The sequence below is a fragment of the Leucobacter sp. PH1c genome (genome assembly GCF_000633415.1).
Lineage (GTDB): Bacteria > Actinomycetota > Actinomycetes > Actinomycetales > Microbacteriaceae > Leucobacter.
Map to the genome: position 1 here is coordinate 1 of NZ_AYMV01000007.1, position 56,702 is coordinate 56,702.

Genomic DNA, 56,702 nt, shown 5'->3' on the forward strand with positions numbered 1-56,702 from the left:
ATCCGGGCCGCTGTGCGTTCGGGGTTACTCGTTGCCGAGCTTGCCGTCGATGTTGTCGCGGACTTCCTGAATCTTGTCCGCGTGGCTGCCGCCGCTGATCTTGTTGGCGAGGTCCGCGGCACCGTCGAGGATCTTGTCGCTGATCGACTCAGCCTGCTCGCTCTTCAGCGCCTCGCTGACCTTGTCGGCGTTCTCCTTCGCGAACTCCCCCACCTTGCCGGCGGCCTCGGACGCCTTCTTGCCCAGTTCTTCGATACCCATCTTCACTCCTTGGAGTCGAGGTGCAGCCGCGGATTCGGCATGCTGGTGACAGTATGCCCGGTTTGCGTCTACCCGGAAAGGTCTGTGCGAAAAAATGACGCCCCGCGCGGGGTCGCTCGCTCAGCGCGCGCTGCACCGGGTGCGTCCCGCAGCGCCCGCGCCGCCGCACGCCGCCGCACGCAGCCGCACACACCGAGCATCGCGAGGCGAGAAAGTGCGTGACGCGGGGCCGGATCCGCGCGAGACTGGGGGCGCGGGGCGGAATGCGCCGCCCGCAGCGGTCCCGGACGAGGAGGCCCCATGTCAGCCATCACCCCCATCGGCGTCCTGTCGAGTGTCGTGCTCGATTGCCCGGATCCCCAGGCGCTCGCCGAGTTCTACCGCGCCGTGCTCGGCGGCGTCCTCGAACCGGATGACGACGACTGGGTCGATCTAATTCTCCCGGGCGGCGGGCTCCGCATCGGTTTCCAGCGGGCACCCGAGTACGCGCCTCCCGTGTGGCCGGGCGACGACGGCGCCCAGCAGTCCCACCTTGACATCGCGGTCGGGGATCTGGATCTCGCCCAGCGCCGGCTGCTCGACGCGGGGGCGCGCCTCGTCGACGCGGAACCCACGTTCCGCGTGTACCTCGACCCCGTGGGGCACCCGTTCTGCACCATCCACTAGGCGCGGCACGCGGGCTCAGTTGCGGCGGTGCTCCCGCAGCACGGCCGCAACGGCGGGATCGAAGCGCTCGCGCGGGAGCACCGTGCCCTCGCGGCGCATGCCGTCGTGCGTCACCCGGAGCAGGCGCTCCGGGGAGAGGAAGCTCTCACGGCCCTGGCTGTCCCACGGGCCCCGGCCGATCGACACGAAGCCGCGGTGCTGCTTCGTGCTGAGGTAGCAGCCGACGGTCGCGTCGTCGTCGATGCGGGCGATGATGAGCACGGGGCGATCCTTGCCGCGCCCGTCATTCTCGACGTAGGGCACCCACGTCCAGACGATCTCGCCCGGATCGGGATCGCCGTCGGGCTGCGGAGCGTAGCTCGGAGCGATTCCGCGCAGTTCGTCGGGGCGCAGGTCGCGCGTGGCGCCGGGCCCGAACTGACCGGGGCTTCCCGCGTCCGGATCCACCGCGGCTCCCCGCTGCGTCTGCGGGCGCGACGGCTTCGCCGCACTCGTGCGTCGCCCGGGAGCCTGCCCCGAGGAGCGCGGGGTTCCCGGGGACGAGCTCTTCGACTTCCGGGATGCCAGTAGGAAGGCATCGACGAACGAGCGGAAGAACTCCGCCCATCCTCCGGAAGCGCCGCTCACGCCGCGGTCTCGCTCGCGGTCAGCGCGTTCAGGCGCGAGATGCAGCGGAGGTACTTCTTGCGGTAGCCGCCGTCGATCATCCCGCCGCCGAAGATCGAGGTGAGCGAGAGGCCCGTGGCGCGGATCGGGATCTGCGCGTCGTAGACCCGGTCGATGAAGGCGACGAAGCGGAGCGCGGCCGACTGATCGGTGAGTTCCGAGACGTCGCGGAGGCCGATGCACTGCACGCCGCCGAGCAGCCCCGAGTACGCGGAGGGGTGCACCGTGGCCAGATGGTCGATCAGCTCGGAGAAGCTGTCGTCGGTCATGCGGTCGCCCGCGGCCGCGACGTCGGCGAGCGCGAAGCGGTAGGCGTCCTCCGAGAGCACGCGTGCGTCGCCCTCGATGTCGCGCTGGCGGTAGTCCACGCCGTCGATCCGGATCGTGCGGAAGCGGTCGGACATCGCCTGAATCTCGCGCATGAAGTCGGAGGCGGCGAAGCGGCCCTCGCCGAGGGCGTTCGGGGGCGTGTTCGAGGTCGCCACGATCTTCGATCCCGACGAGGTCAGATCGCCGATGAGGCGGGTCATGAGCATCGTGTCGCCCGGATCGTCGAGCTCGAACTCGTCGATGCAGATGAGCTTCGCGCCCTGCAGCACACCGACCGCGCCCGAGTAGCCGAGCGCGCCGACGAGTGCGGTGTACTCGATGAACGTGCCGAAGTACTTGCGGCCCGCTGTCGCGTGCCAGGTGGCTGCCAGGAGGTGGGTCTTGCCCACGCCGAAGCCGCCGTCGAGGTAGACACCGGGCTTCGTGGGGGCGGGCGCCTCCGCGGGCTTCTTCCGGCCGAAGCCGAAGAAGCCGCCACCGCCGGATCGCTGCGCGGCCTTCGCCGGGCCCGCGAACGAGCGCAGGAGATCCCGGGCCTCCGCCTGCGACGGATAGTCGGCGTCCGGGCGGTACGAGTCGAAGGACGCGTGATCGAACTGGGGCGGCGGAACGAGGGTCGCGACGAGTTCGGTTCCGGAAACGCTCGGGCGCCGGTCTACCAGGCGGGCGGCGCTGTGCTGCTTGTCAGAGGACATCGGAGTCAGTCTAGCCCTTCGCGGCGGGCCAGGCGCGCTCGGGCAGCTCGCCCCGCCAGCCCGGTCGCGGGAGCGCGCGGACGAACGCCTCGGTGGCCGCTTCCCACCCCTCGGGATCCGTATTCCAGATCTTCACGTGCTCCCCCGCCTCGCTGAGGCGGAGCTGCACGAGGTCGGGCCGCGCCGCTGCGAGCCGCTCGGCGCCGGAGCTCGGAACGAACGAGTCGCCGCGGCTCGCGTGGATGAGCGCGGGCACGGTCAGCGCCGCGGCGACCCGCTCGGGGGCGATGCTCTCGAAGTCGAGCCCGCCGGGCTCCCCCGCGGCGACGAGGTCGCGGTCGAGGAGCGCGATGCCGACCTCCGCGAAGGGCCGCGGGACGCGGCTGAGCCCCGCCTGGTGGCGCAGGAGCTCCGGCCAGTCGATCGCGGGCGAGTCGAGCACGAGGCCGTCGACGGCCGCCGCGAACGGTCCCCGCGTTGCGGAGCGGAGCACGGCGGTGCCGCCCATCGACCAGCCCACGAGGGTGATGCGCTCGGCACCCCGGCGCACGGCCTCGGCGAGTGCGGCGTCCACGTCGCGGCTCTCGGCGATCCCGATCCCGTAGCGGCCCCGCTCCCCCGCGGGGGCACCCGGATCGTTGCGGTAGGAGATGACGAGGCTCGTGATGCCGGCGCGCGCGAGGGGCGCCACGCCGCGGAGCGTCTCCGCGGGCAGGGCGCCCCGGCCGTGCACGTGCACCGCCCAGCGGCCGCGTGCCGCGCGTCGCACGCGACGGGGGTGGATGATCCAGGCCTCGGCGGGGCCGAGCTCGGTCGGGTACTCGATCCGCTCCGTGCGGAGCCCGGTCTCCTCCGGTTCCGTGAACCACCATCCCGTCAGGCGGGCTTCGACGCCCGGGCGGAGCGTGCCGCGGGGGACGTCGAGCACCTCGCGCCGCGCCGCGCCGTCCGCGACGCCCAGCACCGCGCCGACGCGGGCGTGCCCGGCGCCGTCGTCGAAGAGGAGCGAGTACCGGCCGGGGAGCGTCGCTTGCGCGCCCCGCAGTACGACGACGAGGCGGTCGCCCTCCCGCTCCACCCGCGCGACGGTGACGGCGCTCCCCGGTGCCCGCTCTGGCGTCACGAGCACGCGGGCGAGGGCGGCTCCCCCGATTCCGAGCGCCGCGGCGCCGGCTGCGGCTCCCGCGGCGGCGATCCCCGCTCCGATTCCGAGTGCGCGCCCGAGCGTGCGCTGCCAGTTCTGCATCGTCCGTCCTCACGTCGGTGATCCGACGGAACCCGGCGTGGCTCCGCGGGATGGTTCACAGGAAACTCTAGTGTCACGAGTGTGATGGCAAAGATCGGCGGGACCTCGATCGCGTTCGGCGTCGCAGCGGAGCAGCTGCGGCACGCGCGACTGCGCAGCGAGCTCGTGGTGCAGGAGATTCCGGCTCCCGAGCGGATCGCCCCCGAGTCGATCGCGCTTGCCGCGGGCATCGTGCGCGGCCCGCGCCGCGACGCCGACCAGGCCGCGGCGCTCGAGTCCGCCTACGGTGCGGGGCGCATCGTGCTCATGCGCGATCCCGAGTCCGCCGCCGAGTGGGGCGGCCCGTTCCGCATCGTCTGCTTTGCGCACGCGCCGCTCGAGCTCGAGATCGGCGTCGACCCGTTCATCTCGGACGTCGCGTGGTCATGGCTCGTCGATGCGCTGGACTCGCGCGGCGCCGAGTACACCTCGCTCTCCGGCACCGCGACGAAGACCCTCTCCACCGGGTTCGGTACGCTGGAGTCGAGGGGCGATGCCGCTCAGATCGAGCTGCGTGCCTCATGGACGCCGCTCGGAGCCGATTTCACCGCGCACGCGGAGGCCTGGTCGGAGCTGCTCTGCCTGCTCGCCGGGCTCCCCCACGCGGAGGGGATCGACTCGATCGCGGCGCGACGGGCGCGCCCGACACCCGAGGGAGCCGAGTAGAGCGTGGTTGAACAGTCGGAACTTGAGACCAACTGGTCGCTGATCACCGACGATGCGGGGCTTCGGCGCGCCGCCGAACTGCTCGCCGCGGCGACGGGGCCCGTCGGCGTCGACGCCGAGCGCGCGTCCGGCTTCACCTACGGCTCCGAGGCCTACCTCGTGCAGGTGTTCCGGCGCGGCGCTGGGCCCTTCCTCTTCGACCCCACGGGGATCGAGGATTTCGGCCCGCTCGCCGACGTGCTGCGCGGCGAGGAGTGGGTGCTGCACGCGGCGAGCCAGGACATCCCCTGCCTCTCCGAGCTGGGACTGCACCCCGACCGGCTCTTCGACACCGAGCTCGCGGCGCGTCTGCTCGGCTACGAGCGCGTGGGGCTCGGCGCGATCGTCGAATCGCTGCTCGGCATCCACCTGGAGAAGGCGCACTCCGCGGCCGACTGGTCGCAGCGCCCGCTGCCCGAGTCGTGGCTCGACTATGCCGCGTTCGACGTGGCGCTGCTGCCGGATCTGCGCGACGCGGTCGAGCGCGACCTTGTGGCGCAGGGCAAAGAGGAGTTCGCCGCGCAGGAGTTCGAGGCGGCTCGGGTGCGCCAGCCGAAGCCCAAGAACCCGGAGCCGTGGCGGAAGCTGTCCGGCGGGCACGCGCTGAAGAATCCCCGCAGCCTCGCGCTCGCGCGTGAGCTCTGGCAGGCCCGCGACGAACTCGCGCGCGAGCGCGACGTCTCCCCCGGACGGCTGATCCCGGACTCCTCGGTCGTCGCCGCCGCGGTGGCGAACCCGCGTTCGAAGGGCGACCTCGCCCGACTCGCGAACTTCAAGGGGCGCGCGAGCCGCACCGAGATCGACCGCTGGTGGCGGGCGATCCTCGTGGGCAAGACGACGGAGGATCTGCCCGGCGCGAAGCCGCGCGACCCGGATGCGATCCCGCACCACCGGGGCTGGGCGCAGCGCCACCCGGAGGCCGCGGAGCGACTCACGGCGGCGCGCGCGATCGTGGAGACCGAGGCGGAGCGCCAGGGCATCCCGATCGAGAACCTGCTGACGCCGGATCACCTCCGCCGCCTGGCGTGGCGCCCGCCCGCCGACCGTTCCCCCGAGGGCATTGCACTCCGTCTCACTGAGCTCGGCGCCCGGCCCTGGCAGGTTGGAATAGTCGCACCAATGCTGGCCCCCGTTTTTGTAGACTAACGCTAAGTTCTCCGCGGATTTTCGCGGAAATCGGGGGGATCGCCCACCGCCTCTGTCGGCTTTGAGACTCCGTCTCTACTATGGTGGAAGACCGATCACATACCTGATGGAGGCGAAGTGGCCGCAATGAGAGAAGTCGTGTTCGTCGATGGGGTGCGCACCCCCTTCGGACGCGCTGGTGACAAGGGCATGTACGCGGGAACGCGCGCCGACGACCTCGCGGTCAAGGCGCTGCAGGGACTGCTCGCGCGAAACGAGGCGCTCCCCCTCGACCGCATCGACGACGTGGGCATCGCGGCGACCTCCCAGCAGGGCGACCAGGGCCTCACCCTCGGGCGCACGGTCTCGATCCTCGCGGGCCTCCCGCTCAGCGTTCCGGGCTTCGCGCTCGATCGCATGTGCGCCGGCGCGCTCACGGTTGCGTCGTTCATGGGCGCCGCGATCGGCTCGGGGCAGTACGACGTCGCCATCGCTGGCGGCGTGGAGCACATGGGCCGCCACCCGCTCGGCCTCGACGCGGATCCGAACCCCCGCTTCGTCGCGGAGAAGCTCGTCAGCCCCGATGCCCTCAACATGGGCCTCACCGCGGAGCGCCTGCACGATCGCTTCCCCGCCCTCACGAAGGAGCGCGCGGACCGCTTCGGCATGCTCAGCCAGCACAAGGTCCAGGCGGCGTACGACCGCGGCGACATCCAGGCGGACCTCGTGCCCGTCGCGACGCGCTCGGCCGCGGGCTGGGGCCTCGCCACCGAGGACGAGGGCCGTCGCCCGGAGACCACCATGGAGGGCCTCGCCGGGCTGAAGACCCCGTTCCGCCCGCACGGGCGGGTCACCGCCGGAACCTCCTCGCCGCTCACGGACGGCGCGACGATGTCGCTCCTCGCCGGTGCGGACACGGCGCGCGAGCTTGGTCTCGGCGCGAAGATGAAGCTCGTGGGCTTCGGCTTCGCGGGCGTCGAGCCCGAGGTGATGGGCCTCGGCCCCGTCCCCTCGACGGAGAAGGCGCTGAAGCGCGCCGGGCTCACGATCGCGGACATCGGCCTCTTCGAGCTCAACGAGGCCTTCGCCGTACAGGTGCTCTCGTTCCTCGACCACTTCGGGATCGATGACGAGGATCCCCGGGTGAACCCGTGGGGCGGCGCGATCGCGCTCGGCCACCCCCTCGCGGCCTCGGGCGTGCGCCTCATGATCCAGCTCGCCCGTCAGTTCGAGCAGCGCCCCGATGTGCGCTACGGCATCACCGCGATGTGCGTCGGCCTCGGCCAGGGCGGCACCGCCATCTGGGAGAATCCTCACTTCACCGGCAAGAAGGGCAAGTAACCCGCTATGACTGACTACACCGGCATCGACTTCGCGCCGCTCCTCGCCGCCGCGGACGACGAGGTCATCACCGAGATGTTCGTGCGCGACGTCGCGCTCCCCTCGGGCGGCACGCTCGCGCTCATTACGATGGACAACGGGCGCGACCACACCCGCCCGAACACGCTCGGCCCGCGCACGCTGGAGCGGCTGAACGCGGTGCTCGACGAGCTGACCGCGCGCGCGTCCGCCGGCGAGATCACCGCGGCGGGCATCACCGGCAAGCCGTTCATCTTCGCCGCGGGCGCCGATCTCTCCAAGGTCTCGACGCTCGCGACCCGCGAGAACGCGCGTCTGATGGCCCAGTACGGGCACTTCGTGCTCGGCAAGCTCGGCACGCTCGGAGTGCCTTCCTTCGCGTTCGTCAACGGGCTCGCTCTCGGCGGGGCGATGGAGATTGCCCTGCACTGCGACTACCGCACCGTCGACGCCTCCGCCGCGGCGCTCGCGTTCCCCGAGGTCTTCCTCGGCATCATCCCGGGCTGGGGCGGCGCGACGATCGTGCCGAACCTGATCGGGATCGAGCGCGCGCTCGAGGTGATCGTCTCGAACCCGCTGAAGAACAACCGCATGCTGAAGCCGAAGCAGGCGGCCGAGATGGGGCTCTTCGACGCGCTCTTCGGCTCCGCGAGCTTCCTCGAGGAGTCGCTCGGCTGGGCCGACGGCGTGCTCTCGGGCGCGACCAAGGTCGAGCGGCCGAACGTGCCGGGCAAGCTGGAGCGGCTCACCAAGTGGCCCGCCGCGATCAAGATCGCCCGGGACACGCTGAAGGCGCGCATCGGCACCGCTGCGAAGGCGCCCTACGCCGCGCTGGATCTGCTCAGCGCCGCGAAGGACAACGATCGTCAGCGCGGCTTCGAGCGCGAGGACGAGGCGCTCACCGAGCTCATCTCGGGTGATCAGTTCGTCGCGTCGATCTACGCTTTCGACCTCGTGCAGAAGCGCGCGAAGCGCCCCGCGGGTGCCCCCGACAAGGCACTCGCGAAGCCCGTTCAGAAGGTCGGCGTGATCGGCGCTGGGCTCATGGCGAGCCAGTTCGCGCTCCTCTTCGCGCGGAAGCTCCGCGTCCCCGTGCTCATCACCGACCTCGACCAGGGGCGCGTCGACAAGGGCCTCGACTACATCCGAGGCGAGATCGACAAGCTCCACGAGAAGGGCCGGCTCTCCGCGGACGACGCGAACCAGGTCAAGGCGCTCGTGAGCGGCACGACGGACAAGACGCTGTTCGCGGACTGCGACTGGGTGATCGAGGCCGTATTCGAGGAACTGGGCGTGAAGCAGCAGGTGTTCGCGGAGATCGAGCCGATCATCTCGGAGACCGCGATCATCGCGACGAACACCTCTTCGCTGTCGGTCGAGGAGATCGGCTCGAAGCTCGCGCACCCCGAGCGCCTCGTCGGCTTCCACTTCTTCAACCCCGTCGCGGTCATGCCGCTGATCGAGGTCGTGAAGACGCCGGCGACGGACGACGCCTCGCTCGCGACCGCGATGGTGACGGCCCGAAAGCTCGGCAAGAGCGCCGTGATCACGGCGGATCGTCCCGGCTTCGTGGTGAACCGCCTGCTCGCGAAGGTGATGGGCGAGGCCGCCCGGGCACTCGACGAGGGCACTCCCCTGCCCGTGGTCGAGCGCGCGCTCGCGCCGATCGGGCTCCCCATGGGGCCGTTCGAGCTCATCGATCTCGTGGGCTGGAAGGTCGCCGCGCACGTGCAGGACACGATGGTCGGTGCCTTCCCCGAGCGCTTCTACGCCTCGCCGAACCTCCACGCACTCGCCGAGGTCGAGGCGCCGCTCGTGAAGTCCAAGCAGGGCAAGGTCGAGGACCTTTCGAAGGCGGGGCGGAAGGCCGTGCAGCTCGGCTCGCACGCCGTGACCGAGGAGGAGATCCTCCGCCGGGTCGAGGACGAGCTCGCGGGCGAGATCCGGATCATGCTCGACGAGCAGGTCGTCCACGCCGCCGAGGATATCGACCTGTGCCTCATCCTGGGCGCGGGCTGGCCGTTCCAGGCGGGCGGGGCGACGCCGTACCTCGACCGCGCGGGCGCGAGCGAGCGCGTGTTCGGCTCGACGTTCCACGACCCGCGGATCGCGGCGGCCGGCTGATCGTCGCGCATGTAACGCTTGGGCCCCGGGAGCAGCTGCTCCCGGGGCCTGATGCGTTGCATCCGTCGTCCGGCGCCGCGCGCACTGCGGGCGCGCACGGCGCCGGCGCGGATCAGTCCTTCGCGCGCTGCTCGGGGCGTGCGATCGGGATCTTCACGCCTCGCACCTGAGCCGAGACGTCTGCGGCGATCTGCGCGGCGGTGAGGCCGGCCGCCTCGAGCAGCTCGCCGCGGGAGGCGTGCTCGGGAAACTCGTCGGGGGTGCCGAGCTCGCTCACCGCGGTGTCGACCGCGGCGTCGCGGAGCGCCTGGCGGATGCGCGTGCCGACGCCGCCAACGCGGATCCCGTCCTCGATGCTGATGAGCAGCCGGTGCGATCGCGCGAGCTCGACGACGGAGCCCGCGACGGGCACGACCCAGCGCGGGTCGACGACCGTCGAGCTGATGCCCTGGGACTCGAGGATCTCTGCCGCATCGAGTGCGATCTGCGCCATCGGGCCGACCGTCACGAAGAGGACGTCGCGGTCACTCGCGTCCTGCGGGACCTCGCGCAGCACATCGACCCCGTCGTCGGTGCGGCGGATCGCGGGAAGCGGCTCGCCGACGGACCCCTTGGGGTAGCGGATCACGGTGGGCCCGTCGGTGATCGCGACGGCCTCCCCCAGGAGCTCGCGGAGCGTCGCCTCGTCGCGGGGCGACGCGATCCGGATCCCCGGAACGACCTGCAGCGTCGCGAGATCCCAGACGCCGTTGTGGCTCGCGCCGTCCGGTCCCGTAATCCCGGCGCGGTCGAGCACGAAGGTGACCCCGGCCCGGTGCAGCGCGACGTCCATGAGGAGCTGATCGAAGGCGCGGTTCATGAAGGTGGCGTAGATCGCCACCACGGGGTGCAGCCCTCCGTAGGCGAGGCCCGCGGCGCTCGTGACGGCGTGCTGCTCGGCGATCCCCACATCGTAGACCCGGCCCGGGTGGCGCTCAGCGAGCGCATCGAGGCCGGTGGGGGCGAGCATGGCCGCGGTGATCGCGACGATGCGCTCGTCGGTATCGGCGAGCTCGACGATCCGCTCGCGGAACACACCCGTCCAGCTGGGGCCGCTCGACACGGCGACGGGTTCGCCGTTGCCCGGATTGATCTGGCCCACCGAGTGGAACTGATCGGCCTCGTCGTTCTCGGCGGGCGCGTAGCCGCGGCCCTTCTCGGTGATCACGTGGACGAGCGTGGGGCGGCCGTAGCCCTTGGCCTGGCGCAGCACCTCCTCGACCGCCGCGAGATCGTGGCCGTCGACCGGCCCGAGGTACTTGATGTCGAGGTTCGAGTACAGGTGATCGTTGTTGCTCGCCCGGCTGAGGAAGCCGTGGAGCGCGCCGCGCGCGCCGCGGTAGATCGTGCGGCCGGGGCGGCCGAAGCGCGAGAAGAGCTTCTCGCTCCCCTCCTGCAGATCGCGGTACGTGTCCTTCGACCGCACGGAGTTGAGGAAGCGGGCCATGCCGCCGATCGTGGGCGCGTAGGAGCGCCCGTTGTCGTTGACGACGATGACGAGGTTGCGGTCGTTGTCGTCGGTGATGTTGTTGAGCGCCTCCCAGGTCATTCCGCCCGTGAGGGCGCCGTCGCCCACGAGCGCGACGACGTGGCGGTCTTCCTGGCCCGTGCGGGCGAAGGCGCGGGAGATGCCGTCGGCCCAGCTGAGCGAGCTCGACGCGTGCGAGCTCTCGACGATGTCGTGCTCAGACTCGGCGCGCTGCGGATAGCCGGCGAGGCCCCCACGGCGGCGGAGCAGGGAGAAGTCCTTGCGGCCGGTGAGGAGCTTGTGCACGTAGCTCTGGTGTCCCGTGTCGAAGACAATCGGATCGCGCGGGGACTCGAACACGCGGTGCATGGCGATGGTGAGCTCGACGACGCCCAGGTTGGGGCCGAGGTGTCCCCCGGTCTTCGCGACCTCCGCGATCAGGAACTCGCGGATCTCGGCGGCGAGCGTGCGACACTCCTCCGGGCTCAGGTGATCGAGATCGCGTGGACCGTCGATTCCATCCAGGATCGCCACCCGCACACCTCTCCTTCAGCCCGCCACGTGCAGCGGAGCATCCCCTCAGTCTACCCGGCGAGCGATGCCGAGCGCGGCGCGGTGTCTGGCAGGAGCTCGGCCGGAACCCCGCAGGAACCCCAGCAACCCCGCAGTTCGCGCGCCGCGAACCGCGCGCGATCGGACGCGCGGGCGCCCCGGACGCGCAGAACCCCGCGCAGAGATCATCTGCGCGGGGTTCTGCGGTCGGAGCGGGCGAGCGCCCGGATCCTTAGACCAGCGAGCGGAGCACGTACTGGAGGATGCCGCCGTTGCGGTAGTAGTCGGCCTCACCCGGCGTGTCGATGCGCACGATCGCGTCGAAGCTGACTACGCTGCCGTCGGCCTTCGTCGCGGTGACGGCGACCGTCTTCGGGGTGACTCCGTCGTTCAGCGCGGCGACGCCCGAGATATCGAACGTCTCGGTGCCGTCGAGCCCGAGCGAGTCGGCGCTCTCGCCGGCCGGGAACTGCAGCGGCAGCACGCCCATCCCGATGAGGTTCGAGCGGTGAATGCGCTCGAAGCTCTCGGTGATGACGGCCTTCACGCCGAGGAGGCGCGTGCCCTTCGCCGCCCAGTCGCGCGACGAGCCGGAACCGTACTCCTTGCCGCCGAGGACCACGAGCGGCACGCCAGCGGCCTGGTAGTTCTGCGACGCGTCGTAGATGTACGACTTCGGGCCACCCTCGAGCGTGAAGTCGCGGGTGAAGCCGCCCTCGACGCCCGCGCCGTCGTTCTCAGCCGCGAGCAGCTGGTTCCGGAGGCGGATGTTCGCGAACGTGCCGCGGATCATGACCTCGTGGTTGCCGCGTCGCGAGCCGTAGGTGTTGAAGTCCTTCGGGGCGATGCCGTTCTCGACGAGGTACTGGCCGGCGGGGGTCTCCGCCTTGAAGCTGCCCGCGGGGCTGATGTGGTCGGTCGTCACCGAGTCGCCGAGCTTCGCGAGCACGCGAGCGCCCGAGATGTCGGTAACGGGCGACGGCGTCAGCTCCATGCCGTCGAAGTAGGGCGCCTTGCGCACGTAGGTCGACTTCTCGTCCCACGCGAAGGTGTCGCCGTCGGGCGTCGGGAGCGAGGTCCAGTGCTCGTCCCCGTCGAAGACGGTGGCGTACTTCGAGGTGAACATGTCCGAGTCGATCGACGCGTCGGCGATCTTCTGCACCTCGACCGGGTCGGGCCAGATGTCGCGCAGGAAGACATCGTTGCCGGCGTCGTCCTGGCCGAGCGACTGCGTCTCGAAATCGAAGTCCATCGTGCCGGCAAGCGAGTACGCGATCACGAGCGGGGGGCTCGCGAGGTAGTTCATCTTGATATCCGGGTTGATGCGGCCCTCGAAGTTGCGGTTGCCCGAGAGCACCGCGGTGACGGCGAGGTCGTTGTCGTTGACCGCCTGCGAGATCTCCTCGTTCAGGGGGCCCGAGTTGCCGATGCAGGTGACGCAGCCGTACCCGACCGTGTAGAAGCCGAGCGCCTCGAGGTCGGTCTTCAGGCCCGACTTCTCGTAGTAGTCGGTGACGACCTTCGAGCCGGGGGCGAGCGTGGTCTTCACCCACGGCTTCGCCTTGAGGCCCTTGGCTGCCGCGTTGCGGGCGAGCACGCCCGCGGCGAGCATCACGGAGGGGTTCGAGGTGTTCGTGCAGGAGGTGATCGAGGCGAGGGTGACCGCGCCGTGATCGAGCTCGAACTCGTTGCCCGCCTGGTCCTTGACCTTCGCGGGGTTGGCCGCCTCGGCGTAGTTCTTCAGGTCCTGCTCGAACTGGGTCTTCGCGGCCGAGAGCTCGATGCGGTCCTGGGGACGCTTCGGGCCGGCGATCGAGGACACGACGGTCGAGAGGTCGAGCTCGAGGTACTCGCTGAACTCGGGGGCGCGCGACGGATCGTGCCACATGCCCTGGGCCTGGTTGTAGGCCTTGACGAGCTCGATCTGCTCCTCGCTACGGCCGGTGAGGCGCAGGTAATCGAGGGTGACGTCGTCGATCGGGAAGATCGCTGCGGTCGAGCCGAACTCGGGGCTCATGTTGCCGATCGTGGCGCGGTTCGCGAGCGGCACGGAGCCGACGCCCTCGCCGTAGAACTCGACGAACTTGCCGACCACGCCGTGCTTGCGCAGCATCTGCGTGATCGTGAGAACGACGTCGGTCGCGGTGACGCCCGCGGGGATCTGCCCCGAGAGCTTGAAGCCGACCACGCGCGGGATGAGCATGGAGATGGGCTGGCCGAGCATCGCGGCCTCGGCCTCGATGCCGCCGACGCCCCAGCCCAGGATGCCGAGGCCGTTCTCCATGGTGGTGTGCGAGTCGGTGCCGACGCAGGTGTCGGGGTAGGCCTGGAGGGCGCCCTCGACTGCGCGGGTGAAGGTGACGCGCGCGAGGTACTCGATGTTCACCTGGTGCACGATGCCGGTCCCGGGCGGGACGACCTTGAACTCGTCGAACGCGCCCTGGCCCCAGCGGAGGAACTGGTAGCGCTCGCCGTTGCGCTGGTACTCGATCTCGACGTTGCGCGCGGCAGCGCCGGGCGTGCCGTAGACATCGGAGATGACGGAGTGGTCGATCACCATCTCCGCGGGGGCGAGCGGGTTGATCTTGTCCGGCGTGCCGCCGAGCTCGACGACGGCCTCGCGCATGGTGGCGAGGTCGACGACGCAGGGGACGCCGGTGAAGTCCTGCATGATCACGCGCGCGGGCGTGAACTGGATCTCGGTGTCGGGCTCCGCGGAGGGATCCCAGTTGCCGAGCGCCTCGATGTGCGCACGGGTGACGTTCGCGCCATCCTCCGTGCGGAGCAGGTTCTCGAGCAGCACCTTCAGGCTGTACGGCAGACGCTCGTGACCCGGGACCTGATCGATCCGGTAGATCTCGTACTGCTGCTCGCCGACGGCGAGGGTGCTCTTCGCGTCGAAGCTGTTGACGGCTCCCATGAGGCTCCTCCAATTTATCTCGATGTCAAGATAACTCTACACCGAAGCGGAGACCTCTGCGGTCACTCCGGCGGGGCGTTTTGCCCTGTACTGCCAACGATATCGGGCTTCGAATCATCTGATGATTTGCTCACGCGGCGCACCGCGAACCAGGTCACCGCGATGACAGCGGCGAACAGCGGCGTCCCCATCACGATCCGGGCCGTTCCGAGCGCCGCGACCTGCTCCGAGAGGTACATCGGCAGCTGCACGGCGAGTCGCGCGACGAACATCGCGAGCCACAGCAGGGTGAGAAGCGTTGCGGCGCGTCGCAGCCGGAGATCGCGGCGCCACGCGCGGAAGTTCCCCCGGGTGAAGCCGATCGCGAGGCCGATCGCCGGCCAGCCAACGAGGAGCGAGATGAGGAGCCCGAGGGACCACGCCGCGTTGATGACGAAGCCCCACACGAAGTAGTCGACCCCGCGGCCGGTGACGAGCGTGATCACGACAGCGATCCCGACGCCGAGCATGCCGGACAGCGCCGAGACGGGAGTCTCCCTGCGGATGAGCCGGACGACGAAGAGCACGAGCGCGAGCGCGCCGGGGATGATCGCCGCGAGCCGCGCATCCTGCGTGGGAACGTAGATGCCCAGGAAGAGCAGGCTCGGGAGCAGGGTCTCGGCGACGCCGCGCCACCCGCCGATCGCGGCGAGCACGCTCTCCGCGGTGAGCTCCTCGCCCGAGGCGCCCGCCTGCACGGCGCGCGCCATGCCGCCGAGGCGGCGCACCACGGCGGGGGCGGGATCGGCGCCCGGTTCGCCGGGAGCACCCGGCGTCTGCGGAGCGTCGTCGTCGCTCGCGGGGAGCCCTGCCGTGCCGTCGCCCGGCCGCTCGTCGTGCGTCACGCGGTCGGCGTTCCGCCCGGCGCCTCGGCGCCCGCGTCGGGGCGCTGCGCCTGCACGCCGGCGGGAACGCGCAGCGGCAGCAGCTCGCTCGGCGGCATCGGCTGGTCGCCGCGCACGACGACGACCTCGCGGAAGAGATCGATCACGCGCTCACGGGCACCAGCGTCCACGGCGGCCTTGCCCATGATGACGCCGCGGAGCATCCAGCGGGGGCCGTCGACGGCGATGAACCGCGCCACGCGCGAGCCACCCTGGTCGGCCGGAGCGGGGGTCTGGACGAGCAGCTCGGGACCGAGCGGGCCGGTCTCCTCGACGGCGCTCGCGCCCTGGGACGCCATCTGCTGGGTCAGCTCCGAGCGGACGCTGTGCCACAGGCCCGTCGTCTTCGGCGCCGCGAAGGCCTGCACCTGGAGGAGCGACTCGGCGTACTCGAGGGAGACGGCGACGACGCGGTTCGCCCGCTCGTCGACCTCAAGGCGAAGCTGGAGGCCCTCGCGGGGCGCGACCTTGATGCCGCCGAGGTCGACGTAGGGGCGCATCGCGGGCACCTCGGCCGCGTCGAACGGCCCCGCGGTCGCGCGATCCTCGGGGGCCGACTTCGTCTCGTCGGGGGTCTCCCCCGCCGTCTCGTGCAGCTCTACGGCGTCGGCCGATCGGGCCTCCTCCGCCGCGTCGGTGGGCTGCGTCTCTCGCTCGTCGCTCATCTTCTCGTTCACTTTCCTTGCATGGGAACCCGCTCGTGGAGTTCGGTCTCGCGCCCGCGCTCGCGCTGCGGGGAAGCTGGTGGGGCCGATCAGGCCAGGGTGGCCGCGCCGCTCACACCCGTGGATCCGAAGCCGTTCGCGCCGCGGAGGCTCTCCGGGAGCGTGTCGACGGGGACGAAGACGGCGCGCGACACGGGCATGACGATGATCTGGGCGATCCGATCCCCCGCGGTCACCTCGAAGCTGTGCTCGCGATCGGTGTTGAGGAGGGTGACCTTGATCTCGCCACGGTAGCCCGCATCGACGGTGCCGGGAGAGTTCACGACCGTGATGCCGTGCTTCGCCGCGAGCCCGCTCCGCGGCACGACGAAGGCCGCATACCCGTGGGGCAGGGCGATGGACACTCCGGTGCCGATGAGCGCGCGCTCGCCGGGGCCGAGCGTCACGGACTCGCTCGCCACCAGATCGGCGCCCGCGTCGTCCGCGTGCGCGTAGTGGGGAGCCTCGGCGGCCAGGATGGGGACTTCAACAACATCGCTCACCCGGCCAGGGTAGCGGATCGACGCGTGCGCGGGCTGCTCGCACACGCAGTGCGCAGGTGATCGCGGGATAATGCTGCTATGACGAGTGACGCTGCCGCGCCCCGCGCGGCCTCCGCTTCCCCTGCCGCTGCCGAGTACCGGGAGCGGTTGATCCCCGGGCCGGGCATGTTCCTCGCGCTCCTGCTCGTGGTTCCCGCGGTCGCCCTCATCGCGACGCCGATCAATATCAATGCCGCCATCCCGTCCGGGATCATCGTGTACCTGATCGCCGCGGTGACGCTCATCTTGCTCTCGCCCACGATCCGCGTCGCGGGCGGGGAGCTCGTCGCCGGCCACGCCTCGATCCCCGTGTCCCAGCTCGGGGAGATCGAGCTCCTCGGCGCCGGTCGGCTGCGCGCCGCGATCGGCCCCGGGCTCGACGCGCGGAGCTACCTGCTCGTGCGCGGCTGGGTGAACCGCGGGATCCGGATCGAGAACATCGACCCGAGCGATCCCGCGCCCGTGTGGATCATCACGACACGGCACCCGCAGAAGCTCGCCGAGACGATCCGCGCGGCCCAGGCCGCCTGAGCCGTGCCGGCGATCTGAGCCGGATCTCGGCCCGAAACGCATCGAGCCCCTGCGCCGCCCTGATGGGCGAGCGCAGGGGCTCGATGCGTGTGCGGGCGACGTGGGCCGCGGGCGGGACTAGCCCGCGCACTCCGCGCAGACGGGACCGAGATCGCTCATGTGGTCCATCTGCGAGCGGTGCCGCACGAGGAAGCAGCTGACGCAGGTGAACTCATCATCCTGCTGCGGGAGCACGACGACATCGAGCTCCACGTCGGAGAGGTCCGAGCCGCCCAGATCGAAGCTGGGGTTGTCCGCGTCCTCGGAGTCGAGGCCGGATGCCCCCTTCGCCGGGCCGCGTTCCTTCAGCGCCTCGATGGAGTCGGCTTCTTCTTCGGACTTCCGGGGGGCGTCGTAATCGGTGGCCATTCTCTCCTGCAATCTTGTGCCGCGCTTCGGCACCTCAACCTTCGAGCGGCCACAGTCTGCCGTACGATTCCCCATTCGCGCAAACTCTGCGCCTTGGAGTTCTCTGTGCGCGTACAGCCGGGAACGAACTTTCCCACGCGCCGCGGGAATGTCGCCCGCTGCGCGCGAGGTGTGCCACCCTGGTTCGCGAGCGAGGAAGGGATGCGCCGAATGGACGAACTGCGCTTTGTGCGACGCGAGGATCAGGTACTGATCGTCGCGAACGATGCCGACCAGGAGTTCCGGCTCGTCGTAGACGATGCCGTGCTCAGCGAGCTGCGGAACCTCAGCCGCCGCGAACGCGACGCCTCGAAGGTGCGACCGCGTGAGATCCAGTCGCTGATCCGGGCCGGCAAGACCCGGGCCCAGGTGATGGAGATCACGGGCCTCGACGAGGCCGATATCGAGCGCTACGAGGAGCCCGTGCTGGCCGAGCGCCGGTACATCCTTGAGCGCGCGCACGCCGTGCCCGTGCGCGCCGAAGCGCACAGCGACACGGATCAGCGCTTCGGCGCCGTGATCGCCGAGCGGCTCGTGTCGCTCGGCGCCGAGGCGAGCGAGTGGGCGTCCTGGCGCGACGAGGAGACGGGCTGGATGGTGAGCCTCGAGTTTATCTCCCGCGATGTCGCGCACCGCGCCGTCTGGGGCTTCGACCACCGGAAGGGCGCGCTCTCCCCCGTCACGACCGACGCCGTGAACCTCTCGAAGCAGGGCGACGTCGGCGACCGGCTCATCCCGAAGCTCCGGGCCGTCGGCGCGGGCGAGGAGGCCGCACGCTTCGATTCGGGCGCCTTCGACGCTGAGGAGCTGCCGCAGGCCGACGGCGCGGCCCCCGACGCTCCGGCGAATGCCCCGGCCGAGACGCCCGCGACCGCGCAGGACGCCTCCCCCGCCGACGTCGCCGGCTCGGACGCCGACTACGCGCGCCGCCGGGAGATCGACCAGCGCGCGATCAAGACGCACGAGACCGAGCCGATCGATCTCAGCCAGACCGCGGACCTGCTCGACGCGCTGCGCCGCCGCCGCGGGGAACGCGACGAGGCGAACCGCGCGGCCGCGCAGGCCGATGTGGACTCGCTCGAGGCGGCGCTCGAGACGCCGAGTGCGCCGCTCACCGACGGCGCGCTGCCCGGGGAGCCGGCAGACGCCGCGCCCGTGCGCCCCGCAGAGACCCCGGCGCCCGCAGCTCCGCGGAGCATCTGGGGCGCGAGCGGGGTGAGCGGCTCGGCGCCGCCTCTGCGTCCGGCCGGCGGCTCGCAGGACGCGCCCGAGGCCCCGGAAGCGCCCGCAGCGCCGCAGTTGCGGCCCGCGCCCGCGCAGCCGGAGGAGCAGGACACCGCCCCCGTGCCGCGCCCCGGCCGCCCGGCGGTGCCGAGCACGGGCCGTCCCTCGCTTCCGAGCATCGGTCTGCCGTCCCAGTCTGCCCCCGCCGAGGCGAGTGAGCCGTCCGGCGGCGAAGCGGAGAAGCCCGGCCGCAAGGGGCGCGCCTCGATCCCGAGCTGGGACGACATCCTGTTCGGCACCCGGAGCGACGAGGACCCGAGCTAGCGCGGGGAGGAGCCGAGCGAGCTCGGGAAGGACCCCCGCGCGCTCAGCGCGCGGCCGCGACGCGTCCGACGAGCGCGGCGAAGCCGGTGCCCGCAAGGGCGCCCGCGAGTGCGAGCGGTACCCCGCGCTCCTCCTCGGTGAAGGAGCCGTGCTGGCCAACGAGCGCGCGAGCGCTCGGCTCATCCGTGCTCGTGTAGTAGGCGACCCGCTTGCGCGCGGCGATCAGCACATCGCCGAGGCGCGGTGCGACCTCATCGGCGACGTGCCCGAACATGCCGGAGTCGATGGCCTCCTGGCGGGTGAACACCCAGGCGCGATGCCCCTCCGCGGCCTCCCAGCGATCGCGCAGCTCAGCCGCACGAGCGGGATCCGCCGCGCCTGCCGCACCGCCCGGATCGTCGCTCAGGTAGAGCGAGCGGAAGCGTGGCTCGCCGCCGATCTCCGCAACGCCCGCGAGAAGCTCGGGCGCGGAGTCGAGGAGCACCTGCTGCGCCGCGGGGACGTCCACCATGCCGTGATCGGCCGTGAGCACCACGCCCACGTCGCCCGGGAGTGCGCGGAGGAAGTCCGCGAGCGCCGCATCGAGCTGCTCGAGCCGCTGCACCCAGGCGGCGCTCTCCCAGCCGTGCTCGTGGGCGGCGCGATCGAGCTCGTCGACGTAGAGGTACATGACCGTCGGCTCGCCGCCGCGGAGCGCGCGGGACGCGAGCGCGAAGCGGTCGTCGATGCGCTGGCCGGCGAGGTACTCGGCCCCGCTCAGGATCGCGCCGGTGAGGCCGCCGTCGGCGTGCGCGGGGCGGCCGATGACGACGGCCCGGGCGCCGAGCTCCCCCGCGGTCTCGAAGAGCGGACGCGCGCGTTGCCAGCTCCGCGGTTCGGCGATGCCCTCCCAGTCGCGCAGCGTGGTGAGCAGTCCGAGCTGGGGGTGCCGGATCCGGTACCCGATAAGCCCGTGCTCGCCGGGGAGGCGGCCCGTCGTGATGGCCGTCAGTGCGGCACCCGTGGTCGAGGGGGCGACGGTCTCGATCCTCCGCTGCTGGAGGCCAGAGATCGTGGGGGCGTGCCCCGCGCGGGCGCGGAGGTTCGCGTGCCCGAGCCCGTCGACCACGATAACCACGAAGGCACGGAGTGCCGGGATCAGCTCGGCGTCGATCTCCGCCGCGCCGGGGTGCCCGGAGGCCTCCGCGAGCACCGCGCGGGGATCGTGGCCGAGCCCGCGGGCGACCGCGGCCAATCCGCTTGGCAGAATCGCGGCAAGCCTCGCGCCGTTGTCGGCCGCTGTCGGTAGCATGATCTCCATTATGACCGAATCGTCCGGAGCCCCCCACGAGATCGCCGGCGAACGCATCGAGGACATCGACATCTCGCAGGAGATGGAAGGTTCGTTCCTCGAGTACGCCTATTCCGTGATCTACTCACGCGCGCTACCCGATGCGCGCGACGGCCTGAAGCCCGTGCAGCGCCGCATCCTGTTCATGATGACCGACATGGGCCTCCGGCCCGAGAAGGGCCACGTGAAGTCGGCCCGCGTCGTCGGCGAGGTCATGGGCAAGCTGCACCCGCACGGCGACTCGTCGATCTACGACGCGCTCGTGCGCATGGCTCAGGGCTTCGCGATGCGCCTCCCGCTCGTCGACGGCCACGGCAACTTCGGCTCGCTCGACGACGGTCCGGCCGCCTCTCGATACACGGAGGCGCGCCTGGCCGGCGCTGCGCTCGCGATGACGGACTCGCTCGACGAGGACGTCGTCGACTTCGTGCCCAACTACGACAACCAGATCATGCAGCCCGATGTGCTGCCCTCGGCGGTGCCGAACCTCCTGGTGAACGGCGCGAGCGGCATCGCGGTCGGCATGGCGACGAACCTCGCCCCGCACAACCTGATCGAGGTCGTCGACGGTGCGAAGCACCTGCTCCACCACCCCGAGGCGACGGTCGACGAGCTCATGGAGTTCATCCCCGGCCCCGATCTCCCGGGCGGCGGCACGATCGTCGGGCTCGACGGCGTGAAGGACGCGTACCGCACCGGGCGCGGCGCCTTCCGCACCCGGGCGAAGGTGGCAGTCGAGCAGCTGGGACCCCGGCGCACCGGGCTCATCGTCACCGAGTTGCCCTACCTCGTCGGGCCGGAGCGCGTGATCGAGAAGATCAAGCAGGGCGTCGAGGCGAAGAAGCTCTCTGGGATCTCGGATGTCGCCGACCTCACCGATCGCAAGAACGGGCTGCGGCTCGTGATCACGCTGAAGACGGGCTTCGCCCCGGAGGCGGTGCTCGAGCAGCTCTACCGCTACACCCCGCTCGAGGACTCGTTCAGCATCAACTCCGTCGCGCTCGTGAACGGCCAGCCGCAGACGCTCGGCCTGCGGGAGATGCTGCGGGTCTTCCTCGACCACCGGCTCTCCGTGATCACGCGGCGCACCGAGTACCGCCTCGGCAAGCGCCGCGACCGGCTGCACCTCGTCGAGGGTCTGCTCATCGCCATCGTCGACATCGACGAGGTGATCCAGCTCATCCGCACGAGCGACGACGCCGAGACCGCGCGCACCCGGCTTATGCAGGTCTTCGACCTGTCCGAGCTGCAGGCCGAGTACATCCTCGAACTGCGCCTCCGTCGCCTCACGAAGTTCTCGCGCGTCGAGCTCGAGGCGGAGCGCGACGAACTGAGCGCCGAGATCGCGCAGCTGCTCGAGATTCTCGGCAGCGATGAGCGGCTCCGCGGCGTCGTCGCCGACGAGCTCGATCAGGCCGCGGCGGCCTGGGGCACGCCGCGCCGCACCCTGCTCACGGGCGCGGTGATCCGCCCCACGCGGGCGGCGGCGGCCTCCGCCTCGCTCGAGGTGGCCGACTCCCCCTGCACGCTCCTCGTCTCCGTCACGGGGCGCGCGCTGCGCATCGATCGCGACCCGGAGGCGCCCGCCGCCCCGCGCGGCGCGTCGCGCGCGACGAAGCACGGGGCGATCCTCGCGAGCGTCGACGGCACCGTGCGCGGCGAGTTCGGTGCCGTGCTGAGCGACGGCTCGCTGCACCGCTTCACCCCGGTCGACCTCCCGCTCGTTCCCACGGCCAGCATCGCGTTCTCCGCCGGTGTGAAGCTGCTCGACTACCTCGGGGTCACGGACAAGAAGCTCCGGATCGTCGGCGTGGTTCCCCTCGATACGGAGACCCCCATCGGGCTCTTCACGAGCCAGGGCACCGTCAAGCGCGTCGTGCTCACCGAGCTCCCCGCGAAGCCGAGCTTCGAGGTGATCGGGCTGAAGAGCGGCGATCAGCTCGTCGGCGCGTTCCCTGCCCCGGACGGGGAGGAATTCGCCGCGGTCACGAGCGATGCGCAGCTGCTCCGCTTCGACGCGGCGTCGGTGCGCCCGCAGGGCCGCCCGGCCGGCGGCATGGCCGGTATCCGCTTGGGCGGGGACGCGCGCGTCGTCTTCGCCGGCTGCGTGCCGGCGGACGCGGAGGCGCGCGTCGTGACGATCGCGGACAGCTCGATCACGCTGCCGGGAACCGACGTTGCCACGGCCAAGATCACCGACTGGGCGGAGATCCCCGCGAAGGGCCGGGCAACCGGTGGCGTGCGGATTCAGCGCTTCCTCAAGTGGGAAGACCAGATCGCGTGCGCCTGGGTCGGCGTGGGCGAGCCGCGAGCGCTTGCCGCCGACGGCACGGCGCGGAAGCTGCCGAGCGAGCTCGGGAAGCGCGACGGATCGGGATCCCCGATCGACGGCGCCGCCGCCTTCGTCGGCCTCGCCTCCTAGCACGGCTCCGGACGGGGCCCGCCTCCGCTCCCCGCGCGGGTTCGATGGTGATCCGGGAGTCGCTCTCGATACCGGATCACCGTCCAGGCGATGCTCTCTGCGGCGGGCTTTGCAGCGAGGTCGCGCGTGGGCGCGGGACCCTGGGCGGCTAGAGCCCGATGAGCACGACGCCGAGCACCACGGTGCAGGCGGCGAGCACGCGGAGCGCGGGCCGCGACTCGCGGAAGCGCCAGGCCCCGTAGAGACCCACGAGCACGACGCTCACTTCGCGCATGGGCGCGACGAGTGCGACGGGCGCGATCGTCACGGCCGTGAGCACGAGGACGTAGGAGAGCGGCGAGAGCAGGCCGAAGGCGAGGAGCCGGCGCCAACTCCCCCGCCACTCGGCGCCGAGCCGCGCGAGCGCTGCGGCCGGGCCGCCGCGCCGCAGGAGCGCGAGCGTGAAGAACGGCACCTCCGCGAGGGCGCACCCCACCATGAACGCGACGGGGGCGACTCCGAGCTCCGTCACGGTGAATGCGTCCCACACGGTGTACGCGGCGATCGCGACGCCGGTGAGGAGTCCGTACGCGAGTGCGGGATCGAGCCGACCGCGGTGACGGGGCGCCGCTCCGGCCACACCCCGTGCCGCGCGGCCGCTCCCTCGGCTGATGAGCCCGAACGAGACCACGCCGGCGATGATGAGCGCGACGCCGCCGAGCGCGAGCCAGCCGGGCCGCTCACCGAGGAACAGCACGGCGACGAGCACCGTGAGAATCGGCCCCGTGCCGCGTGCCGTGGCGTACACGGTGGAGAGCTCACCGCTCGCGTAGCCGCGCTGGAGGACCACCATGTAGGCGACGTGGAGCACGCCCGAGACGAGGATGCCGAGCAGCGCGCTGCTAAGGCTCGCCGTGCCGAAGCCGCCCGTGAACGGGATCGCGATGGCCCAGAGCACGGCGGAGACGAGCGATCCCCACCAGAGGAACGGCATGCCGGAGCCGCTCGAGCGGTGCGCCAGGATGTTCCAGGCCGCATGGCAGACGGCGGCGGTGAGAACGAGAACGAGTGCGGTGAGCGACATGGGAACCTCTCCTCCGCCGCGGGCGCGACGAAGCGGTTCCTCCAGGCTTTTGTCCGTTCAGATGACGCGCCGCCGGGCGGCAGCGCGTGGTGCCGCTCGGACCACGACGGACTCTCGTCCCGGAACCCTAGGCACTGTCGGGATTCAGCCTAGCAGGGCCCCGGCCGCGCCGCCCCGCGAGGCGGGGCAGCGCGGCCGCGGGACTCCGGATCAGGCGTCGATGCGCTCGCGGTCGAGGTCGTCTGCGTTCTCGATGATGAACTCCTTGCGCGGGGCGACATCGTTGCCCATGAGCAACTCGAACACCTGGGACGCGGCGTGCGCGTCCTCCACGCGAACACGGCGCAGCGTGCGGTGCTCGCGATCCATGGTGGTCTCCGCAAGCTGATCGGCGTCCATCTCGCCGAGACCCTTGTAGCGCTGGATCGGCTCCTGGTACTTCTTGTTCCGCTTGCGCAGGTCGGCGAGCAGCGCGTTCAGCTCCCGCTCGCTGTAGGTGTAGATGACGTCGTTCGGCTTGCGTCCCGCGTTCTGCACGATCACCCGGTGGAGCGGCGGCACCGCGGCGTAGACGCGGCCGGCCTCGAGCATGGGGCGCATGTAGCGGAAGAAGAGCGTGAGCAGCAGGGTGCGGATGTGCGCGCCGTCCACATCGGCGTCGCTCATGAGGATCACCTTGCCGTAGCGCGCCGACTCGATGTCGAAGTCGCGCCCCGAACCCGCGCCGATCACCTTGATGATGGCCCCGCACTCCGCGTTGCTCAGCATCTCGGCGACGGACGCCTTCTGCACGTTGAGGATCTTGCCGCGGATCGGCAGGAGCGCCTGGAACTCGCTGTCCCGCGCCGGGCGCGCGGTGCCGAGCGCGCTGTCGCCCTCGACGATGAACAGCTCGGTCTCGGCGACGTTCTTCGAGCGGCAGTCGATCAGCTTGGCCGGGAGCGAGGAGCTCTCGAGAGAGCTCTTCCGGCGCGCCGTATCGCGCTGCGCACGGAGCGCGATCCGGGCCTTCATCTCGGAGACCATCTTCTCGAGCAGGGCGCCGGTCTGCACCTTGTCGGGCTTTTTGGTCGACTCGTAGCGGGCGGTGAGGCCCGAGACGATCGCGCGGGAGACGATCTGGCGCACGGCGGCGGTGCCGAGCACCTCCTTCGTCTGCCCCTCGAACTGCGGCTCGGGTACGCGCACGGTCACGACCGCGGTGAGGCCCGTGAGGATGTCGTCCTTGTCGGGCTTGTCGCTGCCCGCCTTCAGCTTGCGGGCGTTCTGCTCGATCTGCTTCCGGAAGAACTTCGTGAGGCCCTGTTCGAAGCCCGAGAGGTGCGTGCCGCCCTTCGGCGTCGCGATGATGTTGACGAAGCTCTGGATCTCGGTGTCGTAGCCCGTGCCCCAGCGCAGCGCGATGTCGACCTCGCACTCGCGCTGCACCTCGCGGGAGACGAGGTGACCGGTCTCCTCATCCATCACGGGGACGGTCTCGGTGAAGGTGCCAGAGTCGGTCACGCGCCAGGTGTCCGTGAGCGCAGCGTCGACCGCGAGGTAGTCGACGAACTCGGAGATGCCGCCCTCGTACGCGAAGCGGTGCACGGGAGCGGTGCCATCCTCGCCAAGAGACTCCGGTCGCTCGTCGGTGATCTCGAGGCCGAGCCCGGGGACGAGGAACGCCGTCTGCCGCGCGCGGGCCACGAGGGACTCGGGCTCGAACTTGGCCGACGCGAGGAAGATCTGCGGATCCGCCCAGTAGCGCACGCGGGTGCCCGTGACCCCCTTCTTCACCTTGCCGACCACGCGGAGCTCGGAGGAGTCCTCGAAGGGCGTGAACGGGCTTTCCGGCCCCGCTCCCGCGAACGTGCCCGGCTCGCCGTGCCGGAAGGACATGGCCCAGGTCTTGCCGTCGCGATCCACCTCGACGTCGAGGCGCGAGGAGAGCGCGTTCACGACGGAGGCACCCACACCGTGGAGGCCGCCCGAGGAGGCGTACCCGCCGCCGCCGAACTTGCCGCCGGCGTGCAGCTTCGTGAAGACGAGCTCGACGCCCGAGAGGCCGCTCTTGGGCTCGATGTCGACCGGCACGCCGCGCCCGTTGTCGGTGACGGTCACGCTGCCGTCGGCGTGCAGGCGGATCCCGATCTCGGAACCGTGTCCGGCGAGCGCCTCGTCGACGGAGTTGTCGATGATCTCCCAGAGGCAGTGCATGAGCCCGCGCGAGTCGGTCGTGCCGATGTACATGCCGGGTCGCTTGCGCACCGCCTCGAGCCCCTCGAGGACGGTGAGATGGCGTGCGGAGTAGTTCGACTCCGACGCCTGGGTTGCTCGCTCAGTGGCCACGTGCCAGGACCCCTTCCGTGTGTGGACTCCCCTACCCTAGGGCAGACCCCCGACACGGGCCCGCAGCGCCCTCGGCGAGTGCGGAAGCGGGCCGCGCCGATACGCGGTCAGCGAACCTGAGCGGCCCGGAGCGGGGAATCCGAGCGGGACGTGTTTTGATAGACGTGAACGAAACCCACGATGGACGGGAGGTCGCCATGACGACAATCGAGCAGGATCGTACCGACACGATCGATGCCGCGGATCGCCCGCTCACCGCACTCGACCGCTGCGACAGCTGCGGCGCACAGGCCTATGTGCGCGTCATGCTGAGCGGGAGCGAGCTGCTGTTCTGCGCGCACCACGCACACAAGCACGAGGCCAAGCTCCGCCCGATGGCGGAGATCTGGCACGACGAGAGCCACAAGCTGAACGCCTAGCGTTCGCCCGCGCTCGCACCGCACGCGGTGCCCGCACGATGGCAGGAACGACAACGGGCCCGGGAGCAATGCTCCCGGGCCCGTTGTCGGTGCGGCGGACGGCCTACTCGAGGTAGTCGCGCAGCTGCTGCGACCGCGAGGGATGACGCAGCTTCGCCATCGTCTTCGACTCGATCTGGCGGATGCGCTCGCGCGTCACGCCGAAGGTGTCACCGATCTGGTCGAGGGTCTTCGGCATGCCGTCGCCCAGGCCGAAGCGCATGCGGATCACGCCAGCCTCGCGCTCGGAGAGCGAGTCGAGGAGCTGCTCGAGCTGCTGCTGCAGCATCGTGAAGCCCACAGCGTCGGCGGGGACCACAGCCTCGGTGTCCTCGATGAGATCGCCGAACTCGCTGTCGCCGTCCTCGCCGAGGGGCGTGTGCAGCGAGATCGGCTCACGGCCGTACTTCTGCACCTCGATGACCTTCTCCGGGGTCATGTCGAGCTCGCGGCTCAGCTCCTCGGGAGTGGGCTCGCGCCCGAGATCCTGGAGCATCTGACGCTGCACGCGGGCGAGCTTGTTGATGACCTCGACCATGTGCACCGGGATGCGGATCGTGCGCGCCTGGTCCGCCATGGCGCGGGTGATCGCCTGGCGGATCCACCAGGTGGCGTAGGTCGAGAACTTGAAGCCCTTGGTGTAGTCGAACTTCTCGACGGCGCGGATGAGACCGAGGTTGCCCTCCTGGATGAGATCCAGGAACTGCATGCCGCGGCCCGTGTAGCGCTTCGCGAGCGAGACCACGAGGCGGAGGTTCGCGCCGAGCAGGTGGCTCTTCGCGCGCTGGCCATCGCGGGCGACCCACTTGAGCTCGCGCTCGAGCTTCTTGGGCAGCCCCTTCTCCGTGGCGAGCTTCTCCTCGGCGAACAGGCCGGCCTCGATACGCATCGCGAGCTCGACCTCCTCGGCAGCGTTGAGGAGCGCGACCTTGCCGATCTGCTTCAGGTAGTCCTTGACCGGGTCGGCGGTCGCGCCGGGGATCGCGGTGGTGACGGTCGGAACGTCCTCCTCCTCACCGGCCTTCAGCACGATCGCACCGCGGGGCAGCGGGACGGTCGGGGCGGGAGCGGGCTTCTCCTCCTCGGCGGCCTCGGCGGCCTCCTCGTCGATCTCGGTCTCGTCGATCTCGGGCTCTTCGACCTGCTTCGCCGCCCGCTTGGTCGCGGGCTTCTTCGCTGCCGCCTTCTTCGCGGCGGGCTTCTTCGCCGCGGGGGCGTCGTCGCTCGTCTCGCCGGCCGCAGCAGCAGCCGCGGCCTTGTTCGCGGCGCGGGTGGCCGCAGCCTTCTTGGCGGCCTCCGAACGGGCGGAAGCCGTCTTCGTCGCCGCTGCGGTCTTCTTCGCAGGCGTCGTTGCCGCGGAGTCCGTCGCAGTCTCGGCGGCCTCGGCGTCGGATCCGGCCGCAGCCGCCTTCGTCGTGGTCGCTCGGGTCTTGGGGGTGGATGCAGTTGCCACGCAGCCGCCTCTCTCTATCGAATGCCGCGCTGTGGTGTCGAACGCTTCCGACAAGTGCTCACAGCATGAAAACCCATGTCAAGCCCGGGTGAATTCCTCGCAGAGGAAACCGACTCGGATTGAATGGGTTGGTCGCTTCCATTTTAGCACGTCGGACCTCTGCTCCCGGACACTCAGGGGCCTCCGCGCGCCGCGCGATCGCCGGTGCCGCGCCTCCTCCGTGCCGCTCTTCCTCCGTGCCGCTCCTATTCCGTGCCGGGCCCGCCCGTGCCGGGATCCCCCGCTCCGGGATCTCTCGCATCATCTCCCGCGCCGGGGCGCTGCTGCTCGGCGAGGAAGCGTTCGAGCTCGCTCGCGATCTGATCGGCCGTGGGAATGGTGCCGTCCTCGGACATGAGCGGTGAGCGTGAGGTCTGATCCTCCATGTACGCGTCGTAGCGGCGCTCGAGCGTACGCACCATCTCGAGCGACTCCTCGTTGTCGGCCAGCTGTGAGTCGAGCTGCGCCTCGAAACGGCGAGCCGACTCACGCACCTCGTCGGTCGCGAGGATCAGCCCCGTCGCCGCCATGATCCCGTCGAGCGCCACGCGGAGCGCCTCGGGGTACTCCGTGTTCGCAAGATAGTGCGGGATCAGCAGGGCGAAGCCCGCCACTTCCTCCCCCAGGCTGTGGAGTCGATACTCGAGCACGTGCGCGGCCGACGCGGAGATCTTCGTCTTCGGGCGCCACACGGAGCGGGCCTCGATGAGATCGTCGCGTGAGCCGCTCACCGTCATCGACAGCGGGCGCGTGTGCGGCACCGGCATGGGGATCGCGTGCGACCAGACGGTGATCGACACTTCGAACTCGTGCACGAGCAGCAAGACCGTGTCGATGAACTGGTCCCAGCGGAAGTCGGGCTCGAAGCCGCTGAGGAGCAGGAACGGGGCGCCGAACTCGTCGTGCGCGAGGCTGAGGCTGAGCTCCTCGGGCGCGTAGTCGACGAAGTGATCCTCGTCGAAGGTGATGATGGGCCGGCGCGCGCGGTAGTCGAGCAGGAGATCGGCGTTGAAGCGCACGATCTCCTCGGGCTGGTACCGGCTCCAGAGGTACTCCTCGAGCTGCGAGACCGCTCCGCCGGCATCGCTCAGCCCCTGCATCGCGATGATCAGCGGGAGCCCGCGCGGAACGCTCGCACGGCGCTCGGCGTACACGGCGGAGAAGATTGATTCGGTCACCCCTCCATCCTACGAATCCGGCGGCGGATGTGGCAGGAATCCGTCACGCCCGCAGCGAACCCCGTATTCCCCGGCACGGCGGCCGGGAGCGTTCGCCCGGGCGCCGCCCGCGGGCCGCGGCGCGCCCCGCGGCAACCCGGCCGACGCACGTGTCGCGGGTGTAGGGTGGGCAAGGACTGCCCGAGCAACCGCGGGCACCGCCTCTATTGCGCACACACCGAGGGAGATCCCACTTGGCCGATCAGCAGTTTGACATCGTCGTCCTGGGCGGCGGAAGCGCCGGATACGCCACCGCGATCCGCGCGACGCAGCTCGGGCTCACCGCAGCCGTCATCGAGAAGGACAAGCTCGGCGGCACCTGCCTGCACCGCGGCTGCGTTCCGACGAAGGCCCTCCTCCACGCGGCCGAGGTCGCGGACGTCGCACGCGACGGCGAGACCTACGGCATCCTCTCGAGCGTCGCGGGCATCGACATCGCGAAGGTGAACAGCTACCGCGAGAACCTCGTCGCGGGCAAGCACAAGGGCCTCCAGGGCCTCCTCAAGGCGAACAAGATCACGGTCATCGAGGGCGAGGGCAAGCTCGTCTCGGCGAACACGGTGCAGGTCGGCGCCGACCGCATCACGGGCACGCACGTCGTGCTCGCCACGGGCTCCTACTCCCGCTCGCTCCCCGGCCTCGAGATCGGCGGTCGTGTGATCACGAGCGAGCACGCCCTCGAGCTGCAGGAGGTGCCCGCCAAGGTCATCATCCTCGGCGGCGGCGTGATCGGCGTCGAGTTCGCGAGCGTGTGGCGCTCCTTCGGCGCGGACGTGACGATCGTGGAGGGCCTCCCCCACCTCGTTCCGAACGAGGAGGAGTCGGTCTCGAAGCAGCTCGAGCGCGCGTTCCGCAAGCGCGGCATCGACTTCAAGCTGGGCGTCCGGTTCCAGTCGGTCACGCAGGATGCGTCGAGCGTCACCGTGAACCTCGAGGACGGCACCGTCCTCACCGCTGACTACCTGCTCGTCGCTGTCGGCCGCGGCCCGGCCACGCAGGGGCTCGGCTACGAAGAGGTCGGGATCCAGATGGACCGCGGCTTCGTACTGACGAACGAGCGCCTCGCGACGAACGTGCCTGGCGTGTACGCCGTCGGCGACATCGTGCCGGGCCTCCAGCTCGCGCACCGCGGCTACCAGCAGGGCATCTTCGTCGCCGAGGAGATCGCGGGCCTCGCTCCCGTGATCGTCGAGGACGTGAACATCCCGAAGGTCACCTACTGCGACCCGGAGATCGCGTCCGTCGGCCTCACCGAGGCGAAGGCCAAGGAGAAGTACGGCGCGGAGAACGTCACGAGCTACGAGTACAACCTCGCGGGCAACGCGAAGAGCTCGATCCTCGGCACCGCGGGCTCGGTGAAGGCCGTGCGCGTGGTCGACGGCCCCGTCGTCGGAGTCCACATGATCGGCGCCCGCGTGGGCGAGCTTGTCGGCGAGGCGCAGCTCATCGTGAACTGGGAGGCGCACCCGGAGGACGTCGCACCGCTCGTGCACGGCCACCCCACGCAGAACGAGACCATCGGCGAAGCGATGCTGAAGCTCGCCGGCAAGCCGCTGCACGCCATCTGAGCGCGGCGAACGACAGACTGATACGAAACGGAGAAATGCACGATGAGTGAATCGGTGGTCCTCCCCGCACTGGGCGAGAGCGTGACCGAGGGCACGGTGACCCGCTGGCTCAAGAACGTCGGCGATACCGTCGAGATCGACGAGCCCCTGCTCGAGGTCTCCACGGACAAGGTCGATACCGAGATCCCCTCCCCCGTCGCGGGCGTGCTCCAGGAGATCCTGGTGCAGGAGGACGAGACCGCCGAGGTGGGCGCGGTGCTCGCCGTCGTCGGCGACGGAGCTGCCGCTCCGGCCGCTCCCGCTGCCCCCGCAGCTGCCGCACCCGAGGCGCCCGCCGCTGCCGCTCCGGCTGCTCCGGCCGCGGCACCCGCTGCTCCGGCCGCTGAGGCTCCGGCTGCTGCCCCCGCCCCCGCGGGTGGCGGCGAAGAGGTCGTGCTCCCCTCCCTCGGTGAGAGCATCACCGAGGGCACGGTGACCCGCTGGCTCAAGAACGTCGGCGACGCCGTCGAGGTGGACGAGCCCCTGCTCGAGGTGTCGACCGACAAGGTGGACACCGAGGTGCCCTCGCCCATCGCGGGCGTGCTCCAGGAGATCCTGGTGCAGGAGGACGAGACCGTCGAGGTGGGCGCCGCGCTCGCGCGCATCGGCTCCGGCGCGGCTCCGGCCGCTCCCGCTGCTCCGGCTCCGGCGCCTGCAGCAGCTCCGGCCGCTCCGGCTCCGGCTCCGGCTCCGGCCGCCGCTCCGGCTCCGGCTCCGGCTCCGGCTCCGGCCGCCGCTCCCGCGCCCGCAGCGGCTCCCGCCGCGCCGGCCCCCGCCGCTGCTCCGGCCCCCGCCGCGCCCGCTGCCCCGGCAGCACCCGCTGCGTCGTCGAACTACGTCACTCCGATCGTGCGCAAGCTCGCGAACGAGCGCGGTGTCGATCTCGCGACTGTGACTGGCACCGGTGTCGGCGGTCGGATCCGCAAGGAGGACGTGCTCGCCGCAGCCGCCCCCGCAGCGGCAGTGACGTCGAGCGCTCCCGCAGCCGCCGCGCCCGCTGTCGAGGTCTCGGAGCTTCGTGGCACGACGCAGAAGATGAGCCGCCTCCGCAAGGTGATCGCCGAGCGCGCGGTCGCGTCGCTCCAGGCGACGGCTCAGCTCACCACCGTGGTCGAGGTCGATGTCACCAAGGTCGCGCAGCTCCGCCAGGCGAAGAAGGACGAGTTCTTCGCGAAGACCGGCTCGAAGCTCTCCTTCCTGCCGTTCTTTGCCCTCGCGGCCGCCGAGGCGCTCCGGACCTACCCGATCATCAACGCGACGGTGGAGGGCGACTCGATCGTCTACCCCGACACGGAGAACATCAGCATCGCGGTGGACACCGAGCGCGGCCTCCTCACCCCCGTGCTCCGCGCGGCGGGCGAGAAGAACATCGCCGAGATCTCGGGCGAGATCGCTGACCTCGCGCAGCGCACGCGTGATAACAAGCTGACGCCCGACGAGCTCAGCGGTGGCACCTTCACGCTGACGAACACCGGCTCGCGCGGCGCGCTCTTCGACACGCCGCTCGTCTTCCTGCCCCAGGTCGCAATCCTGGGCACCGGTGCGGTTGTGAAGAAGCCCGTCGTGGTCTCCGGCCCCGAGGGCGACGCCATCGCGGTGCGCTCGACGGTCTACCTCGCGCTGTCCTACGATCACCGTATCGTCGATGGCGCCGATGCCGCCCGCTTCCTCACGCAGGTGCGCCTGCGCCTGGAAGCCGGCGACTTCGCGGCGAACCTCGGGATCTAACTCCCCGAATCGCCGAAGCGCACGGTCCGAGGCCGCGTTCCCCGATCACGGGGGACGCGGCCTCGCTGCGTGTGCGGCAGCTCGGCGAACGGCGCCCGCTTCGGCGAGCGGGCCGCGCCGGCCCGTGGTGCGCGCCGCTTCGTTGCGCACGCGGAGGCGTGGCGTGATCCGGGATCGCACCGCGGCGTGCACGGCGTCTCGCGCCGCTGCCGGGTGCCAGTCGGCGCCCCAGTCGGCGAGTTCCGCGAGCGCCTCATCAAGCGCCTCCGCGATGAGCCCTTGCCCGGCGAGTGACGCGGCCAGTCGCGGAAGCGCGGCGCCGAGCAGTTCGCACCCCGCATCGTGGCGGTGCCGCGCCCCGCGCGCGGACCGAGGGACGGAGTCGGTTCCGGGGTCGGTGCCGGGGTCGCTGCCGGTGCCGGTTCTGGCATCCGAGCCGGGAGCGGGGCTCCTCGTCTGCGCGGCGAGCTGGATGTCGACGCAGCGCCCCGTCGCGCGGAGCGCGATGCCTCGCGCGCAGAGCGCCTCGAGAGCGGCCGCGGCCGCGGCGCCGGCGCCGGGTGCGCGCGCCCCGTGCTTCCGCTGAGTGAACTGAGCCATGGTGCCAGGATTGCGCAGGCCCCGAGGCAGGTGCCCGGCCCGGCCGGTCCGGTGGATGGACCCCGGATGAACGCGAGTGCACGGCGCCTGTGAGCGGCGCGCGAGGGACGCTTCGCCGCTCCCATTCCCGCGCGCGTTCGGGGAAGCGCCCGGGAACCGATATCCTAGAAGGTATGGCAGCAGAGAAGGCGAAGCGCGACGGTCGCATCAAGCAGATGATCGAGATCTACCGGACCACGAAGGTCCATGATCGGAATCTTCCGTGGGTGCTGCTCGCCGTGTTCATCGCGCCCATCCTCGTCTCCGTGCTCCTCGCCTGGCTCCTGCCCGGCGGGTGGTTCGGCTGGGTGATCTGGCCGATCTCGGGCATTCTCGTGGGCCTGCTCCTCGTCATGATCGTGCTCGGCCGCCGCGCCGAGAAGATGGCGTACCAGCAGATCGAGGGCCGCCCCGGCGCGGTCGGCGCGGTCGTGCAGGGTGCGCTGCGCCGCTCGTGGCGCGGCTCCGAGGTGCCGATCGCCATCAACCGCAACCAGGACGCGGTCTACCGCGTGGTGGGGCGCGGTGGCGTCGTGCTCATCTCCGAGGGTTCGCGCGCGCGTACGGAGCGCATGGCAGCGGACGAGGAGCGCAAGGTGAAGCGCGCGCTCCGCAACGTCGAGGTCGTGCACCTCTACGTCGGCCCGGACGGCGACGGCATCCCGCTCGCGAAGCTCTCGAAGACGCTCGTCAAGCTCAAGCCGAAGCTCTCGCGCAACGAGGTCGCTGCGGTCTACAACCGTCTGAGCTCGCTGCAGGCTGCGCCGGTCGGCATCCCGAAGGGGATGGATCCGAACCGCATCCGCTCGCAGCGCCCCCGCTAAGCCCGATGGCCCCCTCGACTCCCCAGCGCTTCGGCGATCTTGAGCCCAGCGCGTGGCCGGGTGAGCGCCTCGGCCTGCCCGAGAGCGGCCCGCGATCGGTGGGCCGTCTCGGTCGACGCGTCCTCGCGATCCTGATCGACTGGGGCCTCGCGGCCCTCCCCGCCTACTTCCTCGTGGGCGGCCCAAACGCGAGCTGGTGGCACTTTGGCTGCTTCGCGCTCATGCAGATCATCTTCATTCCGACGATCGGTGGCTCGATCGGGCACCGACTCCTCGGCATGCGGGTCGTGCCGATCGCGGGCGGGTGGGTCGGTGTGTGGCGCCCGATCGTGCGCACGGCGCTCATCTGCCTCGTGATCCCGGTGCTCGTCTGGGATTCGGACCAGCGCGGCTTCCACGACAAGATCGCGGGAACCGTTCTCGTCCGCGGCTGAGCCCGAGGCGCCCCCGTTCCCTCCGAGTTTCGTGTGCGTGTAACACTCGCGAAACATGAGAATCACGGTTCCGAAACGCTGCGCACATAAGCTGGTCTCAAGCGAACGGTGCCTGAGGGCACACCGGCAATGAGGAGCAGCATGTTCACCACCCCCCAGGAAGTCATCGACTTCATCAAGGAAACCGACGTCAAGTTTGTCGACATCCGCTTCACGGATCTTCCGGGGGTGCAGCAGCACTTCAACATTCCCGCGGCCACCGTCGATGATGATTTCTTCGAGGTCGGGCAGATGTTCGACGGTTCCTCGATCCGCGGCTTCGCGGGCATCGCCGAGTCGGACCTGCAGCTCATCCCCGACGTCACCACGGCCTACGTCGATCAGTTCCGCCTCGAGCGCACGCTGATCGTGGTCTGCGACATCTTCAACCCGCGCACGGGTGAGATCTACTCGAAGGATCCCCGCCAGGTCGCGAAGAAGGCCGAGCAGTACCTGGTCTCGACGGGCATCGCCGACACCGCGTTCTTCGCGCCGGAGGCCGAGTTCTACATCCTCGACTCGGTCCGCTACGCGAACACCCCGCAGCGCACGTTCTACGAGATCGACTCGGAGGAGGCGCACTGGAACTCCGGCCGCAAGGTCGAGGGCGGTAACCTCGGCAACACGACGCCGGCCAAGGGCGGCTACTTCCCCGTCTCCCCCGTTGACAAGCAGGCCGATCTGCGCGACGACATCTCGCTCCGCCTCGTCGAGGCCGGCCTCCACCTCGAGCGCTCGCACCACGAGGTCGGCGCGCCCGGCCAGGCCGAGATCAACTACCGCTTCGACACGATGGTGAACGCTGCCGACGACGTGCTGAAGTTCAAGTACATCGTGAAGAACACGGCCGAGCTCTGGGGCAAGACCGCCACCTTCATGCCGAAGCCGGTCTTCGGTGACAACGGTTCGGGCATGCACACGCACATGTCGCTCTGGAAGGGTGGCGATCCCCTGTTCTACGACGAGAACGGCTACGCCGGCCTCTCGGACACGGCCCGCTGGTTCATCGGCGGGATCCTGCACCACGCTCCCGCGCTGCTCGCGTTCACGAACCCGACGATCAACAGCTACCGCCGTCTCGTGAAGGGCTACGAGGCGCCGGTGAACCTGGCGTACTCCGCGGGCAACCGCTCCGCCGCGGTTCGCATCCCGCTCACGGGCTCGAACCCCAAGGCGAAGCGCATCGAGTTCCGCGCTCCCGACGCCTCGGGCAACCCGTACCTCGCGTTCGCCGCGCAGCTCATGGCCGGCCTTGACGGCATCCGCAACCGGATCGAGCCGATGGAGCCCATCGACAAGGACCTCTACGAGCTCCCCCCGGAGGAGGCGAAGAACATCCCGCAGGTCCCCGGATCGCTCGAGGAGGCGCTCGCGGCACTCGAGGCGGATCACGACTTCCTGCTCGAGGGCGGCGTGTTCACCGAGGAGCTGATCCAGACCTGGATCGAGCTGAAGAACGAACTGGAGATCGCCCCCATGGCGCTCCGGCCGCACCCCTTCGAGTTCGAGCTCTACTACGGCGTGTAAGCACTCCTCGCCCGCACCGAGAAGCCCCCGGAGCGCCTGCGCAGCAGGCGGCCCCGGGGGCTTTCCCGTGTGTCGGGCGGGATCTCGTCTACGCGGCGATCTGCCAGGCGCCCACGAAGATGAGCGCGAACACCACGAGGCCGGTCGCGCCCAGGAAGCCGAGCCCGCCCAACACGATCCCCGTGATCGCGAGACCGCCGGCCTGGCGGCGCCGCAGTGCGACACTGCCGCAGATGATCGCGGCGAGGCCCGCAGCGGCGGCGAAGATGGGCGTGGTGAAGCCGCCGAGGATCGGGAAGAGCACGCCGAGCAGCACGAGGCTCAGGATGCCGAGTGTCAGTGCGGAGGTGGCGAGCCTGCGCTCTGCGGGGAGGGCGGTGGTGGCGGCGTTCATTCGGATCCTTCGAGCGGGGCGTCGTGCGCCTGCGGAGAAACTTGGACTATCGCTAATATAAGCCATAGTCCAATTACTTCGTGAAATGAGGCCCCGTGTCCGTCGAATCCCCCAGCCGCACGCTTGCAGATGCGCCCCGCGCCGACGAGGGCTACTACGGCCCCGAGAGCCTGTCGTGGCGCATCTTCTCGGACCCCTCCTCGATGCTCGGGGCGAAGAACGCCCTCTTCCTCCAGATGCTCGAGCCCGCCATGATGACCCACTTCGAGCGCGTCTCTCTCACCTCCGACGGCCCCGAGGAGATGGCGCTGCGCTTCGATCGCACCTCGGCCTATCTCCGTGACGCGATCTTCGCGGACCGCGCCCATGCCGACGCCGCGGCCGCCCACGTCGATCGCCTCCACGAGCGCGCCTCGTGGACGAATCCGGAGACGGGCGAGGTGGTGAGCGCGAAGCAGCCCGAGTGGCAGCGTTGGACCTGGTGGACGTACATCTGGTCCGCGCTTCGCGGCTATCAGGAGTTCGGCCCCGGGCTTAGCACGGACGAGGCGGATCGCGCGGTCCGCGAGTCTCGCCTGGGTGCGGAGAAGCTGTTCGTTCCCGGGCCCTACTTCGAGACCTTCGCGGACCTCGACCAGTACATCCGGGACGAACTCAACACGAAGTCGCTCACGCTCTTTGCGGCGCTCGCCGGGCACACCCTCCGGCACCCGGACGTCTCGGGGCCCATCGCGAAGTGGGCGACGCGGCGCGTGATTAACGGCATCCTCTCGCTGCTGCCGGAGAGCGCGCTCTACTTCTACGCGGTCGAGGATCGCAGCGCTCGGGAGCTCGCCCGCGGCGCCCGCTTCACGCGCTTCGTGGCGCGACTCGCGCGGAAGAACCAGACGGCGGAGCAGCTCATGGCCCAGGCGGTCGGCGAGTCGATCGCCCAGCCGTACCAGCGGGTGCGCCCGGCGCGTTCCTGATGGGTGCCCAGACACCACTCGAGCCGGTCCGCGTGGGACGCGGGCCGGCTCGAGTGGTGGCGCGGGGTGAATCCCCGTGGCAACGACGCTGTTGCGGCGCTGAGTAGCGCGAGTGCGCTAGGACTCGAGCTCGTCTTCGAGCTCGGAGCCGTCCTCTGCGAGGAGGGCCTCCAGGAGTGATTGTAGGTACTGCATAACGATCAGGTTACGCTTCGATAACGTCTTTGGGAAGACCCCGAGGTGAACGGCAGGCAAACGATGCGTCTGCTGGGAGATTCACCGACGTTCTGGGAAATCGACGGGGTCGTAGCCGAAGAACTCGCGCTCGACGACGCCACGGGCGCGGCGAGAAACGGCGAACCAGCGTTCTTCGAGCTCGGAGGTGCGGCGGCGCGGCATGCCCAGCACGCTCGCGATCCCCTCGAGCTCCCCGCGATCGACGGGCAAGGAATCGCTCGCCCGCCCGTTCCACAGCTTCAACGCCGATCGGACGCTGCTCGCGAAGCGCCACGACTCCGCGAGGATCTCGGCGTCCTCCGCGGCGATCAGCTCGTGCTCGGCCGCGGCCCCGAGGGCTCGGAGCGTCTCGACCGTGCGGAGCGCCGGGAACCGGGCCCCGAAGCGCAGCTGCAGGAGCTGCACGAGCCACTCCACATCCGTCAGGCCGCCCGGGCCCAGCTTCAAGTGCCGCTTCGGATCCGCGCCGCGCGGCAGCCGCTCGGCCTCCACGCGCGCCTTCATCCGGCGGATCTCGCGCACCTGCTCGTCGCCGAACTCCGCCGGGTAGCGGATCTCGTCGGCGAGCTCGATGAACGCGAGCCCGAGCGGAGCATCGCCCGCGACGGGCCGGGCGCGGAGCAGCGCCTGTGCCTCCCAGGTGACCGACCACCGCTCGTAGTACGCGCGCGAGGCGTCGAGGCTCCGAGCCAGTGGCCCGTTCTTGCCCTCGGGCCGCAGATCGAAATCGAGATCGACCGGGAAGCGCGGATCCGAGACCAGGCGGCGCAGCTCGGTGACCCGCTTGATCGCCGCGCGCGAGGCGCGATCCGCGGGCACCGCCGAGGCGGGCCGGAATACCGCGATCAGGTCGATGTCCGAAGCGAAGCCGAGCTCGCCGCCCCCGTAGCGGCCCATGCCGATCAGGGCGAGCGTCGCCTCCTCGGGCTGCTCCGCGATCTGCGCGGCGCGGTCGAGCATGATGAGGAGGGCGTCGAGCAGCGCGGTGTGCGCGGCGTCGAGCCCGCGCGCGACATCGGGCTCGTCGATCACTCCCGTGATCCGTCCCATTGCGAGCCGCAGTACCTCGCGCCGATGGACTCCGCGCAGCGCGGCAGCGGCATCATCCACCGTGGCGCGCCGCGAGGCGAGCGCTCGCATCTCCTCGCGCAGCGCGTCGAGCCCGCGCGGCTGGAGCGCGGCGTCGCTCTCCAGCCAGGCCACGGCCTCGGGAATGGTCTCCAGGAGCTCGGCGGCGAAGCGGGAGGACGAGAGCACCCGCGTGAGCCGCTCGGCGGCCTCGGCTCCGTCCCGGAGGAGGCGGAGATACCAGGGGGACTCCCGGTTCGCCTCGCTCACCCGGCGGAAGGCGAGGAGCCCGTAGTCGGGGTCCGTGCCGTCGGCGAGCCACTGGAGCAGCACGGGGAGCAGGTTGCGATGGATCCTGGCGCGGCGGGAGGTGCCGCGGGTGAGCTCGGCGAGGTGGCGGATCGCCCCCTCCGGATCGCGGAAGCCGATGCTCGCGAGCCGGGCGCGTGCCTCCGCGCTGCCGAGCACGAGCTCTTCCTCCGGAAGCGCCGCGACGGCGCTGAGGAGCGGTGCGTAGAAGATCTTCAGGTGCAGCTCGCGCACCTCGCGCTTCGTGCGCCCCCAGGCGGCGAGGAGCTCCTCCCCCGTCGGTGCGAGGCCGCTCGCGCGCGCGAGCACGCGGAGCCCCTCGGCGTCGGTCGGCATGATCGCTGTGCGCCGCAGCTCGCGCAGCTGCAGGCGGTGCTCCAGGACGCGGAGGAAGCGGTAGTCGGTGGCGAGCCGCTCGCCGTCGCTCCGTGCGATGTAGCCGCCGTCCACGAGGGCGTGGAGCGCGGGGAGCGTGCCGCGCAGGTGCAGGCGCTCGTCGTACTGCCCGTGGACGAGCTGCAGCAGCTGCACGCTGAACTCGATGTCGCGCAGCCCGCCCGGGCCGAGCTTCAGCTGCACCTCCAGATCGTCGTCGTCGATGTGCTCGGTGACCCGCTCGCGCATCCGCTGCACCGAGCCGACGAAGTCCTCACGGTTCGAGGACGCCCACACGGCATCCCGCGTCTGCGCGACGAACTCGGCGCCGAGGCCGAGATCTCCCGCGAGCGGGCGGGCCTTCAGCAGGGCCTGGAACTCCCACCCCTTCGCCCAGCGCTCGTAGTACGCGAGCATCGAGCCGAGCGTACGCACGAGCGCGCCCTGGCGGCCTTCGGGGCGGAGATTCGCGTCGAGCTCCCAGAGCGGCGGCTCGATCCCCGGGTCGTGGATCCCGCGCATCGTCTCGCTCGCGAGGCGCGTCGCGATGCGGATGAGCGCGTCCGTGTCGAGCACGTCGTCGCCGTCCTCAGGATCCTCGGCGCTACGCGCGATGAACACGACGTCGACGTCCGAGACCACGTTGAGTTCCTCGGCGCCGCACTTGCCCATGGCCACGATCCCGAGTTCGACGGCCGCCACGCGCTCCGCGCGCACCGCGGGCCCGTGCACGCCCGCGGTGAGCGAGGCGCGGGCCACGGCGAGCGAGGCCTCGACGGCGGCGCCGGCGAGCGCGGAGAGGCAGGCCGAGACGTGCTCGAACGACTCGAGCGCGAGGCCCTCGGCCGTGCGCTCCAGATCGAAGAGCATCACGCTCGCGAGCAGCTCGCGATACGCCACGCGGAGCGCCGCCCAGCCTGCGCCGCCCGACAGCGTGGCCCCCGTCGCCGTGTCGCGCACGGCGGAGAGTAGCTCGCCGAGTGCCTGCTCGGCGGGGACGAGCGCGCCGCCGCGGGCGAGGAGCTCGGCCAGCTGCCCCGGCTGCCTGGCGAAGAAATCACCGAGCGCGGGTGACGCGCCGACGAGCCGGCACAGCCGGGTCAGCTCGACGCCGTCGAGCCCGCCGACGAGCGCCTCATGACGCTCGGCGAGCTCGCGGATCCGGAGGAGCGCCGCGTCCGGATCGGCCGCCGCGCCGAAGGCCGCGAGCACGGCATCGGGGCCGAGCTCGAGGTGCGGGAGCAGCGCTTCGAGCGCTGCGCGCGATGCCGTGAGCTCCTGGAACCCTGCGCGCGCGAGCGCGGCGAGGGTGAACGCGGACTGCGTCGCTGCCATCGCGAGTGCGCCTCGCCTAGACCGTGTCGAGCATCGAAGAGAGCTCGTACGGCGTGACCTGGCTGCGGTACTCCGCGACCTCGCGCCGCTTGTCGCGCAGGAAGTAGGCGAAGACCTGCTCCCCCAGCGTCTCGGCGACGAGCTCCGAGCGCTCCATGACCGCGAGCGCGTGGTCGAGGCTCGTGGGGAGCGCGTCGAAGCCCATGGCCCGGCGCTCGCCATCGCTCAGCGCCCAGACGTTGTTCTCCGCCTCGGGCGGCAGCTCGTACTCCTCCTCGATGCCCTTCAACCCCGCGGCGAGCAGCACCGAGAATCCGAGGTAGGGGTTCACCGCGCTGTCGAGTGCGCGGTACTCGACGCGCGCGGCGCCGCCCTTGCCCGGCTTGTACATGGGCACGCGCACGAGCGCCGAACGGTTGTTGTGGCCCCAGCTCACGAAGGAGGGCGCTTCGTCACCGCCCCAGAGGCGCTTGTAGGAGTTGATGTACTGGTTCGTGACCGCCGTGATCTCGGGTGCGTGGCGCAGGAGACCCGCGACGAAGCGGCGGCCGGTCTGCGAGAGCTGGTACTTCGCGCCGGGATCGTAGAACGCATTCGTATCGCCCTCGAAGAGCGAGAGGTGCGTGTGCATGCCGGATCCGGGCTGACCGGCGAGCGGCTTCGGCATGAATGTGGCGTGCACGCCCTGGGCGATCGCGACCTCCTTCACGACCGTGCGGAACGTCATGAGGTTGTCCGCCGTCGTCAGTGCATCGGCGTAGCGCAGGTCGATCTCGTTCTGACCCGGCCCCGCCTCATGGTGGCTGAACTCGACCGAGATGCCGAGATCCTCCAGCATCGCAACGCTCTCGCGGCGGAAGTCGTGGGCCGTACCGCCCGGAACGTTGTCGAAGTAACCCGCGCGATCGACGGGCACCGGGCCGGTCGTGCCGAACTCCTTCGACTTCAGCAGGTAGAACTCGATCTCGGGGTGCGTGTAGAAGGTGAAGCCCTGATCCGCCGCGTGCGCGAGCGTGCGCTTCAGCACGTTGCGGGGATCGGCGACGGCCGGCTCACCGTTCGGCGTGCGGATGTCGCAGAACATCCGGGCGGTCGGCGTGTCCTTGCTGCGCCAGGGCAGCAGCTGGAACGTCGCCGGATCCGGGATCGCGAGCAGATCCGACTCGTAGGCCCGGGTGAGCCCCTCGATCGCGGAGCCGTCGAAGCCGATGCCCTCGCTGAACGCCCCCTCGACCTCGGCCGGTGCGAGCGCGACCGATTTCAGGGTGCCGGAGACGTCGCTGAACCAGAGCCGAACGAACTTGACGCCCCGCTCCTCGATCGTGCGAAGGACGAAATCGCGCTGCTTGCTCACACCGGCTCCGTTCGTTGCCGCGGCGGCGCTCGGCCGCCGCGTGGGTGATTCGCGCACCGCTCGATCTGCGGCGTGCGCTCGCGTTCAGACTACCGCCCGCGCATGTCGAGCGTGTTACAGCGGGGCGGGAATTCCGCGCTGGATCAGACGTCCCCCGCGGACTCCTCCTCATCGCGCCAGGCGCGTGCCCGCTCCTCGAGGATCTGGTTCGCGTGCGCCGCCTGCTCGCGGGTGGGGAACGGGCCGACGCGATCGACGGAGAGCGACTGCGGCCCCTCCTCGACCTCACCGGTGCGCGTGTTGAACCAGTACGTCTCCTCGGGATCCTCGATCCCCCAGTCGCGCTTGCTCATGATCGGTGTCCTTCCGCTTCGGCGGTGCTCGCAGCGAGTACTGCGTGCTCTTCATAGACTAGAGCCATGCCCTTCGACGCACACGGACATTTGACTCCCGGTTCCCGGCCGGCCCCGCTCGCGGTGCCCGCGACGATCGCACGACCGCCGTATGTCGGCCTCGTGACGCCGCCGCCGTACGAGGGCGACAACACCTACTCGGAGGACGAGATCGCGAAGATCCGGGCCGCGGGACGCATCGCGTCGCGCGCGCTCGACGCCGTCGGTGCCGCGGTGCGCCCGGGGGTCACGACGGCGGAGCTCGACCGCGTCGCGCACGACGTCGTGGTGGCGGCGGGCGCCTACCCGTCGACGCTCGGCTACCGCGGCTACCCCGCGTCCTCGTGCACCTCGGTGAACGAGGTCATCTGCCACGGCATCCCGGACGACACGGTGCTTCGCGAGGGCGACATCGTGAACGTCGACGTCACGGCGTACCTCGACGGCTTCCACGGCGACACGAACCGCACGTTCCGGGTGGGTGAGGTCTCGGAGGAGGTCGACCTCCTCGTCGAGCGCACCCACGAGGCGATGATGCGCGGCATCCGCGCGGCGAAGCCGGGTCGGGCCGTGAACGTGATCGGCCGGGTCATCGAGACGTATGCGAAGCGCTTCGGCTACGGCGTGGTGCGCGACTTCACGGGGCACGGCGTCGGTTCGTCGTTCCACTCCGGGCTCATCATCCCCCACTACGATTCGGCGCCGAGCTATGGCGACCTGATCGTCCCCGGCATGGTGTTCACGGTCGAGCCGATGCTCACCCTCGGCGGCCACGCCTGGGACCAGTGGGATGACGGCTGGACCGTGACGACCCGGGACAAGAGCATCACCGCGCAGTTTGAGCACACGGTCGTGATCCGCGAGGACGGTTTCGAGCTCCTCACCGTCTCGGAGGATTGAGCCGCAGCGGCCTCGGGCGGTCGGGTCCCCTGGAACCGGCCGCCCGGGGGCGCCGCAGCAGTGCCTAGCTGCGCGCCCGGCGTCGACGCGCGAGCAGCAGGCCGGCGCCGCCGGCCAGGAGGAGCGACCCGCCTGCGAGCGCGAGCGCCGCGGAGGGCGCGCCCGTCTTCGCGAGCTGGGTTCCCGTCCCGGGCTGCGGCTTCGTCGTTCCGGGGCCGCCATCCGTTGTCCCGCCATCGAGTGCGGTGGGATCGGTGCTGGGTTCCGTTCCCGGGTCGGTCGTCGGATCGGTGCTGGGGTCCGTGCCCGGGTCCGTGGCCGGGTCCGTGGCTGGATCAGTGCCCGGGTCGGTCGCCGGGTCCGTGCCCGGGTCCGTGGCGGGGTCGGTGGCCGGCTCCGTGGCTGGATCAGTGCCCGGGTCGGTCGCCGGGTCCGTGCCCGGGTCCGTCGCGGGCTCCGTCGGCCCCTCCGCGAACGTCACCGAGCAGCTGATCGGCTGGACGTAGTCGATGTCCTTGTCCTTGCTCCACGACCAGGTGGCCTCGCTCCAGGTCGTCGAGACGAACGAACCCGACAGCGACTCGACCAGGGAGACGGTACCCACGGCGTCGTCCGGCACGGTGAGGGTGAACTGGAGCACGCTGCTCGACTCGTCGGCGAGGAGCCACACGGCCGGGAAGTCGCTGGGGCGCACCTGCTCGCTGACCACGCCGCCGGAGACGATGGTGCGCGCATCGATGTCGTGCACCCACGTGACCTCGCGCCCGGTGAGCATGGCCCGCTCCCAGGGGGCGGCCTCGTTCTGCACCAGGCGGTCCACCTGCCAGTCCGAATCCGTCGGATCGCTCGCGGGGCCGGTCACGACGGTCTGGCTGACGCGCGGCTCGCTCGCGACGGCGGATGCGCCGAGGATGACCCGGTTGACCGCGTCACGGAACTCCGGGGGCAGCGGGGCGTAGCGGTCGTCCGCGCCGGGAGCTGTGTCCTCGCCGGCGAGTGTGTTCTGATCGACGACGGTCACCTTGAAGGTGCGCTCCCCCGACTGCACGACCTGCAGATTGCGGATGCCGCCGTGGAACACGTCGCACACGACGTCGCCGACGGCAGCCTGCGCGGGCGCGGGCTGCATCGCGCCGAGCGTCGCCCCCGCGGCAGTGCCGAGTCCCAGAACCGTGAGCACCCCGGTGGCCAGCATCTTCTTCACGTCGTTCCCCCAAACCGTCTCGTGCGCGCGCACGTGCGTGCCCGCGGTGGGCGCTCGCGGCGCCACACAGGACCCTAACACGAAACAGGAAACGCCAAGGTATAAGAAAGAATCCTCCGCGGTGACGCCGAGAGAGGCGGTCCCGGCGGGAAGATGGGCGTGGGAGCACTGAATGCACCGAGGGCTGGGGGGAATGGGCCGGATCATACGCCGGGTTCTGTCCCCCGATCGAAATCGGGGCGACGGTCATCTCTCTCGGGGCACTGTTGCCAGTACCCTCTAGCGGCCTACCCGAGGACTCGGCGGGACGCGTCAGCATCCTCTGTCTGGCCTTGCTCCGAACGAGGTTTACCTAGCCGCCTGTGTCACCACGGGCGCTGGTGGGCTCTTACCCCACCCTTTCAGCCTTACCGTGCGCGGCGAACCGTACGCGGCGGTCTACTCTCTGTTGCACTTTCTCGCGGGTTGCCCCGGGTGGGCGTTACCCACCGTTCTTCCCTGCGGAGCCCGGACGTTCCTCGGCGCGGACACTCTCGTGCCGCGACGCGACCGTCTCACCGACCCATTCCGGATCCGATTCTACACCGGGCGCGGGCGGGCGCGGCACCGGCGCGCTCGGGTTCGCCCGAGTTCGCGGTGCCGTCCTGCACCGCCGGCGTTCGGCTCAGTCCTCTTCGACGCGCACGAGGATCGCACCCGTGCCGGGGCAGAAGAGCAGCTCGTCGGGCGCGGCCGCGTTGAAGTCGCTGAGCTCGGCAGGCGTGAGAGCCATGTTGCTCGCCTCGGAGACGGCGCCGCGGAGGCGAGCGGCGCCGATGCCGATGCGGCCGCGCAGCTCCTCGTAGATACCGAGCAGGTCGCGCTGAATCTCCGCGGCCAGGCCCCCGCGCTCGCGCGTGCTCGCGTCGAGCTCGCGATCGATCTGCGCCTCGGCCGTGTCGATCGCGTCCTGGATCGCCGCGCGACGCGCGTCGACGCCGCCGAGCACGCCCTCGGCAGCGGTGAACGCGGCCTGGGCCGCCTCCTGCTGCTCCATGAGTACGAGCTCGCGATCCTCGAGCTCACTCGTGCGGCGGGCGAGCGTTTCGAGCTCGGCCTGCAGCGCCTGCGCCTCCTTCGGCGCGGTGCTCACGGCGAGCAGCTCCTCGTCTCGGGCGCGTCGCTGCGCGACCAGCGCGATGTCGGCCTCGACGCGCTCGATCTCCGCGTTCAGCGTGTCGAGCTCGCGCTGCGCGGCCATGAACTGCTCGCGCGACTCGGCGATCTCGCCAGCAAGGCCGTCGAGCTCGGCCCGCTCCGGGAGCGTGGCGCGCTTGCGGCGCAGACGAGCGATCGTCGTGTCGAGATCGTGCAGGTCGAGCAGGAGCCGCTGCTGGCGGGGACTAGCCTTCATGCTTCTAGCCTAGTGCCGCGTCAGCCCGCCGCGCCCACGGAGAAGTCCCACGGATCCGTGCGCAGCGTGCTCACGGTGAACGTGACGCCCGGGAGCCGGTCGGCGAGTGCCTCGGCCGCGCCCGCGAGCCAGAGCGACTCGCTCGCCCAGTGGGCGACGTCGACGAGGGCCGGGCCCGCGTCCGCGGCGCTCAGCTCGAGCGATTCCTGCGCGGGATGGTGGCGCAGATCGGAGGTGACGTAGACGTCCGCTCCCCGTACGAGCGGGTGATCGAGGAGGCTGTCCCCAGCGCCGCCGAGCAGCGCGACGCGCGAGACCAGGCGTGCGGGATCGCCCGCGACGCGGACCCCCGTCACGGTTGCGGGGAGTACCGCGTTCACGCGCTCGGCGAAGGCTCGCAGCGACTCCGGTTCGGGCAGCGTCCCGACGCGGCCGATGCCCGCGCCCGGGTGGGCGGCGGGGTGCGCCGAGGGGACGAGCGGCGTCGTGTCGCGCAGCCCCAGACGGCGGGCGAAGACCTCGGAAACCCCGCCGTCGGGCGCGTCCGCGTTCGTGTGCGCCGAGTAGAGAGCGCAGCCACCGCGGATCAGGCGCGCGAGGAGCGCTCCCTTCGCGGTGTCCTCGGCGACGGTGTGCACGCCGCGCAGGAGGAGCGGGTGATGCGTGACGAGCAGATCCGCGCCGCGCTCGAGCGCCTCGGCCACGGTGGCCTCGGTGACGTCGACGGCGAGGAGCGCCCGCGTGAGCGGGGCGCGCCGGTCGCCCGACGCGAGGCCCACGCGATCCCAGGGCTCCGCCGTGGCGGTGGGCCAGAACTCCTCGGCGACCGCGAGGAAGTCCGCGAGCGTCGCCGCAGGCGTCGACGCGGGGCCCCCGGCGGGCTCGTGAGCGGTGGTGGGCTGAGCGGACACGTGCTACCTCCTGAGCAGCTTGCGGGCGATGACGTTGCCGAGCAGCTGCACGAGCTGCACGATGACGATGATCACGAGGACGGCCGACCACGTCACCCACGGGTTGAACTGGCGGTACCCGTACTGGAGCGCGAGGTTACCGAGGCCGCCGCCGCCCACCACGCCGGCCATCGCGGTCATGTCGACCACAGCGATGAACGCGAAGGTGTAGCCGAGCACGAGCGGCCCGAGCCCCTCGGGGATGAGCACCGTGAAGATCGTGCGCACGGGCCCGGCGCCCATGGCGCGGGCGGCCTCGATCACCCCGGGCGGAACGGTGAGCAGATTCTGCTCAACGAGGCGGGCGATGCCGAACATCGCGGCGAACGTCAGCACGAAGAGGAGCGCGCGCTCCCCGATGCCCGTGCCGACGACGAGGCGCGCGAGCGGGGTGAGCGCGCCGAGCAGGATCACGAAGGGGATGGGGCGGAAGAAGTTCACGAGGAAGTTCAGCACCCAGAAGACGGGGCGGTTCTGCATGATCCCGCCCTGCCGTGTGACGGTGAGCGCGACGCCGACGATGAGGCCAAGCGCGCCGCCCACGCCCATCGAGAAGACCGCGTAGAACACGGTCTGCAGCGTCGCTTCGAGGAACTTGCCGTTCGCGAGGAGTTCGAGCAGACGGTCCATCAGGCGAGCACCTCCAGCTCGGTTTCCTGGGCGAGCGCCGCGACCGCGTGCTCCACGCGCAGCTCGTCGCCGATGAGTTCGAGGGTGAGCTTGCCGAAGCTCCGCCCGCCCACGTCGGTGATGCCGCCGTGAATGATGCTCACGCCGACGCCGCGCTCGGCGAGGGTGCGGAAGACGACGGGCTGATCCACGTCGCCGTCGCGGAACGTGAGGCTTACGAGGCGCCCGCGGTGGCGCTCGCGGAGCTGCTCGAGGTGGCTCGGCTCGGGCTCGCTCGGGAGCGCGGTCGCCACGAACTTGCGCGTGGTCTCGCTGCGCGGCGCGGAGAACACCTCGAACACGTCGCCCTGCTCGACGGCCCGGCCGCCGTCCATCACGGTGACGCGGTCGGCGATCTCGCGGACCACCTCCATCTCGTGTGTGATGAGGATGATCGTGATCCCGAGCTCATCGTTCACGCGCTTGAGCAGTGCGAGCACCTCCCGGGAGGTCTCCGGGTCGAGCGCGCTCGTCGCTTCGTCGGCGAGGAGCACGCCGGGCTCGGTCGCCAGCGCGCGGGCAATGCCGACCCGTTGCTTCTGGCCGCCGGAGAGCTCGTCGACGTACGCGCCGGCGCGATCCTGCAGGCCGACGAAGCTCAGGAGCTCGGCGACGCGGCGCGTGCGCTGCGCGGCGGGCACGCCGGCAACGATCAGCGGGTACTCGACGTTCTTCGCGATCGTCTTCGAGTGGAACAGGTTGAACTGCTGGAAGATCATGCCGATCTGCGAGCGGACGGGCCGCAGCTGCCGCTCGCTCAGGCTCGTGAGCTCATGCTCCCCCACTCGGATCGAGCCGCTCGTGGCGCGCTCGAGCCCGTTCACGAGGCGGAGAAGGGTGCTCTTGCCCGCCCCGGAATACCCGATGATCGCGTGGATCTCGCCGGATGCCACATCGATGGAGACGTCGTCGACCGCGACGATCTCGGGGTCGGCCTTCCCGCGTCCGGGATAGCGCTTCCCGACGCCGCTCAGTTGCACGCGTGTCACCCGCAGGTCCTCTCGCTTCGCTCGGGCCGCATCGCGCGGCCCAGGGGTCCATTCTGACGGTTCGCCGCCCGCAGCCCAAACGGGGCGGTGGGAGCACGCTCCCACCGCCCCGTCGCGATCCCGCGGTGCGCGGGATCGGGGTTACTTGGCCTGCGCCGCGTAGTCCTTCTGCGCCTGCGCGAGGATGTCCGCGAGCTCGGCGGTCGGCGTGTTGAGCGGCACCGCGCCCTCGCCGACGTAGTCCTTCACGGCCTTCTGCACGTCGGCGTTGTTCTGGTAGATGTCGACGAGCTTGAGGTAGGTCTCGTTGTCCTTGTCCTCGGCGCGCGCCGCGAAGATGTTCGTGTACGGCGCGGCAGCGGGATCCTCCGCGCTATCCGAGCCGAGCGAGTCCGAGAACTTCAGGCCGGCGGGCTCGACGAAGTCGTTGTTCACAACACCGCCGTCGACGTCCGGCAGCGCGCCGGGGATGCCCGCGGCGTCGAGCTCGGTGACCTTCACCTTCGACTTGTCCGCGATGACGTCCTCGAGCGTCGAGCCCGAGTTGCCGCCGTCCTTCAGCTCGATGAGGCCGAGCTTCTGCAGCACGAGCAGCGCACGGGCGCGGTTCGACTCGTCGTTCGGCACGGCGATGGTGCCGCCCTCGGGGATGTCCTCGATCGAGTCGTACTTCGCCGAGAACAGGTTCATCGGGTAGATCACGGTCGAGCCGAGCGCGACGAGATCGTCGCCCGCGTCCTCGTTGTAGGCGGCGAGGTACGCGATGTGCTGGAACTGGTTCAGGTCGAGATCGCCCTCGCTGAGCAGCGGGTTCGGCTGGGGGTACTCGGCGAAATCGATGATCTCGACCGTGATCCCCTCCTCAGCTGCGGCGTCGACGAACGTGTCCCAGTACGGCTGCCCGCCGGGGACGACGCCGATCTTGACGGTCTGGTCGGCGTCGCCGCCCGCGGCGGGGGCGCACCCGGCGAGCGCGGTCGTCGCGGCGAGGGCGAGGGCGGTGAGCGAGGCGGCGAAGACGCGGCGCTTCGTGGAGGTCATGGGGTCCCCTTTTGGGCTGAGGTGCGATCGTGTGACAGAGGCGGCTGCGACGCGGGTGCGGCCGCCGAACAACTCCAAGACTCCTGCATGTCTGCCGCCACGCGGTAATCACGGTGTCACACAGCGTCATCCTCGTGGGATACTGGATTCGACGCCACAGCGTCCCGGCGGGCAGGCCGACTCCCTCTTCATACCGTTTGGAAGGAACCCTCCGTTCACATGAACCAGCGTGCTGATGCTCACCTCGAAGCTTGGAAGGCGAAGCAGGAACTCGCAGAGCGGATGATCCCGCTGATCGGCCAGCTCTACCGCGACCACGATGTGGTCATGTCGGTCCACGGCCGCAGCCTCATCGGTCGCTCCTCCATCGACATCATTCGTGCGCACCGCTCGGCACGCAAGATCGACGACGTCGAGCTCCCCCTCGCGGAGACCTCCGCGATCGTCGAGACCCTCGCGCAGCTCCAGCCCGGCCCCGTGTCGGTCGATCTCGCGCTCCTCGCGAACGGCTTCCGCGCCTCGGGCGGCTCCGACCTCGCCGCGTACCTCCGTGAGGTGCTCGCCCCCGCGTTCGAGGCGAAGCCCGGCACCGGCACTGACGTCGTGCTCTACGGCTTCGGGCGCATCGGCCGCCTGCTCGCCCGCATCATCATTGATCACTCGGGCTCGGGCAACGGGCTGAACCTCCGCGCCATCGTGGTGCGCAAGGGCTCGGAGAACGATCTCCAGAAGCGCGCGAACCTGCTGCGCCGCGACTCCGTGCACGGCCCCTTCAACGGCACCATCACGGTGCTCGAGGACGAGGACGCGATCCTCGCGAACGGCGTGCGCATCCAGGTCATCTACTCGAACGATCCGGCGAGCGTCGACTACACGCAGTACGGCATCGACAACGCGATCCTCGTGGACAACACGGGTCGCTGGCGCGACGCCGAGGGTCTCGGCCAGCACCTGCAGAACCAGGGCATCGCCCGCGTGCTGCTCACCGCCCCGGGCAAGGGCGACATGCTGAACGTGGTCTACGGCGTCAATAACGACAAGATCACCGACGCCGACACGATCGTCTCGGCCGCCTCCTGCACCACGAACGCGATCACGCCCGTGCTCAAGGTCATGAACGATCGCTTCGGAGTGAAGCGCGGCCACGTCGAGACGGTGCACGCGTACACGAACGATCAGAACCTGATCGACAACTTCCACAAGGGCGATCGTCGCGGCCGCTCGGCAGCGCTCAACATGGTGCTCACCGAGACCGGCGCGGCGAAGGCCGTCTCGAAGGCGCTCCCCGAGTTCGAGGGCAAGCTGACGGGCAACGCGATCCGCGTTCCTACCCCTGACGTATCGATGGCCGTGCTCAACCTCCAGCTCGAGCGCGAGACCACCGTCGAGGAGATCAACAGCTTCCTCGAGCAGGTCTCGCTCACCGGCGCGCTCCGCACGCAGATCGACTACGTCGAGTCGCCCGAGATCGTGTCGACCGACTTCGTCGGCGCGAACCGCGCGGGCATCGTCGACGGCCTCGCCACGATCGTCACGGGCGATTCCGCGGTGCTCTACGTCTGGTACGACAACGAGTACGGCTACAGCTGCCAGGTGGTCCGCATCATCGAGCAGCTCGCCGGGAGCCACCCCGCGCAGCTGCCCGCGCTGACCGCGTAGGTGCGTCGCCGCGCCGCGCGGCAACGCTCACGAAACATCCCGAGAGAAAGGACCGAACATGTCGGAGAAATACCTCATCGGAGTTGACGGATCGGAGCAGAGCCGCGTGGCGCTCGCCTGGGGGCTCGCACGAGCCACCGAGCGCGGCGCGAGCGTGCGCCTGCTGCACGTCGCGGACGACTCCTTCCTCTCGGAGAGCGTCGCGTTCCTCTCCGAAGCGCAGAAGGCTTCCGAACAGATGCTCGAGGCCGAGATCGCGCACGCGCGGAGCCTCGGCTTCACGGGCGAGATCTCCGGCACCGCGGTGGTCGGTCACCCGATCGCCGAGGTCGAGGAAGCCTCGAAGCAGGCGGATCTCCTCGTGCTCGGCGAGCACGCGGGCAGCCGCTTCGCCGGCTCCTTCTTCGGCACCCGCGCGGTGAAGGTCGCGGCGACGGCGCACTGCCCCGTCGCCGTGATCCCGAACCGCGACGTGCAGCCCGGCGCTGGCGTGGTCGTGGGCGTCGACGGCTCGGAGGCATCGCAGCGCGCGATCGCGTACGCGGCCGAGGAGGCGTCGTTCCGCGGCGTCCCCCTCATCGCCGTGTACGCGTGGATGCCGCCGCTCACCCCCGGCCTCGAGTACCTCTGGAGCGAGGAGCTCGTCGAGTCCCAGCGGAGTGCCGCCGAGGAGGCGATCGCCATCGGCGTCGCCGGTCTCGCCGAGCGCTACCCGGACCTCGAGGTGCGGCGCGAGATCGTGCAGTCGCCCCCGGTGGCCGCGCTCGTGCAGGTGGCGCAGGGCGCCGAGCTGCTCGTGGTCGGCAGCCGCGGTCGCGGCGGCATCTCCCGCCTCCTCCTCGGCTCGGTGAGCCATGGCGTGCTGCAGGCCCTGCCCTGCCCCGTCATCGTGACCCGCGCCGACTAGTTCGCGCACCGCGTGTCGGGCGCCGGCCCACGGAGTCGATCCGTGGACCGGCGCCCGACGCGTCTGTTCGCCCGCAGCACCCCCGACCCGAGAAAGCAGCACGCCATGACCTCAGTGACGATCGAACGCCTCATCACCGCCGGATTCATCGGCGCCGGCCGGCCCGGCCTGCCCGCCGAGGGGATCGCGCTCGAGAACAACGTCTGGATCGTCGGCGACGCCGAGCGTGCGCTCGTGATCGACGCCGCCCACGACGCCGACTCGATCGTGCGCGCCGTCGGTGAGCGCGATGCGCTCGGGATCCTGCTCACGCACGGGCACGAGGATCACGTGAACGCGGCGGTCGAGGCCGCCCGCCGGCTTGACACGCACCTCTATCTCCACCCGGCTGACCTCTTCCTCTGGCAGGAGGTGCACGGCGAGGAGCTGCCCGACTTCGAACTCGCCGAGGGCGCGACGTTCCAGATTGGCGATGTCGAGCTCACGACCCGGCACACCCCCGGGCACACGCCAGGCTCGGTCTGCTTCGTGGCGCCCGCGCTCGGCACGGTGTTCTCCGGCGACACGCTGTTCCACGGCGGTCCCGGTGCGACGCGCTGGGAGTACTCGAGCTTCCCGCAGATCGTGGAGTCGATCCAGCGCGGCCTCTTTACGCTCCCGGGCGACATGACGGTGCAGCCGGGGCACGGCATCCACACCTCGATCGCCGCAGAGCAGCCCGTGCTCGACCGCTGGATCGCGCAGAGCCGGTAACCCGCCGTTCGCGCGCGGCCGGTAGGATTCCGTGGTGCTTTCCTCCTCCCCCGCGCTCCCGCCCGCCCTCAGCTCGCGCCGCCGCGCCATCGCTCTCTTCGCCCTCGCGCTCGGCGGCTTCGGGATCGGGGTCACCGAGTTCGCCACGATGGGGCTCCTGCCCGACATCGCGCGTGATGTGCTTCCGGGCTTCGACGCTGCGCCCGAAGCGGGGATCGCGCACGCGGGCCTCCTCATCACGGCGTACGCGCTCGGTGTCGTCGTGGGCGCGCCGACGGTGGCGGTGATCGCCGCCCGGATGTCGCAGACGACGCTCGCGTTCGGCCTGCTCGGCGTCTTCATACTCGGCACGCTCGCCTCGGCCTGCATGCCGAGCTTCGGCTCGCTCGCGGTGGCTCGGTTCATCGCCGCGCTCCCGCACGGCGCCTACTTCGGCGTCGCCTCGCTCCTCGCGGCCCGCCTGATGGGGCCGGGGAAGCAGGGGCGCGGAATCGCGCTCGCGCTCTCCGGGCTCACGATCGCGAACGTGATCGGTGTGCCGCTCGCCACGTGGCTCGGCCAGCTCGCGGGCTGGCGCGCCGCCTACGTCTTCGTCGCGGGGATCTTCGCGGTGACGCTGCTGCTCGCGCTCGCTTTCCTCCCCCGCGTCCCCGGCAACCCGGAGCGCACTCCGGGGCGCGAACTCGTCGCACTGCGGAACCCGCGGATCTGGATCATGATCGGCGTAGGGGCGGTGGGCTTCGGCGGCTTCTTCGCCGTGTACTCCTACATCTCCGAGGTGACCACGCGCGTGGTCGGCATGCCGGCCACGGCGGTCCCGGCCGTGCTCGCCTGCATCGGCGTCGGCATGACTCTCGGCAACGTGCTCGGCGGCTGGGCGAGCGACCGGCACCTGAGCCGCACGATCGTGTGGGGATTGAGCGCGTTCCTCCTCGCGCTCGTCGCGTACGCGCTCTGGGCGAGCACTCCGGCCGCGCTGATCGGCCTCACCTTCGCGATCGGCTTCACCTCGTCGGTGCTCGTCCCGGCGATCCAGGCGCGACTGATCCGGATCTCCGACGAGGCGGCGCTGCTCGGCGCGGCGATCAACCACGCCGCATTCAACGTGGGCAACAGCCTCGGTGCGTGGCTCGGCGGCCTGGTGATCGCCGCGGGCTTCGGCTACCTCGCCCCCGGCTGGGTGGGCGCGGCCCTCGCGGCGGCCGGGCTCGCACTTGCTGGGCTGAGCTTCGCGGTCGAGGCACGGGACAAGGCCCGCAGCCGGAACACCGTGGGAATCCCCGTGGTCGGTACGAGCGAGGTCTAGGCCAGCGGACCGCCGAGTGCGTGGAACTCGCGGTCGAGATAGCTCATGGCCGGGCCGGTCTCGCCGAACACCGCGCCGACCACCTCGGCGACGACGATCACCGATGAGCCCACGCCCAGGGAGTGCAGCGTGCGGCATCGAAGTGCGACGCGGGTGCCGGGCAGGTACGGCTCTCCGGTCGTGAGGCGCGACCAGCCCTGCGCCGCCGTGAAGCGCTCCGCCCCCGAGACGGCGAAGGAGCGCGCGATCTCCGTGTGCCGCGCGTCGACGAGGTGCACGAGGTAGCTGTCGGCGCCCAGGATGCCGCCCGCGCTGCCGGTGGCGCGCGTCACCGAGAAGGAGATGGCCGGCGGATCGATCCCGACCGAGGAGACGCTCGACGCGGTGAGGCCGACCGGCCCCTCGTCCGTCTCCGCAGTGATCACCGCGACGCCCATGGGGTGGTGCCGGAACGCGAGTTTCAGCGCATCGATCCCCTCGGTGAGATCGGGATCGTACTGCGGGTGCTCCGCGCCGTGCTCAGTCACTGGTCTCCTCAGCCCTCCGGGCCCGGGTGCTCCGCGCCGCTCGTGCGGTGCAACGCTCGGAGGATTCTCGGCATTCCCCCGCCCGGTCGCCCGCTCACGAGCGTACCCTGGAGGCATGCAGCTCCGAGACATCCCACTCACCACCATCGAGGGCACGCGCACCTCGCTCGCTGAATTCGGGGAGCAGGTGGTGCTCGTCGTGAACGTCGCGTCGAAGTGCGGCCTTACCCCGCAGTACGCGAAGCTGGAGGAGCTTCAGCGCCAGTACGGACCGCGGGGATTCACGGTGCTCGGCGTGCCTTGCAACCAGTTCCTCGGGCAGGAGCCGGGCTCCGCCGAGGAGATCTCGACGTTCTGCGCGACCACGTACGGTGTGACGTTCCCGCTCCTCGAGAAGACGCTCGTGAACGGGCGCCGATCGCACCCGCTGTTCCGCGAGCTGCGCGCTATTCCCGACGCGAGCGGCCGGCGCGGCCGGGTCCAGTGGAACTTCGAGAAGTTCCTCATCGCCCCGGACGGTCGCGTCTCGCGCTTCCGGCCGAAGACCGAGCCGGACGATCCCGCGATCATCGCCGCGATCGAGGCCGCGCTCCCCGCCGAATAGCCGCTGCGGGGATCGGGGGCGTATCCTCTTCGGATGACCGTTCTCATCGATCCCCCCGCCTGGCCGGCCCATAACCGGCTGTGGTCGCACCTCGTGAGCGACTCGTCGCTCGGCGAGTTGCACGCGTTCGCGTCGGAGAACGGGATCCCGGAGCGCGGCTTCGATCACGATCACTACGACGTGCCCGAGGAACTGCACGACCGGCTCGTCGCAGCGGGCGCGGTCACGGTCACGGGGAACGAGCTCGTGCGCCGGCTCATCGCGTCCGGGCTTCGCGTGCGCGCTCGCGACCGCCGCGCGGCCTAGCCCGCCCAGCCCCGCTCACGGGGTGGTTGGCTGATGTGATCGATCTCCTCGGCCGAGCCAGGCCCGCTGCGGAGGTCCGGGATCGCCGCCAGCGGCAGCAGCTGCGCCATCGTGACGACGCGGCCCGGGGCGCCCGCGACGAGCGCCGCAGTGGCGAGCGCCGTGAGCACGCCCGTGGCGCGCGACTGGCCGACGCCCTGCGCCGAGCAGCTCGCGCCCGTGCGGCGGTTCACCGCGACGAGCGACCAGGCCGCGCTGCCCCAGTGCGGCGCCCGGGCGAGGAGCGACGCGCTTCGTGGCGCGCGGGCGACGATGCCGAGGGCTGCGGTCGTCGCGCGACCGCCCGTGGCGAGGTAGCTCCGAACGGTGAGGCCCGATGGCTCGCCGAGGAGCGCGTGGTCCGGGAAATCGGCGCGGAGGAAGGTGCGCGGCCCATCGGGTGCGGGGAGCACACGGCGCTCGCGGAGGTTCATCACCGGGACCCGCTCGGGCGGCGAGAAGATCTCAGTGCCGACGAGGCCGGCCGTCCACGCGACGGCCGCGGGCCCGTGCTCCTCCCCCGTGCCGAGCGCGATGCCCACGTCGACCTCGTCGCCCGGCAGCGTCGGGAGGGCGTGCACCAGCATCGTCGTGAGGCCCGGCGCGAGCCCAGCGCCGATCAGCACGGACTGGCCCGGTGCCGCTGCGCGGCCGAGCTCGAGGAGTGCGGGCGCCGTCGCTGAGAGCTCGACGAACGCCGTGCGTCCCGCGGCGCGCACGAGCTCCGGATCCTCGACACCGGACGCGTTCACCACCACGTCGTGCGCTCGTGCCTGCTCGGCGAGGACGCCGAGCCCGGCGGGGTGCCCGAGGTCGATCCGCACCGCGGCGTTCCGCCGACCGGCACCCGTCACGGTGTGTCCGGCGCTCTCGAGCTCCGCGGCGACGACGCGCCCCACCGCTCCCGCAGCGCCGAGCACGAGCGCCCTCACGCGACGCCCCTCGGCGCCCGCTTCGCGGATGTGCGGGCGCGGAGCGCCGCGATCCCGCGCAGCAGGAACGGGACCGCCCAGAGCACGGCGACC

Annotated in this window: 51 protein-coding genes and 1 other RNA gene (1 of these 52 running past the window's edge); 22 read left to right on the plus strand and 30 right to left on the minus strand. The window is 70.8% G+C overall.

Translation table 11 applies throughout. The annotated features are described in order from the left end of the window. Window positions 1-24: 24 nt before the first annotated feature. A complete protein-coding gene (locus U874_RS0101770; RefSeq protein WP_025132832.1) occupies window positions 25-261 on the minus strand; it encodes an Rv0909 family putative TA system antitoxin in 237 nt (78 codons plus the stop codon). A 300-nt stretch (window positions 262-561) separates the two neighbouring features. Between U874_RS0101770 and U874_RS0101775 the strand changes: the two genes are divergently transcribed. Further along, the gene (locus tag U874_RS0101775; RefSeq protein ID WP_029987418.1) at window positions 562-927 is read left to right on the plus strand and encodes a VOC family protein; all 366 of its coding nucleotides are present in this window, start codon (window positions 562-564) and stop codon (window positions 925-927) included. Between the two features lie 15 nt (window positions 928-942). On the opposite strand, the gene U874_RS0101780 is transcribed toward U874_RS0101775, so the two are convergent. From U874_RS0101780 to U874_RS0101790, 3 genes are read right to left on the minus strand one after another with little or no spacing between them, the layout of a single operon-like run. Beyond that, the gene (locus U874_RS0101780) at window positions 943-1,554 is read right to left on the minus strand and encodes a type II toxin-antitoxin system PemK/MazF family toxin (RefSeq protein ID WP_232755843.1); all 612 of its coding nucleotides are present in this window, start codon (window positions 1,552-1,554) and stop codon (window positions 943-945) included. Beyond that, entirely contained in the window at window positions 1,551-2,618 is a 1,068-nt protein-coding gene (zapE, locus tag U874_RS0101785) for a cell division protein ZapE (protein ID WP_025132835.1), read from the minus strand. Before zapE ends, U874_RS0101780 begins: the two co-directional genes overlap by 4 nt. Window positions 2,619-2,628: 10 nt before the next feature. Beyond that, complete coding sequence (locus U874_RS0101790; RefSeq protein WP_025132836.1) at window positions 2,629-3,864, minus strand: S9 family peptidase; 1,236 nt, start codon at window positions 3,862-3,864, stop codon at window positions 2,629-2,631. A gap of 84 nt (window positions 3,865-3,948) precedes the next feature. Here U874_RS0101790 and U874_RS0101795 point away from each other — a divergent pair, with 84 nt between their 5' ends. The 4 genes from U874_RS0101795 to U874_RS0101810 all read left to right on the plus strand — a co-directional run bounded on the left by U874_RS0101795 (window position 3,949) and on the right by U874_RS0101810 (window position 9,216). Beyond that, entirely contained in the window at window positions 3,949-4,569 is a 621-nt protein-coding gene (locus U874_RS0101795; protein ID WP_025132837.1) for a DUF3000 domain-containing protein, read from the plus strand. Between the two features lie 3 nt (window positions 4,570-4,572). Beyond that, on the plus strand, window positions 4,573-5,754 hold the full coding sequence (locus U874_RS0101800; RefSeq protein WP_029987421.1) for an HRDC domain-containing protein: 1,182 nt from the start codon (window positions 4,573-4,575) through the stop codon (window positions 5,752-5,754). A 126-nt stretch (window positions 5,755-5,880) separates the two neighbouring features. Then, complete coding sequence (locus tag U874_RS0101805) at window positions 5,881-7,074, plus strand: acetyl-CoA C-acyltransferase (protein ID WP_369802339.1); 1,194 nt, start codon at window positions 5,881-5,883, stop codon at window positions 7,072-7,074. A 6-nt stretch (window positions 7,075-7,080) separates the two neighbouring features. Further along, the gene (locus tag U874_RS0101810; protein ID WP_025132840.1) at window positions 7,081-9,216 is read left to right on the plus strand and encodes a 3-hydroxyacyl-CoA dehydrogenase NAD-binding domain-containing protein; all 2,136 of its coding nucleotides are present in this window, start codon (window positions 7,081-7,083) and stop codon (window positions 9,214-9,216) included. A 112-nt stretch (window positions 9,217-9,328) separates the two neighbouring features. On the opposite strand, the gene dxs is transcribed toward U874_RS0101810, so the two are convergent. The 5 genes from dxs to dut form a co-directional block, all read right to left on the minus strand. Continuing rightward, window positions 9,329-11,257: a 1-deoxy-D-xylulose-5-phosphate synthase gene (dxs, locus tag U874_RS0101815; RefSeq protein WP_025132841.1), complete on the minus strand. Its 1,929-nt coding sequence runs from the start codon at window positions 11,255-11,257 to the stop codon at window positions 9,329-9,331. A 250-nt stretch (window positions 11,258-11,507) separates the two neighbouring features. Then, entirely contained in the window at window positions 11,508-14,195 is a 2,688-nt protein-coding gene (gene acnA / locus U874_RS0101820) for an aconitate hydratase AcnA (protein WP_025132842.1), read from the minus strand. A 62-nt stretch (window positions 14,196-14,257) separates the two neighbouring features. Next, a complete protein-coding gene (locus tag U874_RS0101825; RefSeq protein WP_025132843.1) occupies window positions 14,258-15,079 on the minus strand; it encodes a DUF3159 domain-containing protein in 822 nt (273 codons plus the stop codon). After that, the gene (locus U874_RS0101830; protein WP_025132844.1) at window positions 15,076-15,783 is read right to left on the minus strand and encodes a DUF3710 domain-containing protein; all 708 of its coding nucleotides are present in this window, start codon (window positions 15,781-15,783) and stop codon (window positions 15,076-15,078) included. Before U874_RS0101830 ends, U874_RS0101825 begins: the two co-directional genes overlap by 4 nt. A gap of 89 nt (window positions 15,784-15,872) precedes the next feature. Then, complete coding sequence (gene dut / locus U874_RS0101835; RefSeq protein WP_025132845.1) at window positions 15,873-16,325, minus strand: dUTP diphosphatase; 453 nt, start codon at window positions 16,323-16,325, stop codon at window positions 15,873-15,875. Window positions 16,326-16,403: 78 nt separating this feature from the next. On the opposite strand from dut, the gene U874_RS0101840 reads away from it, so the two are divergent. Continuing rightward, window positions 16,404-16,895, plus strand: coding sequence for a DUF3093 domain-containing protein (locus U874_RS0101840; RefSeq protein WP_025132846.1), 492 nt, complete (start codon window positions 16,404-16,406; stop codon window positions 16,893-16,895). A gap of 117 nt (window positions 16,896-17,012) precedes the next feature. On the opposite strand, the gene U874_RS0101845 is transcribed toward U874_RS0101840, so the two are convergent. Further along, complete coding sequence (locus U874_RS0101845; RefSeq protein WP_025132847.1) at window positions 17,013-17,303, minus strand: DUF4193 domain-containing protein; 291 nt, start codon at window positions 17,301-17,303, stop codon at window positions 17,013-17,015. Window positions 17,304-17,513: 210 nt separating this feature from the next. Between U874_RS0101845 and sepH the strand changes: the two genes are divergently transcribed. Beyond that, window positions 17,514-18,890: a septation protein SepH gene (gene sepH / locus U874_RS0101850; RefSeq protein ID WP_025132848.1), complete on the plus strand. Its 1,377-nt coding sequence runs from the start codon at window positions 17,514-17,516 to the stop codon at window positions 18,888-18,890. Between the two features lie 43 nt (window positions 18,891-18,933). Here sepH and U874_RS0101855 read toward each other — a convergent pair whose 3' ends face one another. Continuing rightward, the gene (locus U874_RS0101855) at window positions 18,934-20,181 is read right to left on the minus strand and encodes an alkaline phosphatase family protein (protein WP_051582765.1); all 1,248 of its coding nucleotides are present in this window, start codon (window positions 20,179-20,181) and stop codon (window positions 18,934-18,936) included. Between the two features lie 10 nt (window positions 20,182-20,191). Between U874_RS0101855 and U874_RS0101860 the strand changes: the two genes are divergently transcribed. After that, window positions 20,192-22,642 (plus strand): DNA topoisomerase (ATP-hydrolyzing) subunit A, encoded by a 2,451-nt coding sequence (locus tag U874_RS0101860; RefSeq protein ID WP_025132850.1) that lies wholly within the window; start codon window positions 20,192-20,194, stop codon window positions 22,640-22,642. A 148-nt stretch (window positions 22,643-22,790) separates the two neighbouring features. On the opposite strand, the gene U874_RS0101865 is transcribed toward U874_RS0101860, so the two are convergent. Further along, complete coding sequence (locus tag U874_RS0101865) at window positions 22,791-23,705, minus strand: EamA family transporter (RefSeq protein WP_025132851.1); 915 nt, start codon at window positions 23,703-23,705, stop codon at window positions 22,791-22,793. A gap of 210 nt (window positions 23,706-23,915) precedes the next feature. Next, a complete protein-coding gene (locus tag U874_RS0101870; protein ID WP_025132852.1) occupies window positions 23,916-26,033 on the minus strand; it encodes a type IIA DNA topoisomerase subunit B in 2,118 nt (705 codons plus the stop codon). A gap of 197 nt (window positions 26,034-26,230) precedes the next feature. Here U874_RS0101870 and U874_RS0101875 point away from each other — a divergent pair, with 197 nt between their 5' ends. Further along, window positions 26,231-26,452, plus strand: coding sequence for a hypothetical protein (locus tag U874_RS0101875; protein ID WP_025132853.1), 222 nt, complete (start codon window positions 26,231-26,233; stop codon window positions 26,450-26,452). 103 nt (window positions 26,453-26,555) lie between these two features. On the opposite strand, the gene U874_RS0101880 is transcribed toward U874_RS0101875, so the two are convergent. Beyond that, window positions 26,556-27,944: an RNA polymerase sigma factor gene (locus U874_RS0101880; protein WP_025132854.1), complete on the minus strand. Its 1,389-nt coding sequence runs from the start codon at window positions 27,942-27,944 to the stop codon at window positions 26,556-26,558. Window positions 27,945-28,189: 245 nt separating this feature from the next. Next, window positions 28,190-29,161 (minus strand): proteasome assembly chaperone family protein, encoded by a 972-nt coding sequence (locus U874_RS0101885; protein ID WP_025132855.1) that lies wholly within the window; start codon window positions 29,159-29,161, stop codon window positions 28,190-28,192. A gap of 233 nt (window positions 29,162-29,394) precedes the next feature. Between U874_RS0101885 and lpdA the strand changes: the two genes are divergently transcribed. Both lpdA and sucB read left to right on the plus strand, forming a co-directional pair. Further along, complete coding sequence (lpdA, locus tag U874_RS0101890; protein WP_025132856.1) at window positions 29,395-30,768, plus strand: dihydrolipoyl dehydrogenase; 1,374 nt, start codon at window positions 29,395-29,397, stop codon at window positions 30,766-30,768. 42 nt (window positions 30,769-30,810) lie between these two features. After that, window positions 30,811-32,535: a 2-oxoglutarate dehydrogenase, E2 component, dihydrolipoamide succinyltransferase gene (gene sucB / locus U874_RS0101895; RefSeq protein WP_025132857.1), complete on the plus strand. Its 1,725-nt coding sequence runs from the start codon at window positions 30,811-30,813 to the stop codon at window positions 32,533-32,535. A 45-nt stretch (window positions 32,536-32,580) separates the two neighbouring features. Here the strand turns inward: sucB and U874_RS15465 are convergent, their stop codons facing one another. Next, the gene (locus U874_RS15465; RefSeq protein WP_025132858.1) at window positions 32,581-33,135 is read right to left on the minus strand and encodes a hypothetical protein; all 555 of its coding nucleotides are present in this window, start codon (window positions 33,133-33,135) and stop codon (window positions 32,581-32,583) included. A 173-nt stretch (window positions 33,136-33,308) separates the two neighbouring features. Between U874_RS15465 and U874_RS0101905 the strand changes: the two genes are divergently transcribed. The 3 genes from U874_RS0101905 (at window position 33,309) to glnA (U874_RS0101915) (ending at window position 35,998) form a co-directional block, all read left to right on the plus strand. Then, complete coding sequence (locus tag U874_RS0101905) at window positions 33,309-33,998, plus strand: DUF4191 domain-containing protein (protein ID WP_025132859.1); 690 nt, start codon at window positions 33,309-33,311, stop codon at window positions 33,996-33,998. 5 nt (window positions 33,999-34,003) lie between these two features. After that, a complete protein-coding gene (locus tag U874_RS0101910) occupies window positions 34,004-34,432 on the plus strand; it encodes an RDD family protein (protein ID WP_025132860.1) in 429 nt (142 codons plus the stop codon). A gap of 141 nt (window positions 34,433-34,573) precedes the next feature. Further along, window positions 34,574-35,998, plus strand: coding sequence for a type I glutamate--ammonia ligase (glnA, locus tag U874_RS0101915; RefSeq protein ID WP_025132861.1), 1,425 nt, complete (start codon window positions 34,574-34,576; stop codon window positions 35,996-35,998). Between the two features lie 88 nt (window positions 35,999-36,086). On the opposite strand, the gene U874_RS0101920 is transcribed toward glnA (U874_RS0101915), so the two are convergent. Further along, window positions 36,087-36,392, minus strand: coding sequence for a hypothetical protein (locus U874_RS0101920; protein WP_025132862.1), 306 nt, complete (start codon window positions 36,390-36,392; stop codon window positions 36,087-36,089). A gap of 95 nt (window positions 36,393-36,487) precedes the next feature. Here U874_RS0101920 and U874_RS0101925 point away from each other — a divergent pair, with 95 nt between their 5' ends. Beyond that, entirely contained in the window at window positions 36,488-37,360 is an 873-nt protein-coding gene (locus U874_RS0101925) for an oxygenase MpaB family protein (RefSeq protein ID WP_025132863.1), read from the plus strand. Between the two features lie 276 nt (window positions 37,361-37,636). Here the strand turns inward: U874_RS0101925 and U874_RS0101935 are convergent, their stop codons facing one another. From U874_RS0101935 to U874_RS0101945, 3 genes are all read right to left on the minus strand, one after another. Next, window positions 37,637-40,684 (minus strand): bifunctional [glutamine synthetase] adenylyltransferase/[glutamine synthetase]-adenylyl-L-tyrosine phosphorylase, encoded by a 3,048-nt coding sequence (locus U874_RS0101935; protein WP_025132864.1) that lies wholly within the window; start codon window positions 40,682-40,684, stop codon window positions 37,637-37,639. Between the two features lie 16 nt (window positions 40,685-40,700). Continuing rightward, entirely contained in the window at window positions 40,701-42,038 is a 1,338-nt protein-coding gene (glnA, locus tag U874_RS0101940; protein ID WP_025132865.1) for a type I glutamate--ammonia ligase, read from the minus strand. Window positions 42,039-42,181: 143 nt separating this feature from the next. Continuing rightward, entirely contained in the window at window positions 42,182-42,391 is a 210-nt protein-coding gene (locus U874_RS0101945; protein WP_029987428.1) for a hypothetical protein, read from the minus strand. A gap of 66 nt (window positions 42,392-42,457) precedes the next feature. On the opposite strand from U874_RS0101945, the gene map reads away from it, so the two are divergent. Next, a complete protein-coding gene (gene map, locus U874_RS0101950) occupies window positions 42,458-43,330 on the plus strand; it encodes a type I methionyl aminopeptidase (RefSeq protein WP_025132867.1) in 873 nt (290 codons plus the stop codon). Window positions 43,331-43,394: 64 nt separating this feature from the next. Here the strand turns inward: map and U874_RS15275 are convergent, their stop codons facing one another. The 7 genes from U874_RS15275 to U874_RS0101980 all read right to left on the minus strand — a co-directional run bounded on the left by U874_RS15275 (window position 43,395) and on the right by U874_RS0101980 (window position 49,576). After that, complete coding sequence (locus U874_RS15275; protein WP_025132868.1) at window positions 43,395-44,600, minus strand: LPXTG cell wall anchor domain-containing protein; 1,206 nt, start codon at window positions 44,598-44,600, stop codon at window positions 43,395-43,397. 124 nt (window positions 44,601-44,724) lie between these two features. Continuing rightward, window positions 44,725-45,099: RNase P RNA component class A (gene rnpB / locus U874_RS14625), an RNA gene on the minus strand. 99 nt (window positions 45,100-45,198) lie between these two features. Then, window positions 45,199-45,927 (minus strand): zinc ribbon domain-containing protein, encoded by a 729-nt coding sequence (locus tag U874_RS0101960; RefSeq protein ID WP_025132869.1) that lies wholly within the window; start codon window positions 45,925-45,927, stop codon window positions 45,199-45,201. A gap of 20 nt (window positions 45,928-45,947) precedes the next feature. Next, window positions 45,948-46,838: a Nif3-like dinuclear metal center hexameric protein gene (locus tag U874_RS0101965; protein ID WP_025132870.1), complete on the minus strand. Its 891-nt coding sequence runs from the start codon at window positions 46,836-46,838 to the stop codon at window positions 45,948-45,950. A gap of 3 nt (window positions 46,839-46,841) precedes the next feature. Beyond that, window positions 46,842-47,507, minus strand: coding sequence for a methionine ABC transporter permease (locus tag U874_RS0101970; protein ID WP_025132871.1), 666 nt, complete (start codon window positions 47,505-47,507; stop codon window positions 46,842-46,844). After that, window positions 47,507-48,535, minus strand: a complete 1,029-nt coding sequence (locus U874_RS0101975) for a methionine ABC transporter ATP-binding protein (RefSeq protein ID WP_025132872.1) — start codon at window positions 48,533-48,535, stop codon at window positions 47,507-47,509. The genes U874_RS0101970 and U874_RS0101975 overlap by 1 nt, the downstream gene beginning before the upstream one ends. Window positions 48,536-48,676: 141 nt before the next feature. Further along, window positions 48,677-49,576 (minus strand): MetQ/NlpA family ABC transporter substrate-binding protein, encoded by a 900-nt coding sequence (locus U874_RS0101980; RefSeq protein WP_025132873.1) that lies wholly within the window; start codon window positions 49,574-49,576, stop codon window positions 48,677-48,679. A gap of 219 nt (window positions 49,577-49,795) precedes the next feature. On the opposite strand from U874_RS0101980, the gene U874_RS0101985 reads away from it, so the two are divergent. The 4 genes from U874_RS0101985 to U874_RS0102000 all read left to right on the plus strand — a co-directional run bounded on the left by U874_RS0101985 (window position 49,796) and on the right by U874_RS0102000 (window position 54,201). After that, on the plus strand, window positions 49,796-51,235 hold the full coding sequence (locus U874_RS0101985) for a glyceraldehyde-3-phosphate dehydrogenase (protein ID WP_025132874.1): 1,440 nt from the start codon (window positions 49,796-49,798) through the stop codon (window positions 51,233-51,235). Window positions 51,236-51,293: 58 nt separating this feature from the next. Next, on the plus strand, window positions 51,294-52,142 hold the full coding sequence (locus U874_RS0101990) for a universal stress protein (RefSeq protein ID WP_025132875.1): 849 nt from the start codon (window positions 51,294-51,296) through the stop codon (window positions 52,140-52,142). A gap of 105 nt (window positions 52,143-52,247) precedes the next feature. Beyond that, entirely contained in the window at window positions 52,248-52,895 is a 648-nt protein-coding gene (locus U874_RS0101995; protein ID WP_025132876.1) for an MBL fold metallo-hydrolase, read from the plus strand. 34 nt (window positions 52,896-52,929) lie between these two features. Then, complete coding sequence (locus tag U874_RS0102000) at window positions 52,930-54,201, plus strand: MFS transporter (RefSeq protein WP_025132877.1); 1,272 nt, start codon at window positions 52,930-52,932, stop codon at window positions 54,199-54,201. Here the strand turns inward: U874_RS0102000 and U874_RS0102005 are convergent. Then, window positions 54,198-54,728 carry a flavin reductase gene (locus U874_RS0102005; protein WP_025132878.1) on the minus strand — a complete coding sequence of 177 codons (531 nt, stop codon included), beginning with the start codon at window positions 54,726-54,728 and terminating at the stop codon, window positions 54,198-54,200. The two genes, U874_RS0102000 and U874_RS0102005, sit on opposite strands and share 4 nt — an antisense overlap. Before the next feature lie 115 nt (window positions 54,729-54,843). On the opposite strand from U874_RS0102005, the gene U874_RS0102010 reads away from it, so the two are divergent. Both U874_RS0102010 and U874_RS0102015 read left to right on the plus strand, forming a co-directional pair. Continuing rightward, a complete protein-coding gene (locus U874_RS0102010) occupies window positions 54,844-55,332 on the plus strand; it encodes a glutathione peroxidase (RefSeq protein ID WP_025132879.1) in 489 nt (162 codons plus the stop codon). A gap of 33 nt (window positions 55,333-55,365) precedes the next feature. Further along, a complete protein-coding gene (locus tag U874_RS0102015; protein ID WP_025132880.1) occupies window positions 55,366-55,638 on the plus strand; it encodes a DUF4031 domain-containing protein in 273 nt (90 codons plus the stop codon). Here U874_RS0102015 and U874_RS0102020 read toward each other — a convergent pair. Together U874_RS0102020 and U874_RS0102025 are read right to left on the minus strand one after the other, a co-directional pair. Continuing rightward, window positions 55,635-56,609: an NAD-dependent epimerase/dehydratase family protein gene (locus U874_RS0102020; RefSeq protein WP_025132881.1), complete on the minus strand. Its 975-nt coding sequence runs from the start codon at window positions 56,607-56,609 to the stop codon at window positions 55,635-55,637. The two genes, U874_RS0102015 and U874_RS0102020, sit on opposite strands and share 4 nt — an antisense overlap. After that, on the minus strand, window positions 56,606-56,702 hold the final stretch of the coding sequence (locus tag U874_RS0102025; RefSeq protein WP_025132882.1) for a hypothetical protein. 197 nt of this gene lie beyond the right edge of the window; the window shows 97 of its 294 coding nt (coding positions 198-294); its start codon lies beyond the right edge, outside the window; its stop codon occupies window positions 56,606-56,608. The genes U874_RS0102020 and U874_RS0102025 overlap by 4 nt, the downstream gene beginning before the upstream one ends.

Excerpts from the sequence above, each read along its gene's own strand:
- U874_RS0101980 (WP_025132873.1), bottom strand. The coding sequence starts at position 49,576 with ATGACCTCCACGAAGCGCCGCGTCTTCGCCGCCTCGCTCACCGCCCTC.
- U874_RS0101875 (WP_025132853.1), top strand. The coding sequence starts at position 26,231 with ATGACGACAATCGAGCAGGATCGTACCGACACGATCGATGCCGCGGAT.
- U874_RS0101985 (WP_025132874.1), top strand. The coding sequence starts at position 49,796 with ATGAACCAGCGTGCTGATGCTCACCTCGAAGCTTGGAAGGCGAAGCAG.
- sucB (WP_025132857.1), top strand. The coding sequence starts at position 30,811 with ATGAGTGAATCGGTGGTCCTCCCCGCACTGGGCGAGAGCGTGACCGAG.
- U874_RS0101995 (WP_025132876.1), top strand. The coding sequence starts at position 52,248 with ATGACCTCAGTGACGATCGAACGCCTCATCACCGCCGGATTCATCGGC.
- U874_RS0101990 (WP_025132875.1), top strand. The coding sequence starts at position 51,294 with ATGTCGGAGAAATACCTCATCGGAGTTGACGGATCGGAGCAGAGCCGC.
- glnA (WP_025132861.1), top strand. The coding sequence starts at position 34,574 with ATGTTCACCACCCCCCAGGAAGTCATCGACTTCATCAAGGAAACCGAC.
- U874_RS0101960 (WP_025132869.1), bottom strand. The coding sequence starts at position 45,927 with ATGAAGGCTAGTCCCCGCCAGCAGCGGCTCCTGCTCGACCTGCACGAT.
- acnA (WP_025132842.1), bottom strand. The coding sequence starts at position 14,195 with ATGGGAGCCGTCAACAGCTTCGACGCGAAGAGCACCCTCGCCGTCGGC.
- U874_RS0101855 (WP_051582765.1), bottom strand. The coding sequence starts at position 20,181 with ATGCTACCGACAGCGGCCGACAACGGCGCGAGGCTTGCCGCGATTCTG.
- map (WP_025132867.1), top strand. The coding sequence starts at position 42,458 with ATGCCCTTCGACGCACACGGACATTTGACTCCCGGTTCCCGGCCGGCC.
- U874_RS0101790 (WP_025132836.1), bottom strand. The coding sequence starts at position 3,864 with ATGCAGAACTGGCAGCGCACGCTCGGGCGCGCACTCGGAATCGGAGCG.
- U874_RS0101830 (WP_025132844.1), bottom strand. The coding sequence starts at position 15,783 with ATGAGCGACGAGCGAGAGACGCAGCCCACCGACGCGGCGGAGGAGGCC.
- zapE (WP_025132835.1), bottom strand. The coding sequence starts at position 2,618 with ATGTCCTCTGACAAGCAGCACAGCGCCGCCCGCCTGGTAGACCGGCGC.
- U874_RS0101860 (WP_025132850.1), top strand. The coding sequence starts at position 20,192 with ATGACCGAATCGTCCGGAGCCCCCCACGAGATCGCCGGCGAACGCATC.
- U874_RS0101970 (WP_025132871.1), bottom strand. The coding sequence starts at position 47,507 with ATGGACCGTCTGCTCGAACTCCTCGCGAACGGCAAGTTCCTCGAAGCG.
- U874_RS0101935 (WP_025132864.1), bottom strand. The coding sequence starts at position 40,684 with ATGGCAGCGACGCAGTCCGCGTTCACCCTCGCCGCGCTCGCGCGCGCA.
- U874_RS0101845 (WP_025132847.1), bottom strand. The coding sequence starts at position 17,303 with ATGGCCACCGATTACGACGCCCCCCGGAAGTCCGAAGAAGAAGCCGAC.
- U874_RS0101775 (WP_029987418.1), top strand. The coding sequence starts at position 562 with ATGTCAGCCATCACCCCCATCGGCGTCCTGTCGAGTGTCGTGCTCGAT.
- U874_RS0101795 (WP_025132837.1), top strand. The coding sequence starts at position 3,949 with ATGGCAAAGATCGGCGGGACCTCGATCGCGTTCGGCGTCGCAGCGGAG.
- U874_RS15465 (WP_025132858.1), bottom strand. The coding sequence starts at position 33,135 with ATGGCTCAGTTCACTCAGCGGAAGCACGGGGCGCGCGCACCCGGCGCC.
- U874_RS0102015 (WP_025132880.1), top strand. The coding sequence starts at position 55,366 with ATGACCGTTCTCATCGATCCCCCCGCCTGGCCGGCCCATAACCGGCTG.
- U874_RS0101945 (WP_029987428.1), bottom strand. The coding sequence starts at position 42,391 with ATGAGCAAGCGCGACTGGGGGATCGAGGATCCCGAGGAGACGTACTGG.
- U874_RS0101810 (WP_025132840.1), top strand. The coding sequence starts at position 7,081 with ATGACTGACTACACCGGCATCGACTTCGCGCCGCTCCTCGCCGCCGCG.
- U874_RS0101905 (WP_025132859.1), top strand. The coding sequence starts at position 33,309 with ATGGCAGCAGAGAAGGCGAAGCGCGACGGTCGCATCAAGCAGATGATC.
- U874_RS0101920 (WP_025132862.1), bottom strand. The coding sequence starts at position 36,392 with ATGAACGCCGCCACCACCGCCCTCCCCGCAGAGCGCAGGCTCGCCACC.
- U874_RS0101770 (WP_025132832.1), bottom strand. The coding sequence starts at position 261 with ATGGGTATCGAAGAACTGGGCAAGAAGGCGTCCGAGGCCGCCGGCAAG.
- U874_RS0101840 (WP_025132846.1), top strand. The coding sequence starts at position 16,404 with ATGACGAGTGACGCTGCCGCGCCCCGCGCGGCCTCCGCTTCCCCTGCC.
- U874_RS0101865 (WP_025132851.1), bottom strand. The coding sequence starts at position 23,705 with ATGTCGCTCACCGCACTCGTTCTCGTTCTCACCGCCGCCGTCTGCCAT.
- sepH (WP_025132848.1), top strand. The coding sequence starts at position 17,514 with ATGGACGAACTGCGCTTTGTGCGACGCGAGGATCAGGTACTGATCGTC.
- U874_RS0102010 (WP_025132879.1), top strand. The coding sequence starts at position 54,844 with ATGCAGCTCCGAGACATCCCACTCACCACCATCGAGGGCACGCGCACC.
- U874_RS0101805 (WP_369802339.1), top strand. The coding sequence starts at position 5,881 with ATGAGAGAAGTCGTGTTCGTCGATGGGGTGCGCACCCCCTTCGGACGC.
- U874_RS0101910 (WP_025132860.1), top strand. The coding sequence starts at position 34,004 with ATGGCCCCCTCGACTCCCCAGCGCTTCGGCGATCTTGAGCCCAGCGCG.